Source organism: Mongoliitalea sp. (assembly GCF_054166905.1).
This window is the reverse complement of sequence record NZ_JBSZCK010000040.1, coordinates 230,687-288,357: the sequence shown is the minus strand read 5'-3', so window position 1 is coordinate 288,357 and position 57,671 is coordinate 230,687. Positions and strand designations below refer to the sequence as shown.

Here is a 57,671-nt window from a genome sequence, read left to right as displayed (position 1 = left end):
TTCAGCAGAGGAACTACCTCCAAATTTGTAGTCTTGATTTTTTTTCGTTTAGTAGAATCATTTGGATCGATAATTAAAAAGTCGTTTGAATCATCTAATGCACCCTCCAAACAAATCATATCTGCAATAGCCTTTCCATCCTTCAAAAAACGGATAACTTCTTGCCTACCGGGGATATTGATTTTAATACTTTGCTGAGAAACTTTCACTTTTGGTTCCCAAGCTCCGTAGTCATTTTTAATAGCTGCTAATTTATACACTGCCCCAAGTGCCGGTTGATCATAGGCTGTCACCAATTTGGTGCCTACCCCCCATACATTGATAGCCGCTTCTTGGATCCTGAGCGAAGTGATGATGTGCTCATCAAGGTCATTGCTAGCCACAATTTTCACATCAGGGAAGCCCGCTTCATCGAGCATTTTCCGTGCAATCGTACTGTAGTAGGCCAAATCTCCCGAATCAATCCGAATACCAAACAGTTCGTGACCTTGTTCCCGCATCCATAACCCCACTTCGATAGCATTTTTAACCCCTTTGATCGTATCATATGTATCCACCAAAAAGACACATTTTTCAGGAAATGCAGCTGCATAGGCTTTGAAAGCCTCTATTTCTGAATCAAAAGACATGATCCAGCTATGTGCATGAGTACCGGATACCGGAATCCCAAAAAGCTTACCTGCCATCACATTACTCGTCGAGGTGCAACCACCGATATAGGAAGCTCGACTCGCTGCCAATGCTCCATCAATCCCTTGCGCTCTTCTCAATCCAAACTCTAAAACCGGATCACCTTTAGCTGCTACACAAATGCGGGCTGCCTTGGTAGCAATCAAGGTTTGAAAATTGATGATATTCAACAAGGGCGTTTCCAACAATTGACACTGTACCAATGGCCCTGTCACTTTTACTATGGGCATGTGCGGAAAAATGACCGTTCCCTCCTCTACTGCTTCTACATCGCAGGAGAATTCCATTTTTTCCAAATAATGAATAAAGGCTGGTTCAAACATGAGTGTTCCATCCTTATTTTTCATTTCACCCAGGTATTTTAAATCACTTGGATCAAAATGAAAATTTCGGCAAAAGTCAATCACATAATCTAATCCAGCAGCAATCGTGAAGCCACTCTGAAAAGGATTTTTTCGGAAAAAGAGATTGAATGTGGCTACCTCATTTGCTTTTCCTGATTTCCAATAGGCATAAGCCATGGTGATTTGATAAAAATCCGTCAATAAAGCCAGTGAACCTTGATACAGGTCTTTGGTGATTTTCATGGGTAGAAAATAAAATTTGATGAATCAAAAATAACCAATCATGCCGATTGAAAGCCTAGATTTTTAATTTTTATTACGAAATCATTTCCGAATGTTAAAAATCACACCTAACAACACTAGCGCCATTCCAACATAAACCACCAAATCGTAAGTCTCCCCGAAGATTAAAAAACCAAAGCCTAAAGCATAAATGATCCCAACATAACTCAAACTCGATATTTTAGCGACTTCTGCATTTTGGTAGGCAATAGTCATAAAGTACTGCGCTGTCTGCGTGAAAATTCCTACCAACAATAAATACATCCAATCCCATCCGACTGGAGGAACCCAAACCCAATAGGTCAAAATGGAAGCTACGGGAATAGTGATCATGGGAAAATAGATCATGATAACCAATGGGTGTTCACTATTTTTTAGTTTTCGGATGATATTATAAGCCAGCCCCATAGAAATAGAAGCAATCAAGCCAATAGACAAATCCATCAAGGAAATACGAGGATCAAAGCCTTGAATAACCATGACGCCCAAAAAAGAAACACCAAAATACATGAATTGCCTAGTAGCTACTTTTTCTTTGACAATAAAAATCCCTAGGATACTCGTAAAAATTGGCGCCAGATAATTGATAGTGACAGCACTTGCTAAGGGGATCGCTTGAAGAGTGTAGAAAAAAGCCATTAAACCAATGGAACCCACCACCCCACGGGCAATCAGGAGTTTCTTGTTTGTTCCTAAGATCGGTATAGCACTCTTTTTGAGCACCGAATAGGTGAAAAAGAAACTGAAAATTGATCGAAATAGAATGATTTCTATTGCTGGGATATGAGGAATCATCTTGACAGATACATTCATCAAGGCAAAAAAGAAACCTGCCAATAGCATGTGTACGATACTCTTATTCCCCAAAACTCAAGATGATTTGATGATTGTATGCTAAAGGAAAAATTGATGGATTTGGTTCATAAAAATTAAACCAAAACCTGCATCTACAAACGATTATTGGAAGATAGAATAGCTCCATCCTTCATTGTCAAGGTTCGATCTGCCATCTTGGCTAACTCCTGATTATGCGTGACAATCACAAAGCTTTGCCCAGAGTTTTTTCTTAAAGTGAAAAAAAGTTCGTGTAATGCTTGGGCATTTTTCGTATCCAAATTCCCACTAGGTTCATCGGCAAACACCACTTTGGGATTATTTAATAAAGCCCTTGCTACTGCTACTCTTTGCTGCTCTCCTCCCGAAAGTTCCGATGGCTTGTGGGACAATCGGGATGAAAGTCCAAGCATTGCTGCCAATTCAGCTGTGCGTTTTTGAATATCGCTAAGTTTTTTTCCTGCGATTAATCCTGGAATCCATATATTTTCCTCTGCCGTAAACTCCGGTAATAAGTTATGAAACTGAAATATGAAACCTATATATCGATTACGGAAATCTGCCAGTTGATCCCCTTTGAGTCCTGAGATTTTCTTTCCATCCAAAGTAACTTCCCCAGCATCTGGTTGATCCAACGTGCCTAAAATATGTAGGAGTGTACTCTTCCCTGCTCCAGACGCACCTACAATGGAGACAACCTCACCTTCTTTAATAGTAACATCCACACCCTTAAGCACATGGAGATCTCCGTATTTTTTTTGAATGCCTTTTGCCTCTAACATGAATTACTTTCTAAGCTTTTGATTGACTAACCACTGATGTATTTCTTTTCAAAAATGGGATAATTTTCCCAAAAAGAGCACAGACTTTTTTGAAAAATCGATTGAGAGCGCTTAACTTCGGGCAAAAATTTACAAGGATGAACATACACGAATATCAAGCAAAAGAACTTTTGAAGAGCTACGGGGTTAGAATTCAGGAAGGTATTGTAGCAGATACACCGGAAGCAGCCCTAGAAGCGGCAAAAAAACTTAATGCGGAAACTGGAACCTCCTGGTACGTAATCAAGGCTCAAATCCATGCAGGTGGTAGAGGTAAAGGTAAAGTAAAGGAAACCGGATCTAATGGTGTGGTCCTTGCAAAAAAAATGGAAGATGTTCCAACAAAAGCAGCAGATATCCTTGGTGGTACCTTAGTAACCATTCAAACAGGTGAAGAAGGTAAAAAAGTAAATAAGGTGTTGGTAGCGGAGGATGTATATTATCCCGGTGCTTCTGAGCCTAAAGAATATTATCTATCTATCCTTTTAGACAGGGCAAAAGGTTGCAATGTAATCATGGCTTCTACTGAAGGAGGTATGGATATTGAAGAGGTTGCTGAAAAACATCCTGAGAAAATCATAAAGGAATGGATTGATCCTAAATTAGGTTTGCAAGGCTTCCAGACCAGAAAAGTTGCTTTTAAACTTGGCCTAGAAGGCAATGCATTTAAAGAAATGGTAAAGTTCATCACATCTCTATACAATGCATATGTTGGATCCGACTCTGCTCAATTCGAAATCAATCCGGTATTGAAAACATCCGACGATAAGATTTTGGCAGTTGATGCTAAGGTTAACTTAGATGACAACGCTTTATATAGACAAAAGAATTTAGCTGACTTGAGAGATTTAGCTGAAGAAGATCCTTTGGAAGTAGAGGCTGGCAAATCAGGATTGAATTATGTAAAACTTGACGGTAACGTGGGTTGCATGGTGAATGGTGCTGGTTTGGCCATGGCTACTATGGATATGATCAAATTATCCGGTGGAGAGCCTGCTAACTTCTTAGATGTAGGAGGCGGTGCCAATGCTACCACTGTTGAAGCTGGATTTAGAATCATTTTACAAGACCCTAACGTAAAAGCAATTTTGATCAACGTTTTTGGTGGAATTGTACGTTGTGATAGAATTGCAAATGGAGTAGTGGAAGCTTATAAGTCTATCGGAGATATTCAAGTACCTATCATCGTTCGTCTTCAAGGTACCAATGCTGAAGAAGGTGCTCGAATCATTGATGAGTCTGGCTTGAAAGTTGCTTCTGCCATTACCCTGAAAGAAGCTGCAGAAAAAGTTAGAGCTGCTATTTCTGCCTAAGAATTTGTTGCACCCGTAGTTCAACTGGATAGAATATCGGATTTCGGCTCCGAGGGTTGAGGGTTCGAATCCTTCCGGGTGTACAATTCATTGATTAGCCCTGCATGTGTCCTACATGCAGGGCTTTTTTGTTATGATTTTTATCATCTATGTAATTGATTTTGAACATCTTTTTTCGATAAAATTTACGGTAGCTTTGGGAACAATTAAAACAAAACCCACGAAAGCCATGAAAAAGATACTCATCCCTACTGACTTCTCCTCTTGTGCAAATGCCGCAGTGGATTATGGATTTGCCATCTCAAAAAAGCTTCAAAGCGAGTTATTGTTCCTCCATATCGTCATTACTCCGGTAGATTGGAGTAAATTGAGAAAAGATCAGGAGGAGTTATTTCCTGAAACAAAGGAGAGAATTGCATTAGCTAAAAAACAGTTAACTGACTTAGTTAACAAAGCAGAAAGTGAAGGGCTAAGTGCTAAAAAATTGCTAGTCTTCTATGATGGAAATGAAAAAATACATCACTATGTAAAGTCTGAAAACATTGATTTAGTAATCATGGGATCTCATGGACAATACGGTTTCAAAGAACATGTATTGGGAACAAACACTTATTCAATGATCAGACGTTCTGAAGTCCCTGTTATTATTGTCAAAGAAAACAATACAAAAAGAGATCTACAGACCATCATATTTGCCACCAATTTCAAAGAGGAAACGGGTAAGAGTTTCCAACAAGTGGAACGCTTAGCGGAGTCTTTAAAGGCCAAATTGAAAGTATTGTTTGTAAACACACCTACCTACTTCCTTGAAACTGACGACATCTACCATGTAGGCAAAGAATATTTAAAAGAATTTGCCTCTTATAATCATGATATTGAAATCTATGATGCCTTCAAAGAAGAGCGTGGCATTATTCAATATGCTGCCAAAATCAGTGGTGATGGAATTGCAGCCATTACTTATGGAAAATCTGATTTAATGCAGTACTTCTCCCCAAGTATTACTGAAAATCTGATTGCAATGACAGAATTACCTGTCATCAGCATACGGATCAAAAAATAAAGGAAAAAAGATTAATTGCATTATTCCGGCAGCTTCTTTGGAGCTGCCTTTTTTGATTTATAGACAATAAAAAAGCAGGAGAAATTCCCCTGCCCTTTATATGAAAACTAAACCAACTATTATTTAACTACCACAATTGAAACAAAAATAATACATATTTATAAAAAACAAAATATTTTGGAAAAATCTAATTCACAAACCTATTTTTTATTACTGACTTTGTACAGTATACCCATAGCCAATGCTTGTGAAAACTGAATACCAGGATCCATATCGATGTCATATACATTGATACTTGTAAATGTAACATCCACATATTTAGTGATTTTCGCTATCACGGTAAAATCCAATCGATGGTCTATTGTATTAAATGCCAAGGTTTCATAATTGGCAAATAGTTGATATCGAGAATTGATGGTTAGATTTTCAGAAATCTTTTTATTGTATGTTGCAAACAACTGAAAAGCAAGCCACTCTGTTCTCACATTTTGTCCAATAGGAACTCCATAATTTTCCGGTACATTGATGCTAATTGCAGGATCTGTAACGAAAGTAAATCTAGGAGAAAAAGGAGCAAGACGAAGGGCAAAGTCCTTATTGGGTTTATATTCCAAACCAAAACCCGTAGTCAAAAATGCTGGCGCGAAAAACCCGGAAATAAGTCGGTTTTCAGGGCCAGAAAAATCAAACCCATCAGTAAACTGGGTTATAAAATTCAAAGATGAAAAGTACCCCCACTTATCGTTTATTTTATATCCCACTTTAGAATCAAAAAAAATCCGGTCATTAGATTTCCTAAATTCCTGACCTTCATTTTTTACTACCCCATAAATTAGTTCCAACTGATTATCCCAGGAAAATCTATCTTTAGCGTAGTTGGCTTTACCCGTAGCAATAGAACCAAAAGCTATGGAATTTACTCCACCCGCTTTCCAGTTGCCACTGAATGAGGCTTGATTGAAGTTAAACCCTACACTAAACTCAGAATCCCAATAGGTAGTATCCTTCTCTGCAACAGCAATAGTATCTTCTTGGGCCTGTATATTCCCAAGGATAAACGCAAAGAAAATAAATGTCAAAATCCTTTTCATAATCACAAAATTTTAATTGTTAAAACAGATGTAGGTTTAAATGTATAGGATGAATTTTAAAAATCCACAAAACTTTAAATAAATGTTTTTGCATGGGATTGATTTTTGTAAATAAAACTTTGACAATCAAAAAATCTATATTTACGTTAATTAGGTAAAAAACAGAAAAATGAGAAATCTTATCGTATTCGCTTTTTTTCTTAGTGCCTGCAGCTCCATTGATATATTCAAAGAAAAGATGGAAGTGAGACCTATTCCCTCGTATCAAACCTTTGTAATTGTCAATCAGGAAGCTCGAATCGCTGGGTTTCAGGACAACTTTTTAGATGCGATAGCTGCCAGTGGTCTTCAGAATTTCTTGGAAAACCAAGGAATGGTTTATGACCAAGCTAATCCTGATGTAGTCATTCGCTATACCTCCAATCAGGATCCGAGACAAAAGGAAACCTATAATTATCCCATGATGCCTATGTGGGGCATGCGTGTTTGGGATCCGTGGATGTTTGACCCTATGTGGAACAACCGCATGAACCCTGTTACCACTAGAAATTACGAACTGTTTCAGTTTATCGTAGATTTCATTGATCCAAAACAGGAAAAATTGGTCATACGCATCACAGCCGTAACAGAAACAGCCAATCAAAAGGAAAAACAGAAAAAATTAGAAAAAGCTGTAAATTTAGTAGGCAAAGCTTATATTGAACACACAAACAATCAACCCAAACGATAATGGCAACCGAACGAATTAAATCCCTGAAAGAATTCTATCCTTATTATTTGTCTGAGCATCAAAACCCAACTTGCAGAAGGCTGCATTTTGTGGGAACAGCACTCGTATTTTTTGTACTATTTTTAGCTATTTACATGGCAAATGCATGGATTTTATTGCTGATTCCTGTCATTGGATATGGATTTGCATGGGTTGGACATTTTTTTTATGAAAAGAATAAACCAGCCACTTTTCAGTATCCTTTCTATAGTTTAGCCTCAGATTTCATACTTTTTTACCACCTCTTAATTGGCAAACAGAAGTTTAACCCTGATAATTAAACGTTTATTTCTAAATTATTAGAAAAATCCTATTGTTTTTACAAAACTATATTCTATCTTTGTACATAGATTTTTGCATTTCAAACAAATCAAACTGCATTACGATGTTAAAGATAGTTCTAATTGATGATGACCCAATCAGTACCTTTGTTACTGAGAAGCTGATATCTAAAAATATCACTCATCCACACAAGATTTATAAGTATCAGAGCGCAACAGAAGCTTTGAAAGAAGTTTCCAACATTACCCCTAATGTGTTGTTTTTGGACTTGAATATGCCAGAAATGACTGGATGGGATTTTTTGGAAGAGTTTGAGCCTTCTGACTATAGGCCTGATGTGTATATTTTGAGCAGTTCTGTTGATGAAAGAGATATCAATAAGGCTTCCAATTATTCCTTAGTGAAGCAGTATCTTTCCAAACCATTGATTAAAAAGTACATCAAGAATATTTTTAATTAAGGTTTTTAAAGAACTATCAAACATCATTATTTTTTAATTGTTATATTCATAGCATTAAAATTCTATGAGTATGGCAAGTATTTCGTTAAAATTAATTGAAGCATTCAGGAGAACCATCTCCAAACTAAAAAATAACGCTCCTTATCAATGGGGCCACATGGGCGCCTGCAATTGCGGTAATCTGGCGCAGGAGTTGACACGCTTATCAAAAGCAGAAATACATCAATTTGCCATGCAGAAAAGTGGTGACTGGAACGATCAACTGATTGACTATTGCCCTACTAGCGGTTATCCAATGGATTTGATGATTTCAAAAATGGTGCAAGCAGGGCTAACTATTGATGAACTTAAACATCTGGAACGTTTATCTGATCCGAAAATTCTTCAAAACATCCCTTTCGAACGTCGAGAAAAAATGGAAAAAAACAGGAAAGAAGATGTAATTTTATATATGGAAACTTGGGCTGATATGCTAGAAAATGAGTGGCTTAACCAAAATCCTATTACGCTTGAAGAAATAAATAAAAAAAATATCCCCTCAAAAGTATTGGCTTAAATACATATTTTGACGTATTTAGCGGCATACAAACCAAATTGTAACGAATACTAAAATCATTATCACACTATGGAGGAATTAGATGACGATTTCGACGAGTTCGATGACTTTGAAGAGGATGAGTTCGCAGAGGATTTCCAAGACGAAGTCTATGATGCAGATGAAGAAAACGAAATGATTGATGATAATTTCGTAGACTTCGATGATGACGACGACTTTGATGATGATTTCGACGACGATGACTTTGATGACTTCGATGACGAAATCGATTAATCAAAAGAGCAGCGGATACTTATTTCGCTGCTTTTTATTTTAAAGGCTTTGAAGGAAAGTGCAACCGCCTTATCTTTGAGACGTTTAAAAAAAGAGAAAACTATTAAACAGTCATAACATGTTACTACAAATTTTCAGTTCTCCAATTGCGTCAGGAGCTCAGCTATTCTTGTTGATCGTTTGTATCCTTGTAGGATTAGGTGCAGGACTTTCAGCCATAGATTTCAGAAACACCGTCTCCAAAAAAGACGAAGAATAAAAAAAGGAGGTTTTTCCTCCTTTTTTTATTCTTTCCATCAATGCACATTTCCCATCATTTTTCGAATAGGTTTGCTGAGTAAGAGTAAGAGCAAACCTGTCCCAACAGTTGTAGCTACAATCATTAAATATTGACTAGGCATCTGCGCCAAAGCTTCATCTGTACCCCCACTTGCTTCACCTGCAATCAATCCGGCAATTAGATTGCCCAAAGAAACTGACAAGAACCAAATACCCATCATCTGACCACCGTATTGTGCAGGAGCCAGTTTAGTCACCAAACTCAAGCCTACAGGACTTAAACTCAGTTCTCCAAAAGTATGTAGCATGTAGGTAAAAATCAGCCAAGTGGGAGCTGCTAAATCTCCGGATGCAGCAATTTTCGCAGCAAAATACATAACTAAGAAACCCATCCCTAATAACAATAATCCAAATGCAAACTTTAATGGAGAGCTAGGCTCCAAATTCCTTCTGCCTAACCACACCCACATAGCACCAAAAAAGGGAGCAAAAAGGATGATAAACATGGAGTTTACAGATTGAAAGTATCCGGCAGGAATTTCCCATCCAAACAAATCCCGATCTGTAAAGCGCTCTGCAAATAAGTTCAATGTGGAACCCGCCTGTTCGAAACCCGACCAAAACAAGGCGGAGAATAAAAACAGAATCGCAATTACTCCTACTTTCTTTTGATCTGCCAAATCCAGCCCTCCGAAGAAAATCACATATCCTAAATAAAGGACTGCCACTGCAGCAATAATATTACCTGATGCTTTAGCAATCACTGTAACATCAATCGGGATAACTCCTAAAAAGAATAGTAATAAAACAAAAACAAAGACCGCTCCAACCATTAAAATGGTTCGTTGAAGTCTTTCTTTATTCCGAAGTTCCTCTGAGGTCACAAAAGAAACTTCTTCTCCATAGCCATGAAGGCTTCCCCCTGTCAGCTTATATTGTATCAAGCCTATAACCATTCCCAATCCTGCTAAGCCAAAACCTAAATGCCAATCATAAATTGCCATAGTACTACAAGCAATTGGCGCAATAAAGGCCCCAATATTGATACCCATATAAAAAATTGAAAATCCTGCATCTCTTTTGGAGCTACCCGAAGGGTACAATTGCCCAACGATGGAGCTGATATTTGGCTTAAGCAAGCCAGTTCCCAAGACAATTAATATCAATCCTAAGAAAAAAGAGTTGGTATCTAAAGCTGTCAAGGATTCTTTTACTCCAGGTTCTGGAGATATCCAAGCCATCAAACCTGGCAAAGCCATCGTAAAGTGTCCCAAAGCAATAATTATCCCTCCGTACCAAACTGACTTTTTCAACCCTAGCAAACGGTCTGCAAACCAACCACCTGGCAGAGCAAATAGATATACTCCCATGGTATACAGTCCATAGATAGCACCGGAGGTCTTGTCATCAAAACCCAAGCCTCCATCAGCGATAGCAGCAGTCATAAAAAGGATCAAGAGTGCCCGCATTCCATAGTAGCTAAAGCGCTCCCACATTTCTGTGAAAAACAAAGTCATCAATCCTTTGGGATGGCCAAACAGCGTTGGGCCCGGAAACAAATCAAGTTGTTGATTTTTCATTCAGTGTAGTAAGTAATTTTGTGCCTATACTTTCAATTCGTTATACTTACAATGATAAGATTTTTTTCTCGCTTCCACACACAGCTCAACATAAATCCATTTTCATTAGTAAGCCTCATGATTTTTTAAAAAAACTCAATCAAAACAAGGAGATTTTTGAAATTATAATAGCTATATTATCTTAGCAATATTTATTTTCGAAATCGATTGAAAAGCAAAAAAAAGGACTTTTTGCACAGTGTAGAAATAATTTTATCTCTATCTTTGGAGCTTCATTTGCACAGCTATCCTTTTTATGGAAACACAAGATTTAATCCTACAAAATCCAACCCAAGCACTATCTTCTTTAGGAATCCAAACTAGCAAACAGGTATTTTGGAACCTTACACCTGCCGAATTGGTAGAACATGCACTTCAAAATGGAGAAGGCACACTGACCGATGTAGGTGCATTAATGGCCGATACAGGTGAATTTACCGGAAGATCTCCAAAAGACAGATTCGTTGTCCTTGATGATCATACCAAGGACTCTGTATGGTGGGGAGACATCAATATCCCTTTTGAAGAAGAAAAATTTGATCTTCTTTTGGGTAAAATGCTTAACTTCTTGAAAGATAAAAACCTATACACGAGGCAAGCATTTGCAGGGGTTGATTCACGTTACCGATTAAATTTGACGGTTGTCAATACGCTAGCATGGCACAATTTATTTTGCAATAATATGTTTCTCCGCCCTTCTGCGGAAGAACTTCAACACTTCAACAGTGACTTTACGATCATCTGTGCACCGGAATTTGAAGCCGACCCAACAGTAGATGGTACCAGACAAAAAAACTTTGCCATCATCAACTTTAGCAAACGCATGCTTTTGATCGGAGGCACTGCTTATGCAGGTGAAATGAAAAAGGGGATTTTCTCTATTTTGAATTATATCCTACCTCATGAACATAAGGTATTGTCTATGCACTGCTCTGCCAATCTTGGCAAAGATGGAGACACAGCTGTATTTTTTGGCTTGTCTGGTACAGGAAAAACTACCCTTTCGGCAGATCCAAAAAGAGCGCTTATCGGCGATGATGAGCATGCATGGACTGAAGACTCAATTTTCAATTTCGAAGGCGGATGCTATGCTAAAGTAATCGACTTAAGTCGTGAGAAGGAACCACAGATCTGGGACGCTATTAAATTTGGCGCAATTGTAGAAAACACACGATTCTATCCAGGCACAAGAACAGTGGACTACAGCAACAAAGAAGTAACGGAAAACACCCGTACTTCCTACCCTATTGATCATATTTCGAATGCTTTGATTCCCTCGGAAGCAGGCATTCCCAAAAATATCTTCTTTTTAACAGCAGATGCTTTTGGAGTGATTCCTCCTATTTCCAAGCTAAACAAGAGTCAGGCTATGTATCACTTTATTTCAGGATATACTGCCAAGGTAGCAGGTACGGAAGTAGGGATTACAGAGCCTAAAACAACCTTTTCCGCATGTTTTGGAGCTGCTTTCTTACCATTGCACCCAACACAGTACGCCGCTTTATTTGGCGAGAAGATGGAAAAACACCAAGTGAATGTTTGGTTGGTAAATACTGGTTGGACAGGAGGGCCATATGGCATTGGTAATCGCATGAAATTGGCATATACCCGCGCCATGATTACCGCTGCCCTAGAAGGCGCCTTAGACAATGTAGGCTACCGTACACATAGTGTCTTTGGAGTGGGCATTCCTGAGACCTGTCCAAATGTTCCGGATGAAGTTTTAAGTCCACGAGCAACTTGGGATGATAAAGAAGCGTATGATAAAAAGGCACGTGAATTAGGTGCAGCTTTTATTCAAAATTTTGAAAAGTATAAAGACTTTGCCAGCGAGGATATCCTGGCAGGAGCTCCAAACCTATAAAATCTAACTCTTTTCCGAGTTATAAACCCAAACTGAAAGGCACTAGTAATAGTGCCTTTTTTGATTTCACCCCAACTGGGGTATTTTTTTTAGTCTTAATTTATGCTTTGGATTACTTTTCGACGATTTAGTTTATGATAGGCTAAAGTATCGTATTTGGAAAGATCATGAATTACGGGACCTAATTGAACACTTTAAAATCCATCAATTTTATCACTCAATCAGCTATTGAATTGGCAATTACATCCATCATTATTTCAGTATTCGTTCTCATCCGTCACATGACACAACGAAAGAAAAGTATGGATTCAGCATATCAGGGTATGATTATGTCTGATGAAAATTTCAAAAAATTTATGATCGGGGAGAAAAACAAAGAACAGAGTGCCATAAGTCTTTCCAAAACCCAAGAAATCTGACTATTTTTGTACAAAATTTTATCGCATGAAAACAGCAGAAATACATACAGCAAAAGGAGTTATGAAAGTAGAGTTTTATGAGAAAGATGCTCCTAAGACGGTTGAAAACTTTGTAACACTAGCTCAAAAAGGCTTTTATGATGGACTTACCTTCCATAGAGTCATCCCTAATTTCGTAATCCAGGGTGGCTGTCCTATCGGTAATGGAGCTGGAGGACCTGGTTATAAAATCGACTGTGAACTAAAAGGTGATAATCAATACCATGACCGAGGTGTATTGTCGATGGCGCATGCAGGTAGAAACACCGGTGGTTCCCAGTTTTTTATCTGTCACAGCCGTACCAATACCAGTCATTTGGATAGAAACCATACTTGCTTTGGAAAAGTAGTAGAAGGTTTGGAAGTAATTGATGCGATCAGGGCAGGAGATGTGATTGAAAAAATCGTAGTAAATGAAGCATAATTGAGATTGCTCAACCATATATGTCAATAAAATAAAAACCTAGGTTTCACCGCCTAGGTTTTTTTAATTTTGTATTTTTTCCTGTTTATCCAAATAATGAGCCGGCTATAGTTGCCGTCATCAAACAAGCCAAAGTGGCTGCCAACAAGGCTCGCATACCCAATTTGGAGAGATTGCCTTGCTGATTAGGAGCAATACTCCCAATTCCTCCTACCTGTATTGCGATTGAACTGAAGTTTGAAAAACCACAAAGGGCGTAGGTAGCAATGACCACGGATTTGGGTGATAAGGTATCAGCCATTTTCATCTCTGCCAAACTCAAATAGGCGACAAACTCATTGATAACAGTTTTTTGTCCAAGTAAAGAACCTACCTGTAAAGTTTCACTCCATTCCACACCAATCACCCAAGCGAAAGCTCTAAAGATATTCCCTAAGATATATTCCAATGAAAATCCTGAAAACTGTCCGTTGGTACTACTAATGACCCAAGCGTTTAACCCTGTATACTCTCCAATGACTCCTGATAAAATATAATTGAGCGCAGCAATCACAGCTATAAAGGCAAGCAGCATCCCTCCTACATTTAATGCCAACTTCAATCCCTCAGAAGCTCCTATGGACATGGCATCGATCAGGTTTACCCCCATATTTTCCTGACTAACCTCTAATTTGTCATTCACAACTTCCTTATCGGTCTCAGGTATCATAATCTTAGACATAACAATAGCAGCTGGAGCATTCATGATACTTGCTCCCAGTAGATACGCAGCAAACTTAGTCTGCTCTTCCAAGCTATCTCCACCCAAAAACGCAACATATCCGGCTAGTACCCCACCTGCAATGGTAGCCATCCCTCCTGTCATCAAACACATGAGTTCGGAGCGAGTCATCGTTGGAATAAATGGACGGACCAACAAGGGTGCTTCTGTTTGTCCCAAGAATATATTTCCCGCTGCAGATAAACTTTCAGGGCCTGAGAGTCTCATGGTACGTGACATGATCCATGCAATCCCATAAACCACTTTTTGCAAAACACCTAAATAGTATAGTCCTGATGAAACGGTAGAAAAAAATATAATGGTCGGCAATACCTTGAATGCGAAAATAAATCCAAAGGTATTGGTCGCTAAATCACCAAATATAAAAATTGCTCCATCCTCTGAGAAACTCAGAAACTTTACAAAAGCCTCACTGACAGCTGAAAATATGCGTGCTACAAATTCAACTTTTGTGATTAAAAAACCAAATATAGCTTGTAAGATGACTCCTATGCCAACAAGTCTCCAATCCACAGCCCGTTTGTTGGCCGAAAAAAGGAAGGCTACTGCAAGTAGTACTACAATACCAATCAGACCTCTGAAATAATCCATGGGCGATATACCTAAGTGTTGGGTTTAAATGCTAGGTTGTAAATAAAACAAGTAAGCCTGGCAATTTACCAGGCCTACATATTAGTTTCTTCTATTGATTTCATCCCTGATTCTTGCGGCCCGCTCATAATCCTCATCATGAATGGCCTTTTCAAGCAACTGATTGAGTTTATCCAAACTGAAGTCCTTTAAAGCGTCCGAACTTTTGGACGAACTCGTTTTTCTGGACGGCACAGGTTTGGATTCTTCTTGTCTTCTTTCCTCCTCATCATTGGACTCCAACCCTGCTTCTTCCATCACTTTTGGTGCACAAAAAACTGGTGAGTCAAATCGAACTGCGATAGCAATCGCATCAGAAGGACGTGAGTCTATTTCAACCAATTTAGAACTTGTACGACAGACAATTTTCGCGTAGAAAACTCCCTCTCGCATATCAGAGATCAATATATGGTCAATACTGAAATTGAAATTACTGGAAAAAGACTTAAATAAATCGTGCGTCATTGGACGATTAGGGATGATTTTCTCTATCTCAATCGCTATCGCTTGTGCTTCAAACATCCCAATGACTATCGGTAAACGTCTCGTACCTCCTACTTCTCCCATCACGAGTGTAAATGACCCTGACTGTGAATGATTGGAAGTCAACCCAAGAATTTCAAGTTCAATCGCTTGATCCACGCTAATTATTTTAATGCTTTAACTGCTTCTGTCAATCTAGGTAAAACTTCAAAAGCATCCCCAACAATACCGTAGTCAGCTGCCTTGAAAAATGGCGCCTCAGGGTCTTTGTTGATTACAACAATACACTTTGAAGAATTTACGCCTGCAAGATGTTGAATAGCTCCCGAAATTCCAACAGCAACATACAAAGTTGGAGCAACTTTCACACCTGTTTGTCCAACATGCTCGTGGTGAGGCCTCCAACCGATGTCAGAAACTGGCTTGGAACAACCCGTTGCAGCACCCAACTCTTTGGCCAATGATTCGATCATGCCCCAGTTTTCAGGTCCTTTTAAACCTCTACCACCTGAAACCACAAAATCTGCTTCTGGAAGCAAAATGTCCCCTTCAGCTTTATCTGTTGCAGTGATTTTTCCAGCAAAATCAGCATCTGAAAGATTTACACTGACAGCCTCTACAACAGCTGTTGTACCATCTGTTTTTAGGTCTACCGCATTTTTCTTAACAGCGAGAATTTTATGTTCTTTTGTTACTTCTGTAACTGCGAATGCCTTTCCAGTGTAAATACTTCTTTTTACCTGATAACCAGAAGAAGTTTCTGGCAATTCTACCACATTGGAGACCAAAGCTGCATTTAGTTTAACAGCCAAACGGGCTGCAACAGCATCTCCTAAAGACGATTTTGCTAATACTAAAGTGCTTGCGCCTACATTATTATAGACCACTGCAACTGCAGATGCGTGTGCCTGAATAATTCCTGCGGTCAATCGCTCATCTGCCACATGCAATACTTTGGACGCACCAGCAGTACCAGCTTTGGCCAACTCATCATTGGCAATGCTTCCCAATCCGACTGCTACCACATCACCTGCTCCTAATTTATCTGATAAGGCTTTTGCGTAAGAAACTGCCTCTAAACTTGATTTTTTTACAGCACCATCTGCGTGCTCAAGATATACTAATACACTCATGTTCTTATTTTTTCGGGTTAAAGGATTAAAGCACTTTGGCTTCATTTTTCAACAACTTCACTAACTCTTCTACATTATCTTTATCAATCAGCTTCACAGCACCTTTGGCAGGAGGCAATTGGAAAGTACTCACGGAAGTAGCTACCTCATCACTCACAGGATCTACTACCTGCAAAGGCTTGGTTCTCGCCGACATGATGCCTCTCATGTTAGGAATTTTCCACTCAGCAATCGGCTCTTGACAACCTGCAATCAATGGTAATTTCGCTTCAACTTGCTCTTTTCCACCTTCGATTTCTCTGGCCATCTTTACCGTATCACCATCGATTTCTAACTTCATCACAGGGGAGAAAGAAGGCATGCCTAAAATCTCTCCTACCATCCCATGTACCATTCCACCATTAAAATCGATGGATTCACGACCCATCAAAATCAAATCGTACCCATTGGATTTAGCGATATGGGCAATCTGATTAGCCACAAAAAGAGAATCTGTTGGATGGGCATTGACACGGATAGCATCGTCAGCACCAATAGCCAATGCTTTTCTTAATGTTGGTTCAGTATCTGCTTCACCTACATTTAAAACAGTTAAACTTCCACCAGTTTGTTCTTTCAACTCCACTGCTCTAGCCAAAGCATAATCATCGTACGGGCCAATAATGAATTGAACACCGTTTTTATCAAACTTGGTATTATTGTCAGTAAACTGGATTTTGGATGTGGTATCCGGTACGTGTGTTATACAAACTAGTATCTTCATTATGTATATTTGGATTGATTATTTATAAATTGCGTGAATTTAGTAATTAAGGCCTTAAGAAAAAAAAGAAATCATGAGCAAATTGTCCCGCTTTGCAATCCTACAATCGTTTGCAGAACAAGAGCCTGAAAATCCTTTTAATTGGTATGCATTGGCTATAGAATTTATAGAGTCCGAACCAGAAAAAGCCCTAACCTATTTTGATAAACTACTAACTGAGCATAAAAGTTACTTACCAACTTATTACCATGCAGCTGCGCTCCTTGCAGAGTTTGGCCAATTAGAAAAAGCCAAAATAACCTACGAAGAAGGGATTGCCTTAGCAAAGAATCTTTCAGAAAACAATGCCTTAAGAGAATTGCAAAATGCCTATCAGAATTTTCTATTCGAATACGAGTAATCTCTCGCTGATCAAACGGATTTAACAGATTTAATACAGATTAGAAAGTTTAGACCTGGCAGGATTTGAAATCCTGCCAGGTCTTTACATGTAACAAGTTGTCACACTTGTCTTGTCACTAAAATCTAAATTTCCTCCCCTTGGGAACCTTATCTAGCATAGCGCTTTTTTGAATTGTAAAATAGAAGAATTTTGATTGAATAAACGGGTCACCTTTCAATTAGCTAGTTGAAAGAAAAACCCCGTGGAATCAAACATAACTCCGTTTGACACATTTGATGGTACTGGAACAGTGGGAATAAACCCGCCTCTTGAGTCAAAAGCAATTAAAGTTGCAGCTGCTCCGCTTCCAAATCGTAAAAAAACAGACCTTCTATTGATTGTACTAAATATATGTTCCCCAATTGGCAAACGATTCAAAATTATTGCTTCTGTTAAAACCTGTGATCTCATAATATCCTCCAGCCCCTCTTTCCCTAGTAAATTCAACAACCCTTCAAATCCATCCACATCCATCCTTTGGTAAAGATCTTGAAATGCATAAGACATGGGAGTAAAAAAAGTGATACTATTTAATTGTTCAACGTAATCCATAAACTCAGGCAAAACCTCAACGACAGCAATCATATCTAAATTTCCAGAGTTATTGATAAACTCCCTAACAGTGGGATGATTATCTTCTGCTAGAAGGGTAGGCAATGAATCCTCACTAGTATCACAGCTGGTAAGAATAATCAAAATAAAAATGTGAAATACGAAGCTTGATCTTTGAATAGCCATAACTATCTGATTTTATAAGATATGTATACCGTATTATCAACCAAATAGTTACATAGTATGTGCAGTTTTTAAAGGAATTAATTTTCAATTTTTTTTAAAATCAAACATTGACTCTTTCATAAATCTTGTTTCTTTATTTTGATTCTAGTTGTTGCTTTCTAAAATCTAACTTAATATCTCTAGTTTTCTGAACGATCTCCTTTGGGTAGCTTGTTAAAGAAAATGTATGAAACCTCATGGGCCTTGAATCCATGAATTATCTCAATAATGGAAAAGAGAAAAAGAGTAGTTGTAGGCTTATCGGGAGGGATGCATCACTTTAGAGTATCTTTGAATACAATACATATGACATCTATTTTCTTACCACAATCTTCCCCATCTGATTCCCTGCTTTCATTCGATCAAAAGCCTGCATTGCTTCGTCTAATGTAAAAACTTGGTCGATAACTGGCTTAATTTCGTATTGATTGACAAAGTTTAACATGCTTTCAAAATCTTGATCTGAACCCATGGTCGAACCGATGATCTGCAATTGATTCCAGAATACTTTGCGTGCGTCAAAACCTGTAGGATTTCCCTTGGTGGCCCCGTAAAAAACAATTTTTGCTCCCGGATTTGCTACTTTAATCAAATTATTAAAGGTATCACCCACTGCAGAATCAATGATTAAATCGAAACCACCACTTACCTTTAGAGCTTCCTTCACCCAAGCATCATCGGTGTAGTCGAAAGCTGCTTTTACACCGAGTTCCAAAGCTTTTTGACGTTTTTCTTCACTGCTACTGCTGACATATACTTCTGCACCAGCTGCCAAAGCAAATTGTACGGCAAATTGGGCTACTCCCCCGCCGAAACCGGTCACTAATACCTTCTCCCCTTTTTGAAGTCTGCCTTGAACAAGTAATGCGCGATAGGCAGTCAATCCTCCCAAGGGTAAGGCTGCAGCCTCTTCCCAGTTCATATGAGTTGGTTTCGGATGCAGACGATCAGCTTTCACTTTGATAAATTCAGCTAAAGTACCATTATCCGGCATTCCCAATATTTTATAATCTTTGACCTGAACCCGCTCGTCGGAACCCCAATTCAAGGAAGGATTGATGATTACTTCTTTTTCTAACCAGGAATTATCTACTCCATCACCAAGTTCTGTTACAACACCAGCTCCATCCGAACCTAAAATCACTCCATCCTTTAAATTTGGATACAAACCTTGTCTGCACCACTCATCCCGATGGTTCAATGCTCCGGCTTTAATTGCAATTAACACCTCGCCTGAACCGATAATTGGTTTTGGTACATCTTTTATTTCTAACTGATTGGCTACACTTCTGTTTAGGGTTACTGCTTTCATGGATTTTTTTTAGTTTTGTAAAGAAAAGCAAGATAGCAAACGGTTTAGTTTAAAAGATATAAATTCTCTAAAAAGTATATCACTCATGTAGCGTACAGAGCGAATTAGATGCAGAATTTCTTCGCTGATAAATTAGATATCTTTAATATCTTAAACTTTAGAAAAATGCTATTGATACTTACCTTAAATCCTGTAAAGTGAAAATCCTTCTGTTACTTATAAATCTCAGAAATAAAAAAGAGACTACGATTGAAGTATACAGCAAAGTTTTTCAGGAATCAAAAAAAATCTACTTGTTGCTTACTAGAATCACTCCATGCTTTTAAAAAAACTTCCTTATTTTCTTCTTCCCATTTGGTTTTGCATTGTAGTTTCATCGTGTAATAAAGAAGATAAAGACCCTTCCGGTAGGTCGGAAATACCTCCTATTCCAGACTTGAGTCAGCTTGAGTTTAGAATAGATGGCCACCAAATCTTCAGAAACTCATTTCCAGTGGTTTACCAAGGAGTTAATGCAATGCAAACATTTGGGCTTACAGATCCTTCTCCTATGAACGAATGGGGAATTAAGATTGTAAGGGAATTTATCGGGAATTTAAGAGAGCAACCCATAGACGGCTTTCCCATCCAAGGCAGTGATGGAGTCTGGTATCATCCACTACAAACGATAGTAAACCAAAATAGAGCCAACCAAAAAATCACTATCCTCTGTCCTTTTGGTTGGGTTAATGATCAAGGTAATCAAACTTTGTTAACGGGGTTAAACCCTTCTTCTCAAGACTTTTTCCATGACTATCAAACAAAGATGAAATTAATTGCAGAACATTTTAAAAATCAGCCTGATGTTTGGATTGAAGTATGGAATGAGCCTTATCATTGGAATAATGAAAACAGGTATTCTCATGAACTATGGCTGAAAGACATGTCTGATATGGTAGATAATTTGAGGAGAGTAAATGGCTTTTACAACATTATACTCGTACCGGGAAATGAACAGGGACAATCTGAGAGTGCTATTTTAGAAAAAGGAAAGCAGCTTCTGAAAAATAGATACAATATTTTATTTGATATTCACGCTTATGAAAAATGGTTAGAAAACTCAGATTCCAATAAGATTCAAGAACGCCTAGCAGAGTTACAAAATATGGGTTTCGCATTTATAATCGGTGAGGTCGGTGTATTGAATATAGGTTCAATAATGCCCGTAGATCATTTTTTGGAAGCGGCTGCTGCTTCACAAGTTGGGGTACTTGCATGGCTTTGGAATAGAAATAGCCAATATCCAAATGCCTTATTAACGGATGAAGGCGAGCCCAATGCTGATCAAAACAATAATTACTGGGGAACCAAATTCAAAAATTTTTTACAACAAAATTAATCTTCATTTCTAGAGCTATATCAGCCAATCAATCAATTCGCTATATACAGCCAAGACACTTCGTCAAAATTGCCTAATTACTAATCATGCGATAGATAAGTTAATAGCATCTCAACATCTTTAAGAGATCAATCGGGATTTGCTTATTTCACGCAACTTTACACTAGGATAAAAATATCCCGTGAATTCATTCACCTGCAAACCACAGTCAAATGAAAAGCATTCACAAAGGAGCCATGCGACCAAATTTTCCCATTAAATTTCAGTATCTTCTGCTAGAACCCCAACTTCGTGTAATTCGTGACATTGGTGCCCTCCCTTGACTTGTGCTGCCCATTCAGGGCAGAGAGGTGGGTGGTTAAACCATTTTGATCTCCATGGGTTGGGAAACCCATGGTTACTATTCTTTTGCCCCTTCAGGGCAATTATACCCCTTATCAATGATTTTATCAAACCGCTTCTTTAAAGCCATTTCATTCGTGAAATTCCTGCCATTAGTGGACAGCCCCAAGGGAGCTACGCGACCATTTTCCGCGGATTTCTGCGTCTTCCGCGCTTTCCGCGAGACACAATTTGCGCCAGCAAACCCATCTGTGCCAATCTGTGAAATCTGTGGACAGCCTTTAGGGAGCCATGCGACCATTTTTTCCAATTTCCTTCCGCGGCTTCTGCGCCTTCTGCGAGCACCTTTTAGAAAGGCGCTGGTTCTCCGCCCCAACCTCCTGCAAGCGGATCATCTCCATTGGCTTTGCTTTGCAGTCGGATGGTATTACCCGATTCAAAGTCTCCTGAGGCTGCACTTGGAAATTTAGCTCCATAAGCAACATCCTGTGGCTTGTATGGCACATTCATTTCTAGGTCGGTAAACTTCGTGTATTTACCGATGAAGCGGAGTTTCACATTTTCTAAAGAGCCATTTCTGTGCTTGGCGATGATAACTTCACCCACTCCCATTGTGGAATGCCCATCCTCATCCTCCGTAATACCATAATATTCAGGTCTGTACAAGAACATAACCATATCGGCATCTTGTTCGATGGCTCCCGATTCCCTCAAATCAGACAACTGTGGGCGCTTATCTCCTCCTCTTGTTTCCACAGCTCGAGACAACTGTGAAAGTGCAATCACCGGCACACTCAATTCTTTTGCTAGTTTTTTCAAACCTCGGGAAATACTGGCAATCTCTTGTTCACGGTTACCTCCTCCGCCACCAGACTTTGAGTCACCTGACATCAGCTGCAAGTAGTCAATTACAATCAGCTGAATGTCATGCTGAGCTTTTAGCTTTCTACATTTTGCACGTAACTCCAAGATAGATAAAGCAGGTGTATCATCTACAAAAAGTGGTGCTTTAGACAACTTCCCTGTTTTATGCACCAACTGTTGCCACTCATACTCAGCCAAGGTGCCTTTTTTAATTTTTTCTGAATCCAGTTCAGCCTCCGAAGAAATCAAACGGTTGACCAACTGAATGGATGACATTTCCAGCGAGAAAATAGCTACTGGTCGCTCATGATCCACAGCAGCATTTCTCAATACAGAAAGAACGAATGCCGTCTTTCCCATCGCAGGTCGGGCCGCAATAATGACCAAGTCGGATTTTTGCCAGCCGGAGGTCACTCTATCCAAGGCTGTAAAACCACTTGGAACACCTGTCAACCCATCTTTCTGACCTTTTTTGGCTTCCAATTCCAAAATAGCTTCCTTCATAATGGAACGCATATCAGAATAGTTTTTCCGGATATTTTTCTCCGAAATTTCAAAAAGTGATTGCTCCATTTTATCCAGCAACTCAAACACGTCTGTCGTATCTTCATACGCATCCCGCTGAATTTCAGAAGCAATACTGATCATTTCCCGCTTCATGGACTGCTCCATGATGATTCGGGCGTGATATTCAATGTTGGCAGCAGAGGAAACCCTCGATGTCAGTTCGGTGATAAAAAAAGCTCCACCAGCTAGTTCCAATTTACCCGTCTTGCGCAACTGATTGGTGACCGTCAGCATGTCAATCGGTTGGGATTCTGAAAACAAATCTAAAATTGCTTGATAAATTACTTTATGCGCTTCTTTGTAGAAACTTTCTGTTTTCAATAAGTCCACTACATTGGTCAATGCCTCTTTCTCCAACATCAACGCACCCAACACAGCCTCTTCCAAATCAAGGGCCTGTGGGGGTAATTTTCCTAAATTCGTGTTTAAATCGGGTTTTTTCCTACCGATGACTCTATCTCTAGAACCGGGATTATTCTCTGCCATATAAACAAAAGTACTTCCTTTAACTCAATGTTTTTGAACAATTTACCCACGAGATATCCACATTTCTTTCAAATCCTTGAAAATCATAGGCTTCTCTCAGGGGAAAAGTTTCCTAATTTTTCAACGCTTTCTATCACTGCTTTAGTACCTTTGAATATTCTTTCGCATTATGAGTAAACAGTATCATTTTATAGCCATCGGTGGTGCGGTGATGCACAATTTGGCGCTTTCCATGGTTCAAAAGGGCTATGAAGTCAGTGGTTCGGATGACGAAATCTATGAACCTTCCCGTACACGCTTGGAAAAAGCAGGCATTTTACCTGCTGCAAAAGGCTGGTTTCCGGAAAAAATCCATCAAAAGTTAGATGGAATCATCCTCGGAATGCATGCCCGAATTGACAACCCAGAACTTCAACAAGCAAAAGCTCTGGGGATTCCCGTATACTCGTTTCCTGAATTTATCTATCAACAAAGTCAGGATAAAAAGCGCGTGGTCATTTCTGGAAGTCATGGCAAAACAAGCATCACCTCGATGATTTTGCATGTACTTCAGTTTCAACAAATGGAATTTGATTACTTGGTGGGTGCGCAATTGGAAGGATTTGATTTGATGGTGAAGCTATCCAATGCCCCGATCATCATTATAGAGGGCGATGAATATTTGACATCGCCGGAAGACCGAAGACCCAAATTTTTCCACTATCATCATGATATTTTGCTGATGAGTGGCATTGCTTGGGATCACTTTAACGTATTCCCAACCTTTGAAGGATATAAAGATCAATTTAGGCAACTGATTGCCATGACACCTAATGAAGGTGTTTGGATTTATTGTGAAGAGGATAAAGAAGTCAAAAGTTTGGCGGATGAACTCCCTCAAACCCTTTTCACTAAAATCCCTTACGGTGTTCATTCCAACCGCATCATTGAAGGAAAAACCTTCATTCAGACCTCCGAGGAAGAAATTCCCCTGCAAATATTTGGTGACCACAACCTTCAAAACCTATCAGGAGCCCTTCAGGTTTGTCTGCAATTAGGTTTGACCGAAAGTCAATTTTATCAGGCAATTTCTAGCTTCAAAGGCGCAGCCAAAAGACAGGAGATTTTAGCCAAATCGGATCAGGCTATTTTATTTAGAGATTTTGCTCACGCTCCATCCAAGCTACAGGCAACCGTTCAAGCTGTAAAAAATCAATATCCTGAAAGACGATTGATTGCCGTACAGGAATTGCATACCTACAGTTCGCTCAACAAAGATTTCATCCATAACTATGCGCACACCTTTGATGCGGCTGATGAGGCTATTATTTATTTAAACCCAAAAGCTGTATCTTTGAAAAAACTGGAATTGATGGATTTAGCAACTCTTCAAGAAGGGTTCCAACGAACAGACTTGAAGCTTTTTACAGATATCCAGGAATTAAAATCCTTTTTGGAAAGCCAAGACTATCATCAAACCAACTTATTACTCATGAGTTCGGGTAATTACGATGATATGGATCTCCAAACCATCAAAAAGAAAATCGAACAAACGAATTAAGACATGAATTTGAATATCAAAACCCCCATTGCTTTTTTTGACATCGAATCTACGGGAACGAATGTTTCTACTGACAGAATCGTCGAAATCTCCATTTTAAAAGTTCATCCGGGAGGAAAAGAGGAACTGAAAACAGAATTAGTCAATCCAACCATACCCATTCCCGCCGAGACATCTGCTATTCACGGGATTTACGATAAGGATGTAAAAGACAAGCCTACATTCAAAGACCTTTCCAAGGAATTACATCAATTTTTGGCTGGGGCTGATTTGGCAGGATTTAATGTGTTGAAATTTGATATTCCTTTGCTAGTTGAGGAGTTTTTGAGAGCAGGAATTGACTTCGACATTGAAAAACGAAATATCCTCGATGCTCAGAAAATTTTCCACATGATGGAAAAACGAAACCTATCCGCCGCCTATAAATTCTATTGCGGTAAATCTTTGGAAAATGCGCACAGTGCTGAAGCAGATACCGTGGCAACCTATGAGGTTTTCAAAGCACAGATTGAAAAATATGTGGGAGAAACAGCGGAAGACCTCCTCGGAAACAAGATTGGTGTTTTTGAAAACGACATGAAGAAAATCCATAACATCCTCAATGAGAAAATGGTGGATTTGGCAGGTCGATTTATCTTCAATGAAAAAGGTGAAGAATGCTTCAATTTCGGCAAACACAAAGGCAAGACAATTGAACAAGTGTTGAAGGAAGAGCCTTCTTACTATGATTGGATGATGAAGGGGGATTTCCCTCTCGATACCAAACGTAAGTTCACACAAGTGAAGCTTCGGGCCTTTAACAATAGGTAATCTGATTTTACTAAAATAAAATGTCTTCCTATCTGAATGGCTCATAACCACGATTACTGGAAGACATTTTTTTATCTAGCTTATTGTATTTAACGCTTTACATACTTTTCAATCAATCGTTCCGCACATCGTTCTCCATCCATGGCTGCGGAGACTATTCCACCAGCATAACCTGCCCCTTCGCCGCAAGGGTATAATCCTTTAATGATGGGATGTTCGAATGTTTCCCTATCCCTAGGGATTCTGACAGGAGAAGATGTTCTGCTTTCTACACCTATCAATTGAGCTTCATTGGTCAGGTAACCTTTCATCTTGCGACCAAAAGCCACCAATCCTTGCCTTAAGCGCTCCGCAATCATCTTTGGTAATACTGCATGCATATCTACCGAAGAAAGTCCCGGCTGATAAGATGTATCCAGTAAAGAATCGCTGACCTTTTTGTTGGTAAAATCAACCATGCGTTGGGCAGGCGCTACTTGCGTCTCTCCTCCCATTTTCCAAGCTTTTTGCTCCACTTCTGCTTGAAACATCATTGCTGCCAAGGGCCCATAGTGTGCATACTGAGGCAAGTCTTCCAATTCCACAGCCACGACCATACCCGAATTGGCATACTTGCTATCCCTTCTACTTGGGGACATGCCATTCACAACCAACTCTCCTGGAGCAGTGGCTGCAGGCACTATAAATCCACCGGGGCACATGCAAAATGAAAATACACCTCGTTGCTTGCCCTGATATTCCGTTTGTTGTACTAATGAGTAGTAGGAAGCTGGTAAATATGGCCCTCTATCCACTTCGCAGTGGTATTGAATCTGATCTATTAGATTTTGTCTATGCTCGATGCGTACTCCCAATGCAAATGGCTTGGCTTCTATCAAAATCTGCTTTTGATGGAGCAAATGAAAAATATCTCGAGCAGAATGGCCAGTCGCAAGGATTACACCTTTACCAAGAATTTTTTCTCCATTTTGAAGAACAACCCCCTTCATTTCATTTCCTTTCAAGATGAAATCCACCACCTTGGTATCAAATAAAACCTCTCCTCCTGCTTGGAGAATTGAATCTCTCAGTTCAGCTACCAATTTGGGCAATTTATTGGTCCCGATATGGGGATGGGAGTCTACCAAAATCTCCTCGGTTGCCCCATGTGCCACAAAAATCTCCATGATGCGGCGGATATCCCCTCTCTTTTTCGAGCGCGTATATAGCTTTCCATCAGAATATGTCCCAGCTCCTCCTTCTCCAAAACAATAATTGGACTCAGGATTGACAATATGATCTTTGTTGATCGCTGCCAAATCCCTTCTGCGAGCACGAACGTCTTTACCTCTCTCAAGCAATATAGGTTTGACACCCAGTTCTATCGCACGCAGAGCAGCAAACATCCCAGCCGGCCCTGCTCCTACAATAATGATCGGTTCTGCATTGCTGACATTAGGGTAATCGTTATGAAAAGTTAGCATGGGCTCAGGAGCTTCCTTCACAAAAACTTCTGCACTTACATTTATTTTCACCTGCCTTCCACGAGCATCAATTGATCGTTTTACCTGACGGGCATAAACATCTGATTCTAACAAAGATATGCCAGCAGCTTTCAAAGCAGCTGCTTTAAAAAGCTCCTCCGTATACGCCACCTCTGGCGTCAGTTGTAATTGAATTTCTTTTTTCATAAGTAAGGTGTCTATCCTTAAAGTAGTGTACTAGTAATTGAGTGATTAGTGAACAGTTAATAGTGCATAGTGAACAGTTTGGTCCACAGTGCTTTGTCGTCAGTTAACGGTTTAGAATGAAGAATTATTAATTCCAATCTGATGAATCAGAAAACGACAATTGTCAAAATCTTAATTCCCTTAATTCCTTAATGGTTTTTATTACCCTTTGTCACGTCCTGAAATTTCTTGACACATTTTTCATTGTTTTTCTTTTGTTTTCAATCTTCTTAAATGCCTCATAGCCCAAGTAAGGAGACCTGTCAAGGCCGGAGCGCAGCGACGTTTATATAGCCTTGACAGGTTTCTGTCTTGGGCTACTTTTGCGTTTGAGAGATGAAAACACTGACAATCTCTTGTGCACATTGCCCGGTGTTTCCATGCCAAGAGACATATGAGGACGTTTCTCATTATATGCCCACACTGCATGTTTTACCGCTGCATAAGCTTCATTTAAATTTTTAAAGGTAGAATCTAGCAGATATTCATTCTTTAGTATCCCATTCACCCTTTCAGCCATTGCATTATCATAGCAGTTCCCTGCCTCTCCCATACTTGACTTTATTCCTGACTTTTTCAGCAGATCCGTGTAAGCCTTGCTGCAGTACTGGAAGCCTCTATCAGAATGATGGATAAGTCCTTCACTTACCCCACATTGACCGATAGCCATATTCAGCGCCTCAACAGCCCACTTTGACTCAAGAGTATTACCCAAATACCAACCTACTATCTTTCTGCTATAAGCATCCGTAATCAGGAAGAGATATCTAAACGAGTCTCTAACACGGATATAGGTAATGTCAGATACCCAGGCTTGATCAACTGTACTCCATTCTTTTCCATTGAACAGATCATTGTATTGACTGTATCTTGCAAATGATTGAGTAGTAACAACATACTTCCGCTTTGGCTTAATCAGCAGTCCTTCAGAGCGTAACAAATCAAAGAGCTTATCTCTACCCAGCTTAATACCAAACTTATCAAGATCGGGGCTTATTAGCTTATATAGTTTCCTGATACCCATCCTTGGATGAATAATCCGATGGTCCCGAACTAAGTCTAACACTAAACCATACATAGCTTCTTCTCTATGCTTTCTTTTTGTCCAGTCATAATAAGCAGCTCGGCTGTATCCAAAGTATGAGCAGCATGAGAACAAACTCATCCCTTGCTCCCTTTGAAAGACTGACCGCTGCCAAAGTTTTTTTTTAAATCTGTCTTGTACTCCTCATTAGCAACTTTTATCAAAGTCTCCAGCATATGATTAGCAACTACAGTATCAGCTAAAGCTGCTTTTAGCTTCCTGTTTTCTTCTTCAAGTTCCTTAAGTCTTCTCTTTTCGTCCACAGTTTCTATCCTGATAGTTTTGTTCAACAAATGATTCCTGCCAAATGAGCGAGCCCATTTCTGGATCGTCTCGGCTCCTCTAATATCGTACTTCTTTTGAAGTTCAGAAAAGGAGCTACCTTTTTCCAACTCCTCTACCACATGCTTCTTAAAGCTAATACTGTACCGTTTGAACTCTCGAACACTTTTTGTCATCTTTTTCCCGTTTATAGTTTGACTTCTTTTGTCAAGCTATTTCAGGACATGTCACATGTCACTTGAGTCTAATCTCTCGCTTCTAATCTCTCGCTTCTAATTCTCCATCATTCCCGAAAACCTCCTTCACAACCCATCCCTTGCCCCATTCATCCATATCTTGTTGGGTCCAAAGTTCGGGATAAAAGATCACTTTTTGGAAACGGGGAGGCAAGTATTTCTGCCAGTTGGTACCGCCTGTTGCTGCTATATCTTGAGGATCCCGCTGCAGGTAACGAACAGCCGATTTGTAATGCGCCAAGGGCCAGAATACATTGGCTTTCAGATCCAAACTCTTCATCAACTCTTTCAGCTCCTCATCTTTATCAGCACATTCCAAATATTTTCTCCAAATATTTTTATCGCTATACAGCGTAATCAATTCTTTCAGTTCCTTTCCATACTTTTTTTCAAAGGTTTTCAAGGTCAAGGTCTTTTGACCTGTGGCCAATTCTTTGGCTCCATGCTGCCAATAGAGATTATCAAACAAAATGGCCACATCCGACTCCTTCGATAGCGCATCTCTCCTATCGATGTGAATCAACTGATGCACATCAGCAGACTGAATTTCCAAGACACGGTATTGCGCACTTTGGAAACCACTGGATGGCAGCAAAGACATTCGGAATTTCAGAAACTGCTCTTTTTCCATCCCCTTCCACATCACCGCAAAAGAAGAAATCAGCTGATCAAAATACATCAGGACACGCTCCAAGCGTGACTTAAAGAAATCGGCATCAATCTTTTCTTTATCAGCGATTTGCTCCAATTCCCAAATAATGAGCTTGAAGTACAATTCCGTAATCTGATGGTAGATAATGAAGATCTTTTCATCCTTGAAGGAAGTTCGCGGCTGCTGCAAAGAAAGGAGAATATCCAAATTGATATAATCCCAATAGGTCATATAATCCGCATACAAGAGCCCTTCCAAGTAAGAAGAGAGGTCTTGGCCTGAGGCTTTAAATTTCTCCTGAAGTTGCTCTATCTTCTCTAAAATGTGTTTTGGGGTTTGTGCTGGGTTCATGTGCTAAATTTAATGAGCGCTACGGTAGTATTTATCAGCTCTTTGTATTTATTTCAAGTCTTGAAAGCGACTTTGTGCGCAAAAATCCGTTATAATTAGCAATAAACCAAAAACTGTTATGGAACAGCTGACAGCAGTACACAAATCATCCAAGCAAGATACGTTTGAGGGGGTAGACTTTTATCAAGTGGATGATTTATTGACCGAAGAGCATTTGCTGATTCGTTCGTCTATCCGTGATTTTGTCAAAAAAGAAATCAGTCCATACATTGAGGATTGGGCACAGCGTGCGCATTTTCCCTATGAAATTGTCAAAAAATTTGGAGATGTAGGTGCTTTTGGACCACAAATCCCTGCTGAATATGGTGGAGGAGGTCTGGATTACATTGCGTATGGTTTGATCATGCAAGAAATTGAGAGAGGAGATTCTGGTATGCGCTCCACAGCCTCCGTTCAGGGTTCCTTGGTAATGTATCCAATTTATAAATTTGGCTCAGAAGAACAAAAACACAAATACCTACCCAAATTGGCATCCGGAGAAATGCTGGGATGCTTTGGCTTAACTGAACCTGACTTTGGTTCAAATCCATCCGGCATGGTCACCAACTTCAAAGATATGGGCGATCATTACTTGTTAAATGGAGCCAAAATGTGGATTTCCAACTCTCCTAAAGCGGATATTGCAGTCGTTTGGGCGAAGAACGAAGCGGGTAGAATCCATGGATTAATTGTAGAAAGAGGCATGGAAGGCTTCTCAACACCTGAAACTCACGGCAAATGGTCGTTAAGAGCTTCTGCAACAGGGGAATTGGTTTTTGATAATGTGAAAGTTCCTAAAGAAAACTTACTTCCCAACAAAAGTGGACTCGGTGCGCCTATGATGTGCTTGGATTCGGCACGTTATGGTATCGCCTGGGGTGCAGTAGGTGCAGCAATGGATTGTTATGAATCTGCTAGAAAATATGCAGCAGAAAGAATTCAATTTGACAAACCTATTGGATCCTTCCAGTTGATTCAAAAGAAATTGGCAGAGATGCTCTCCGAAATCACCAAGGCTCAATTATTGAATTGGAAATTGGGAAAAATGATGAATGAAGGAAAAGCAACCACCGCTCAAATTTCCCTTGCCAAAAGAAACAATGTAGCTATGGCCTTGGATATTGCCCGGGAAGCCCGTCAAATCCACGGAGGTATGGGAATCACAGGGGAATACTCCATGATGCGTCACATGATGAATTTGGAATCCGTGATCACCTACGAAGGCACTCATGACATCCATTTGTTAATCTTGGGACATGAGATTACAGGTATTCCAGCATTTAAATAGAGACAAGAACCTCGATATGGATTGATGACTCACCAACGGTGCCGAGGCACCAAAATTAGATGCGAGAATTACCAGCTATAAGGTAGGAGTTAAACACAAGAGGTAAGAACCTAGACCGCTTAGGAGTAGCTATCCTTGGCGGTTTTTTTGTTTAACACAAGTCAAAAAAATTCTAGCGGAGTTAACGTTAAAATATTTATTGAAAAATATAAAATTCTTTGTCTGCTGTACTACCCATTCATCTTCGCCATCATACTCCTCAAAACACTGGGAATCAGACGTGAAATAGCATATATTACTTTCCCATGGCCTGTGATGACCACCATCTTTTTACGCTTGTAAATTGCTTGAAGCATCGCTTTTGCTGCCTTATCCGTAGGCCACATCAGGTTGGCTGGTCTCGGGTCCTTGGCTTCTGGGTGGAAGTTCCCCTCATTGTCTATTCTTGTAATATTGCTGTCCACAAAACCTGGGTGAATGGTGGTACAGGACACACCCGAACCAAGTAATTCTGATTGCAAGGTTTCTCCGATATTATGTACGGCTGCTTTACTGGCGCCATAGGCACCTAGATTAGGATTAGGGACAAAAGCCGCCACACTGCCTATCAAAGCAAGCCTCCCCTTGGATTTTCGGAGTTCGGGGAGCGCATACTTAGCTGTAAGCGCAAGTCCTGTTACATTGAGCCGCAATTGCCGATCCCATTCTTCTGCAGAAAGCTTTTCAATCTTCCCCATCACCCCTCCACCGGCATTGGCAATACATACATCCAATTTACCGAAAGTGTCAATGATTTCATCAAAGCACTTTTCAATGGATTGTTCTTCCATCACATCGCAGAAAAAAGCTTGGGCTTTGCCTCCTTCCTGTTGGATTTCTTGTACTAGTTTTTCCAGTAATTCCTTTCTTCGTGCAGAAGCTGCAACGATTGCACCTTCTTTTGCAAATGCTTTTGCCAGATGAAAGCCAATTCCTGAAGAGGCTCCAGTGATCCAGATGGTGTGGTTTTCGAATTTCATGGCTGTGATTTTAAAGCTTGAATTATAGAAAAATCATACTCAGATCGCTCTGGTTTCCATTCATATAATAAATCCTACTCAAAGCGTAAGTAACAATTAAAATTCCTTATTTTTAATCAATAACCAAAATTAAAAGTATGAAAAAAATAATAACCCTCACTTTATTTGGATGTTGGATAATCATGCTGTTCAGCATGTCTGTCACATTCGCTCAAGAAAAAAGCAAGCTGAAATTGGAGCAGTTTTTCGATGTTATTAGTGTAGCAGATCCTCAAGTTTCCCCAGATGGTAAGGAAATTATTTATACCAGAGGCTGGGTAGATAAGGTAAACGATACCAGAAAAAATGAATTGTTCATCATGGATGCTGATGGGAGCAAAAATAGGTTTTTCACTAAAGGCAGTTCTCCTGCCTGGTCTCCAGACGGCACAAGGATCGCATACATGTCTTCAGGCGAGCCGAGTGGAAGCCAAATTTTTGTAAAGTATAAGAATACCGAGGGAGCCACGCAGATCACCCGTGTTGAAAAAACACCTTCCAATATGAAGTGGTCACCTGATGGGAAATTCATCGCATTCAACATGCTCGTTCCCTACACTGAGCCTTGGAGCATCAAAATGCCTGAGCGACCAAAAGGCGCTAAATGGACCGAAGGACCTAAAGTGATTACCCAGTTGAATTACCGACGTGACAGAGTTGGCTTTCTTGAAGAGGGTTTTACTCATATTTTTATTGTACCGGCTGAAGGTGGAACTCCCCGGCAGCTGACGCAAGGAAACTATAACCACAGCGGTGTAGAATGGAGCCCCGATGGCAAAGAAATACTATTTACAAGTCTTAGGGTTGAGGATGCGGAATACGAATACAGACAATCCGAAATTTATGCTGTCAATGTAGAAACAGCTGATATCCGACAGCTGACCAAACGAAACGGTATTGATAGATCTCCTGTAGTTTCCCCTGATGGTAAAAGAGTGGCTTATGTTGGCTACGACTGGACAGATGATACTTTTATTGAAAACAAGTTGTACGTAATGGACATTGATGGAAAGAATCCAAGAGAATTGGCGGTTGATTTTGACCGTTCTCCATCAGGTATGTTTTGGGCATCAGATAATTCAGGAGTTTATTTCAATGCCGATTATAACGGAACCAGAAACCTATATTTTGCGCCCTTGCGGGGGGGACATAGGCAAATCAGCCAAGGCAATCACATGCTGACTGTTTCAGAAATCAACAGGAATGGACTGGCCGTGGGAGTATTGACCGATTACCACAATCCTGCAGAGATTATATCATTCCAGGTTACTAATCCGAATATCAGAAAATTAACCCGATTGAATGATAGCATGTTGAAAAATGTACAATTGGGGGAAGTCGAAGAACTTTGGTATAAATCAACCGATGATTTTGACGTTCATGGATGGATTGTCAGGCCGCCTGACTTCGATCCTTCCAAAAAATATCCATTGATTTTAGTAATTCACGGTGGTCCTCATGCCATGTATAATGTAGGCTTTAATTTTACCTGGCAGCACCATGCAGCCGAAGGCTATGTGGTATTGTACACTAATCCCAGAGGCTCTTCAGGTTATGGATCTGTCTTTGGCAATGCCATTAAAAACGACTACCCTGGAAAGGACTATGATGATCTGATGAATGGCGTGGATGAAGTAATCAAAAAAGGATATGTCGATGAAAAGAACCTATTCGTCTATGGCGGTAGCGGTGGCGGAGTATTGACTTCGTGGATTGTAGGCCATACTGACCGATTTGCTGCAGCATCAGTCAATTTCCCTGTGATCAACTGGCTTTCCTTTGTTGGGAATACAGATGGGGTAAGTTGGTACAAAAATTTCAAGGAATACCCATGGGATGATCCAAGTGAGCACATCAGAAGATCTCCATTGATGTATGTAGGCAATGTCAAAACACCAACCATGTTGATGTGTGGAGAGGATGATTTGAGAACACCCATTTCTCAGACCGAAGAATTTTATCAGGCCTTGAAAGTATTGAAAGTTCCTACTGCCATGATCCGTTTCCAAAACGAATACCATGGTACAGGCACCAATCCTTCAAACTATCTGCGTACACAATTGTACTTGTATTCTTGGTTTGACAAGTATAAAAATAAGTGATCAATGTTGATTGAAAGTTAGCAAATCAGAAAATCATAATTCCAAATAAACGGGGCTGGCATTACTGCTAATCCCGTTTATTTTTTTCGTAAAAGAATTTTACAGATTTCTTTTTGTGAAAGCGTTGATGCAAACTATTATAGTATATGATTCTCTACCATCCATTGAATGCAAAAATTTAGAATTCATAAGTTATTTATTTTCTATGCGAATGTATTTCCCCATAGGTCAATAACCTCCACAACCACTCCAGCTGCCCAAATCTATATTTGCTCAACCACCACTGACTAAAAAGAATTTGCGAACCAAAAATGACAAAAACCAATAGGATGCCCTGCCATACTTCCAACTGCCCATACAAACCAAATCCGACGGATCTAAAAAGAAATAAGGCAATCACAGAATGGGAGATATAATTCGTCAGCGCCATACGACCTACAGCTGAAAATCCTGAAAAGAGTTTCTGGAAATTACCTCGATTATACATCAAAATAAAGCCTGATACATACGTGCACATCATGATGATGCCTCCTAAAATCCCAGCGGTCCTTCCAACAAATGCCCAATAATCCAATGCCCCAGGGGTAGCATTGGCAAGTGATAGCAAGAGCACCAAGTTAAGTAAGACCCCAAAGGGTAGTGAAAGCCAGAAGGCTTTTTTGATTTGAGCCATATATGCTCCAGTATTGGCAAAAAAACCAGATCTACCAATTAACAATCCCAGTAAAAACATCACCATGCAGGTGGGATAGAAAACCACAATTCCAGACAATAGGAAAAGCCATTGTTCAATATTCATCTGAATAACTTCACCGTAAGAGCCAGAATAGTATACTTGATAAGCTCTTTGGACTAAATCTTGGGTTGCTAGCAATTGCTCCTGACTTCCTTTCTCCATTGCTTGCAAGGCTTCTGGGTTGGATGTTAAAAGTTGAGGCAACATGCTTATCAGGCCTACAAAAACTATGGGAATCAATAAGAAAACAATCATCCATACAATAATTTTCCTAGTTGAAGACTTTCTAAACAAGAGTAATAAGAACCCAAAGAGTGCATAGTAAAAAAGAATATCCCCTTCCCAAATCAATGTAATATGTAAAATGGCAACGATCAACAGCCAGAAAAGTCTTTTTCGAAATAAGTGGATATTCTGCTTGCTTACCTCACCGTCTTTATGAAGGAAAATATAGAATCCAAAACCAAACAGGAGGGAAAACAATACAAAGAATTTCCCTGTGAAAAAGAAGTAAATAAAACCATTGGAAAGTATCTCCATCGTACTATCTCCAAAAGAAGGCAACATGATCAATTCCACTGCTGGTTTGAAAAAAGCAGGCATATTGACCATCAATATTCCAAAGATGGCGAAACCGCGAAGGGAATCTACCAGTTCAATTCGATTTGAACTTGAAATGGGTTGTAGTGGATTCATTTTTGAGTATTTTGACAGATAAGAACTATTGGATTTGAGCAATGACTTCTAAAGTGCGAAAGATTTCTTCCTCGTTGTTGATCAGACTAGGTGCAAGGCGAGCATATGATGGCCTATATGGTGTAGTACTGGCATTAATTCCTGCTTTGTAAAGTGCCTTTTCTACCTCCCACGGCTTCAATTCTTTGTAATCAAAACATATCATACCAGATGAAAGCTCCGGAGACAAGGGCGTATACAAACTTACTCCCCTAATATCTTTTAATCCCTCCTTTGCAAGTGTGTTCAATTCATGAATTCTTTTTTGCACGTTGCTCTTTCCCAATTGAAGATGAAGTTTGAATGCCTCAGGTAACGCCCAACGGTGATCAAAGGCATAAAAACCACCAGGAGTCATGTGATCACCCATTGGCACCCTTTCCTGAGCCATGTAGCCCAGCCATACCCCATAAGACTGCCCGAAACTAGGCACCACTGGATTGCAGCGGGCCCAGCCACGGTCACTTCCCCAGATCAGTCCGGTACCACGGGGGCCAAATATCCATTTGTGGGTACCGGCAATAAAAAAATCACAGCCTAAGCTTGATATAGCTATATCCTCAATACCAAAGCCATGTACACCGTCGACCAAAAAGAGGATCTGATCAGCGTCAGAACGAGATCCGTTCAGTTCAGCGAGCATTTCCCCTATTGCTGGAATAGGTAATTTGACCCCGTTCTTGGAATGTACCCATGTCATAGCAACAACCCGAGTGGAAGGACTTATCGCCGCTTTTAGTCTTGATAAGATCTCATCCACAGAAGCATTGGCAGAATTATCATATAGGGCTACTTTGCGCAGCTTTGCACCTGAACGCTCAGCACTATAGTGCAATGACATTTCCATAGCGTAGTGGTCGTGTTCACTATGCAAAATCTCGTCATCCGAATTAAGAATGAGACCATTGGCCACCATTGCCAATCCCATGGTTGTACTATAGGTCATTGCTATTTGAGTGGTCTTGACACCCATGTACTCCGAAGCCATTTTCACAACTTCATCCTCCATTTTTTGCGAATGCACATAGTAGTAATCTACCGGGTCAAGGTCAAATGCCTCTCGATGACGCTCGATTGCGTCTGCAACCGGCTTGGGATGGGAGGACAGCAGGAAGGTGGCCAAGTGTATAAAGTCCGGTCGAAGTTTGAACATTTTTCGCAAGCCAACCCAATCCCCACTGTTAAGCGGGCCATTTTCACTTTTAGTTGTATCTGTAATTAAAGCAGAGACAGAAGTCCCCATTAAAGGAGTAGTGACGAAAGGTAGAAAGCCGCCACTTGCAAGCATGGCAGCTTTTGTTAGATATTCGCGTCTATTCATTGTTTAACTATTTTGGCGGTTTTTTTGATGTCTTTCTTTACTTCCTTTGTGTATAAGCGCTGCGTCCGTTGAGTTACATTTGTTGCTCTCGCCGCGTGAAACTCTTTTCCTAAATTTCCCTGAAATCCAGTAAGCCCACAATACCCTAATGATGTGATCAAAGCTTATTCATTTAAGGATTCAACGCAATTAATCGCTTCTCAATCTCCCGATTACATGGATAGATATCCAAAGCTTTTTGGTAGTAAGTAATTGCATTTATTGTATCCCCTTGCATCAAAAATACTTCCGCATAGCTATCCCAAACATTTTGGCTGTGAGGAAAAAGTCGGTTATTGAGCTCCAGAACCTGCATGGAATTTTCAATATCATTTTCACCCAAATAACTGTATCCAATATCATTCACCAAAAACTCCAGACCTGTTAGGTTGTATTTTCCTGAAAGGCTGTCCAGTTTGCTTTCCAAGGCCAACAAGTCACCTGGCATATTTCCCTCCGATTGCAAGGCTATAATCAATTGGTAAATAGTTGGCAAAGCTGCTTTTTCTTTGGTATGATCGAGCATTTCATCCAATGCTTTTCGGTCAAATACTTCCCCACGGAGTATCACAGTTTCTATTTCCCGAATGGCATTGATATCATCCAAAGGGTTACTATTCAAAAGGACCAAACTTGCCAATTTTCCTTTTTCAACACTTCCAATTCGATCATTATTCATGACTTTAGCCGGATTGAGTGTGGCTGTTTGTAGCGCCTGTAATGGCGTCATGCCTGCCTGCACGTAGAGTTCCAATTCATCATGCATACTAAAGCCAGGAAAGGCCCAAGGATTGGGATAGTCGGTACCTGCGATGATTTGGGCTTTATTTTCAATCAGGATGGTTAAAATCTGAAAGTCATTTTGATACAATTGCTGCATTATCTCTAAGCTCGGCATCATCCGTTGGCTTCCCATAGTCCTTCTAGGTTTCCAATCCTCAGTCATATAATCAGGCAAATACGAAACCCTAGGGTCTGATGTGAAAACACTATCCTGCATAGATCTAACTCCTCTGTTTGTAACCATGGTTGGTGAAAACCAATGTTTTGATAAGTCCAATTTTTGAAGCTTTTCTTCCATAACTGAAGAATCAAAAAATTTCAGTCCTTTCTGTAATGCTTCAATTCGATTACCAATCTCAAATAAACTATCTACTTCCTTCAATTCACGTTCGGAATAACCCAACTCCTGCAACCCATAAAGATGTTCAGAGGTAAGCATCCCTGCATCAAGCGCATCTGCGATTCGAACCATATTGGGAACATGACCTGAAAATGGCAGGCCCAATTCAGTTGCTGTTTTTCCAATGGCAAAAAAGCAGGCACTATCTAACCTAGAATAAACCTTGATAAAATCTGCACCCTGAGCGACCTGACAGCGGACAAGTGCTTCCGCTTCTTCGGGAGTTGTCACCTCGGCCGAACCTGGCCAAATCCTAGGTGCTCCATCTGTCAACACTCCGGAAGAATAGATATCGATAATAGGCTTACCGGAGGCTCGTTCTTCATTCATTTTCTTTCGGATGGCCATATCACCCCACATTTCCCTAGCTCCCACTACGCCATTGGCTACTAAGAGGTCGTTGGTATCTTCATAATTCCAATTGTTATGCACATGCATATCCCAAAGTCCAGGGATCAGGTATTTGCCTGTACCATTTATCACTTCAGTTCCTTCTTGGGGTTTGATAGTTTTGGTATAAATGGCAGTGATTTCATCACCATCAATGGCGACTGTTCGGTTAGGGAGAATTTCTCCGGTAACTACATCAATGACATTGACATTGGTGATCAATAGGTCATGGGAAGGACTGGAACAAGCAAAAATGATCCAGCCTAAGAGAGTGAAAAGTGTGAGGTTCTTCATGGTTTTTTTTTAGTTTCACGCAACGAACGCAAAGGAAAGCGCGGCGAACGCAACGAAAATTCTTAAAATCTTGCTACTTCAATGGCTAAATATACGCTGCGCCCATTGCGTGAAAATCGCTGCGTGCTTGGCGTGAAACCATTCCCCTAAATTTCCCTGAAATTCATCATGCCCACAATACCCTAATGATGTGATAGATTTCACAAAAAGCAATTCATCATAAATGCCTTAGAAATAATTCTTTCCAAAACTCAGTAGATGGTAATGCAAAAGTCAAAATCATGGAAAGTGTCAAGGCTAAAAATCCCCATAGAGTATAAACTGGAATTTTTCTGGCTTTAAACCAATCATGAATCAGAACGGCAACAGGAAACATGAAATAAACGGTCACGGTACCTTCTATAAACAAAGAAGGGGATGACCATTCCATCAATCTGCCAGTGGCAGGACCTGTAAAAGCCATAGAAGCAAATAACATCATGGTTCGGTGCAAACCTTTGTTGGTTCGATTGAGGAAACCAATTGTTACCATGATTGAAAAAGTGATCAACGCAAAAATATCATTGGTCCATTGTATGTTCTGAAACCAAACCCGATCAGGATTATCGACATTCAGAAAACCTAGCTCCACCATGCGTGGAGCAAAGCCCATCATCACAGGAATCGCGGAAATGACTGCCAGTATAGCTATCACTCCCAATCCCCAACCCAGCCGCTTATGTAATTGGATGTTTTTGGTATTTACCAAAGCCGATTGCACCACCAATAATACATACCACAGCGTCATCAAAATGCCATGCAGCATAAACTTGATGGGCAACGTATCCATTTTTAAATGGCGAGGCTGTTCAAAAAATGGCCTCAAATAAAACCTAGGACCAAAACCCAACAAAACAACCAGCAAAAGCAGGATGATGATGATCAGGTAGAAGCGTGTGTGGTGTGGTTTCATTTTAATTTTGTTTAGTAGATAACATTTCAAAAACCTGCACCCATTGATCGCCTATGTTCATTTCTCCTTTTTCAAAGATTTGTCCCTGCCCATTCACCTGCATGGAGAAACGTAAATTTTTATTCATGAAATATATGAATTCACCATCCTCAAAAGCGCCTGAATATTCACCCTCAGGAGTCATGGTAGAGTAAACTCGAAGCAGAAAGTTATTGACTTTTGCATCATAAGTTCCCAAGATCATACTTTGATGGTGAGTTTCTCCTTTCACTGTTGTTGTATTTTCCAACTGAAGCAGTCTTCCATCCAGTTTGAATTGGATGTTGTAGGCATGATGCCATTCGGTTTTTTGCCCATCCTCTGTCAATCGCCAGCCGATTCCTTTCCATTGGCCGATAAAGGGTTCCCAATGGGACATTCCTGATGGATTTTTAGATTGTGAAGCATCAGACTGTGCAAAGCCATAGCTGAAAAACAAGAAGAGCAGTAGGGTTGAAAATAATGATTTCATAGTTTATAGATATTTTATTTCACGCATACCTTGTCCGGAACTTTTGGAGAACGCGGAGATTTTAAAACCCGACCGTTGCGATGGTTGCGTATTTCTCGTTGCGCTCGTCGCGTGAACCAACTACCCTAAATTTCTATGAAATCCCGTGAGCCCACAATACCCTAATGATGTGATCAAAGGTTCTATGAATTTATTTGACGGATTGCAAATCCTATTGATCTGTGGTTCGACATTGCAAATGTCGAACAGCTGGAATCCAATTTTAAAACTATAACTAGTGATTATGATACATACAGGGTATTCTTGCAGCTAGGGTTACAGGTTCCTTGGTCTTGTATTTCTGTCCAAATGCTACTGGTTCATCCAGTTCTTTGATCCATCTTTCTACAATATTGTAACAAGGGTAAATCTCCAAAGACTTTTGAAAGGCAGTTCTAGCCAATTCATTTTCCTTGCAGTATTTATAAATCTCCCCGGCGAATGCTACTGCATAAACAAAATCAGGATATAAATCTATCGTAAGTTTAGCCATGGCTTTTGCTTCTTCCTTTTTGTCTTCCATGTAAAATTTCCATCCTGAAGAAAGCAACATATTCCACCTCACAGGAAAGGCTTCATCAATGATATCTTTACCTTCAATAAATGTGACTGCACGGTAGATTCTATTCCATCCCTTTCAAAACGGGGAGCAAACCAATCGTAAATATGCTTTGTCTTAGCTTTCTGTTTAACTTTATCAAGCATACCATCCAAATGTGAACGATTCAAGTGCTTACCTCTTAAGACTACAGCGAAAATATCCTGAGTATTGTGAATATCATCCAGAGGGTTAGAATTTAACAGTACTAAATTTGCATATTTCCCTACTTTCACCTCCCCAATTTTGTCATTCAGCATAAATTGAGCAGGGTTGATCGTGGCAGTTTGTAAAGCTTGGAGAGGGGTCATTCCCAACCGGACAAATATTTGTAATTCTTCCTGCAAACTGAATCCCGGATAAATGTATGGAATAATGTAATCCGTTCCAGCTAAGATTTTAGCTTCTGAACTGATCAACATTTTGATGTAATTTTCTTTCTCTTGTACATACTGTTTATCCTCTTGGAATTTGATGCTGTCTGGCTTGGAAGTTTTATACATAGGATTTTCCAGCCAAAAATCATTTGGAGATCCTGAGTGATGTCTTTCAATGACCGATATATATTCATTTCTTGGATCAGCCTCCATATTCGATTTGAAAACTTTTTGAACACCAAAAAGTGACACATAAGTTGGACAGAACCAAATGTCTTTCCCACTTAGTTGGGCTAGTCTACTTTGGGCCAAAGTTGAGTCTTTATTGTTTCGGATATATACATATGATTCAGTCCATTTCTTTTCTTTCCGGAGATGGACAACTATATCCACTTGTTCAGCACTTAGGAAAAGGCTTTCCATTCCATACAAATGATCATCCATTCGTTGGCCAGCTTCAACGGCCTCTTCTAATGTAACCGCAGTAGGAACATGCCCTGCTGCAATTACTCCTAGCTTTTGAGCTTCATCCATTAAAGCCAAGTAAACTTCTTTTTTTAAACCACTGTAAGGTTTTATAAAATCAACCCCATGCTGCATTTGACAATTGACCATAGCCCTGGCCTCCTCTGGGGTATCCACCTCAGCCGAACCATACATGCTGGGAGATCCATCTATCAAACTTCCTGAAGTGAAGATTTCTACACCATAGTGAATTCCCTTTTTATTTTCTTCCCGTAATCGCTTGGCTTGTTGCGGGTCTCCCCAAGGATCTCTTACACCAAGTACGCCGTTAGGTATCAAAAGCAGGTCATTATCCCTTGGATACCAATGGTGATGCGCATGCATATCCCAAAGTCCCGGAATCAAGTATTTACCTGTTCCGTCCACTACCTCTGTTTCCTTTCTTGGCTTTATAGCTTTAGCATAGATGGCAGTAATTTCATCCCCATTTATGGCCACAGTACGATTAGAAAAAACTTCTCCCGTGACCACGTCTATGACATTGACATTGGTAATCAGTAGATCATGGGAAGAACTGGAACAGGCAAAAATAATGCATCCTAGGGTAGCGAAAAGTAGAAGCTTTTTCATTTGGCTTTTGGTTTTGGGGTTCACGCGGACCTTGTCCCGAGCATCGGGAGGGCTCAAAGGAAAGCGCGGACCTTATCCCGAACTTCGGGAGAACGCTGCTGGTTATAGACATAATCCCGTTGCCATCGTTGCGTTAAATCGTTGCGCTCGTCGCGTGAACCAACTACCCTAAATTTCTATGAAATCCCGTAAGCCCACAATACCCTAATGATGTGACAAAGAACTAATCTTAGCAACCTTCGCTGATACTTAGTTTTGTCAATCTAACCCACTGATGTAGGCTAAGAAAAATTGATAGCCCCAATCGCATGAATAAATCACAAAGGTCAAGACTACCATAAGTACCAAGGATATCAATCCGACAAAAGCATATACCGGAAACCGCTTAAAAAGTATCCAATCATGAACCATTAAGAGGATAGGCAGTAAGAAAAACAAGATGGCAGAAAGTAAAATGTCGGAATCCGGAAAGACTAAGAATGTCGCTCTTACCAGAGCAACAACCATAAAAGCCATAGAACCAATCAATACAGCTGTTCTGTGTAGTAATGGATTTTTCCTGAAAACCAAGGCAATGGAAATTGCAATCGTAAATACCACCAATGACAAAAGATCAAGAAACAAGGGAAAGGACTGATCTTTCATTTCATCCATATTTTCGGGATTCAGAAGCCCCATTCGGATAGATCTTGGTGTGGAGTCCAGTACTGCCTGAATACTGGTAATCACAACCAATACCGCCAAAACCGACATGGCATACCCTAACTTCTTATGAATCGCAACTTTGCGAGTATTCACTAGTGCCGACTGTATCACCAAGAGCAAAAACCAAGCAGTCAGTATTATTCCGTGGATGACGTAAACCGTAGGAAGTCGGTCGAGTTGCCAACGTTCGGGTTGTTCTAAGAAGGGTCTCAGATAAAAAGTCCGGGTGAAGCCGATCAGAACAAAAAGTAATAGTATTATCGTCAGAATCAGGTAAAAGCGGGAGTATTGTGTTTTCATAATTAATCCTTTTTTAAAAGTTTATCACTCACCCCCAAAATCCTCCCCGCTTCACTCATATACACCATCATATATTCCTCCAAGTCTTCCGGACTTTCAGGAGAGAAGTCTCTGATGAGCCCTATTTTATAGACTTTTTGCCCGTGTTTAATGACCTTTTTTTGACTTACATCCCATTCACCCAAGAAATGCCTTTCGGCAGCTACTATATTTTCTCCCCATTTTTTACTGAAATCAGCATATTCATCTGCGATGATATCGACATACACCTGCTCGACAATTGGTGACAAGTCTCCATTCTCAGAAAGGAGGGTGCCGAAGGTTTTCATTATTTCTTTCCATTGATCCGCCAATTCCCCTTCTATGGCTTGGCGACCTGTAAATTTCAATTCATCAGGAAGGAAACGTGATGCCAACGCTTCGTAAAAACTGAAAATATTATCGTCACGAGATGTCCAACGATTGCTCATGATGGCTATGGATAAATCGTATTCGGGATAATAGCGGTAATAGCCGGTATAGCCTTTTTTTAAGATCCATTGTGACCAAATTCAAGACTTCCCAATAGATCACCTATCTCCCATCCCAAACCATACGATCGATAATCTTCTTGAGAAAGTTTCCCATTATTCAGTTGATGCTTGGTCCACATTTTATCTAATTGCCCTTTGGAGACTACTTTTCCGCTTACCAATGACGGTCCCCATTTAGCCAAATCTTTCCCCGTCGTAAGAATGCAACAATCTCCTATGGTGGAATAGAAATTGGAAATCAAAGCACCATTGATAGGCCCGCTTTCTCCTTTATGGTAGCCTTTGGCACGGTTAGGGCGCAATTCAAATGCATCTTCGTAGCGGGTGTCCATCATGCCTACAGATTCAAAAATTCGCTTTCGCATAAATTCATCCATAGAACTATCAATGTGGTTACGAATGATAAAACCCAGCAAAGCATAATTGGAATTGGAATAAGCGAATCGCTCCCCAGTCGGGAAATTGAGTGGATTGGTGGTACACATCTCAATGTATTGCTCAGGGGTGAGTTCTACCGCCCGGTCAATATTGGGTAAAAGGGTGTAGCCTGGAAAGTCTTGCGTATAGTCTTTTATACCCGAAGTGTGGTTGAGCAAATGTTCTATCGTGATATTATCCCAACTATCGGGAATACCTTCTAAATGTTGCCCAATGGGATCTTTGATGGAAAGTTTACTATCTTCTTCCAGTACCATGATGGCTGTGGCGGTAAAGGTTTTACCTACCGAGCCTACATTGAACAAGGTGTGTTCATTGGCGGGAAAATTCAGTTCTACTTCTGCCAATCCATATACCCCACTAGAGATATATTCTCCGTTTTGCATTACCGCATAAGAAAGTGCGGGAATATGGAGCTCCTTCATGTTTTTTTCAATGAAGGCATCTATTTCCTGCTGGAAAGTGGAAGTTGCAGGTTTATCGCTGCATGAAAACAATATGCTTGTAAACCCAAAAATGACAGTCAGTCTGCTGAATAACAAGAAAGTCATGTATGGGGAAAATTTGAATCTGTGATTTTTCATAAATTGAAGGCTTTTATTCTCGCATACCTTGTCCCGAGAATCGGGGGGGCGCAAAGGAAAGCACAGCGAACGCAGCGGTATTGATGTCATCTCTTTGCGTCCTTTGCGTTTTTTTCGTTGCGGTCGTTGCGTGAAACTCTTTTCCTAAATTTCTATGAAATCCACAAAGCCCACAATACCCTAATGATGTGATGATTGAAATTTTGAGAATTTAAAAAATCAACCAAACCTATCCCCTACACCAACTTAACCAAAGTAGCAGCAATAGCCTCTGCAAGCTTTGTATTCACCTTGTAATTTCCAGCATAATCCATCCAATTGGAAACAATCCCCTGCACTTCCTGAATAATTCCCAGTGGATTTCGGATAGAGTTCTGCTTGGCTATCACCAAAAAATCATCCACCACAAAATCTTTCCTTTTGTCATTGATGCTCAAGCAATGTTGACTCACCCAAACACTGTCAGGCCTGTAAGCATGGCAAATATCATAAGCAGGCGAAAGGCTCCATTTTCCCTCCTGATCCATCAGGAAAGCAAAGTTTTTGGTATGGTCGTCACAGTTGCGGGCCAGCACATTGAACACCATCCTGCGGTACAATTGCTCCGCTTCTGCATAGGACAGCCGCAATTGGCGCATGGTCTGAAACAATTGCTCGTAGCTGTAGCTGCTCACATTGTTAAAATCAAAATGCTGCAAGGCACAAAAGGTCTGCATGTGGAGCTTGTCCGTTCCATTGACCCTATCAAAACGCTTGGTCATAAAGTGGGCCCTTCCCTCCTCTTCAATCAGCCTACTTTCAGCCATTTCAATCCCTGCATCTACCGCCATCTGATAGTAAGCCATCTCTACCCGTCCATAACCAAAGGTTTCACCAAACTGTGTATCATTGACCCCGTCAAACTTGATCAGCCAATGCTCAAATCCAGCATCTTGCAAGGTCTGTCCCGAGCGGATCATTCCGGTGGCTTCATTGTATGCGATGATGGCTTTGGGCCGTGCCCCTCCAGCTGAAGTCCCCATTTTTAAGACATCCAACATCACATCCTGCATAGCGGAAGTGGTTTGGGCTTCAAAGCGCTCTCGGCTTTCCAACAATTTCTTGGTCGTCTCTATCAAACTTGAAAGTTCCAATGCCTGTCCTTGCTCTTGAGCAGGTAAGATTGAAGGTTCAAACTCCAATGCACCCATCCCCCTGTTGCCTATAAAGCAAAGTAGCTCCACAGGATTCAGTGAGTTTTCCGCCCGTCCATTGCGGGCCAACCATCCATTGATCAGTTCATTCCCATAGCGATCAGGCAAGGAATCCGCCAACAAACCCGGAAGTCCTTTGAATGTGGTATTTCTCCTCAATTCCGGAAAGCTATAAACACGGGTACCAAGTGGCATCCGAACAGGCGAGATATCCAATTTGCCAGAAGCAAATTTTCTCTCGTATTCGAAAAAAGCCAGTTCCTGCCCTTCATCCCATACAACTGCCCCAATTCGCTGCCCCCAAAGCTTGACAAATGCGGTCCTTACCATCCCAGATCATCTTTAGGAGGAGACTTTTTACTTTTAGAAGCTCGCTTCCATTTGGCTTCATCTTCCCTTGCCAACTGCATTGGACTGATGGTCGTGACCTCCTGAAAATCATTCAAGACATACAAAGCATCCAGCACTCTTAAAACTTTCAAGAGATTAAGCAGCGCTATATTCTCACCCCTCTCCAACAAACTCAGTGTAGACCGGCTGATGGCTGCACGCTCAGACACTTCTTCCTGCGTGAGGTTTTGATCTATCCTTCGGGCTTTGACATAAGCTCCTATTTTTTTCAGAATAGCCGCATCACTTATGTATGAAATTTCAGTCATTAGTATGGTATTTTGGACACTATGAATCACATTTCATACAAATATACTGATTTATTTTGGTGATAAAAATTTTTGAATGAAATTTCAGTCATTAATATATATTAATGAATTTAATGCATATTATTTCATACAAACAAAATAGTTTTTGAAGAAAGCAATTTAGAAGTCAGAAACCTACCTCAAATACCTCTTCTTTTGGGCTCCTGCTGCGTACTGCAATGAATACCCCCTCCATACCAGTTGAGCGGCATGGCATCTACAAAAACAATCTCTCTGTCGGGAAAAGCTTGCTTTAAAAGCTTTTCGACTTCTTTTTCCCGTTGGATAGAAGCTTCATCTTTGGCATAGGAAGATGTCACGACCACCCCATTGGTAACCAAAAAATTCATATAACTCGCTGCCGCAACATACGTCAGTGTATCCCCCACCTGAAGTTTCTTTTGGTCTTCATAGCTAAATGAACTTAAAGGGTAATACGGTTCATCATACAAGGTATCAGAAACTACAAGAGGTCGCTCCTGATGATAAGGCAATGGGATTTTGATGATCTTGAAAGGCTTGCCATCCTGATCTTTCTCCTTTTTCAGGATTTCATAATTTTTCGACATACGCTCGTAATTGACCTTATTCAGCGGATGCTTATCCACTTCATTTTCATCCACCCAAGCCAAAAGGATTGTCCTTGCATCGGCAAAGCGCACAAATTCGTCCGTATGCCCACCGGTACCATATCCCACATATTTACCCAATTGAAAATGAAAGATATGTTCATCTTCAGCTAAGCCCTGCGGCAACCAGATTACTTTTTTCACTCCCAAAGTTCTTTTGAATTCTTCCTCGAGTTCCTCTTTGGTCCAACCTGGATTGCGTTGTAAGGTAACAGACTCACATTGGATCAGCACCCCTTTGCCATTTACTTCAATGGAACCTCCTTCAATGCTGAGCTTTCCTTTAATCCATTTGGCCCCAGTGGCCACTGCCATCAGGCTATCTACTTTTGCTCTCTTGCCTGATCTTAATTTTTCTTTCTTAAATTCAAGACTATCCAGTAAAGTAGAATCCCGCAAAACCCTCCAATCCAAAGAACCATAAGCATCCCACTCAAAATCCACCGCACCCAATTCTCCTTGGTGATTGGCCACAAAGGCAGCACCATAATCCCTGATCCAAAAGTCATCCCCAGGAATGATAAAAAACTGAATCTTAGCGGTATCGACTCCCAGGTTGTCAAGGTCGTGTTTCACAATAGGTAGCAAGCTATCAGCGGGTACAGCCATCTTAATCTGAACATGGCCATCGATGGCCATCATAACTTCGCTTATCACCAGCTTATAATCACTCGCCCATTCTTCCATGTTCCAGGTGCCAAACCACACCGCTTCATGGGGCTCAAATTCCCCGGGCATAAACAACACTGAGGGATCTTGAGATTTTTGACTGCAAGAGAAAATGATTAGAGTCAATAAGGAAAAGAATGTAAGCTTTTTCATAGTTGGGTAATTTTGGGTTCACGCATTGGGCGCAATGGAAATCGCAACGACCGCAACGAAACAAATTCTTAATTTTTTTTTAGGATTTAATTATGCTTGAATTAGGGTTTATGACAGAAACGTTGCGCTCTTTGCGTGAAACTCGTTGCGATCGCCGCGTGAAATTAATCATCTATTTAACATCTTAATCAGATGATACTTTAGCAATCCTTGGCCCCTCAATCTTCTGCAATTCAGCCGCCGCCTTCTCTACTGCTTCAAATACCCTTAGAAAGTTTTCCTGAGTGACCTTTTTCAGCTCACTTTCCGTCCAACCACGATTGGCCAGCTCCAAAAGAAGATTGGGAAAGGTACTTCCATCTTCCATCCCCTCGATCAAATAATACATCCCATCAAAATCACTCCCAATCCCGATATGATCCACTCCGATCAGATTTTTTACATAATCAAAATGATCTGCAAAATCTTTGACAGTCACTTTGGGTTCCGGATTGGCCGCTTCCCAGGCATCCCATTCGGCATAGGCCAACTCAATTTCTTCGTCGGACATCTGTTCAGGATAAGGATATTTTTCTTGAAATACCTTATCCATACTATCGAGCTTCACCAAATAATAATCATGGGCAGCCTGAGTGGTGAAATAGTTAACCGGAGTCAGCATGATCAATCCTCCATTTTCTTTTAATTTCAGAAGAACGGCATCAGAAGCATTTCTTTCGGTATCTGTAAGTGCCCTTGCATTGGCATGGCTAAATATGACCGGAACCCTTGTGATTTCAAGCACATCCAGCATCCCTTTCTCCGTAATATGGGATAGGTCAATCATAATGCCCAGCCTATTCATTTCTAATACCAGCTCTTTACCATAATCCGATAATCCACCATGAACAGGTTCATCAAAAGCCCCGTCGGCAATGTTATTGTTATTATAGGCCAAAATCACTGAGCGTAAACCCAATCGGTATAGTGTCCTCAATCTTCCCAAATCGTCCACCAATTCATAGGTATGCTCCATAGAAGGGATGATGGCAATCTTGCCTTTTTTCATTGTCTCTTTGACCTCGGAAGATGTAACTGCAATTTGAAAATCATCTGGATACTTTTCCTCTATCCTATAGATCAAATCCCAGCCTTGCAGGTATTCATTCATCTCTTTGCCCCTGCCAAAAATATTGGTCAGCAGGGCACCAACACCCCCTTTCCTCAATCGGGGAATATCAATATGGCCATCCGTAATTGTATCCAATGGATAGGCATCCAATTCTCTCGGGCATTCTTTGCACCAGATATAATGGATCAAAAGGTCGTTGTGTCCATCAATCAGGGGGGCATCTTTCAGGACTTTGGAAACGATTTCTTCCGCGCTCCGCTCAACTTGAGGTGAACACGAAATCAAGAGAATCAAAAACAATCCATAAAACTTCATAGGCAAAAATTCATCATGATTGAAGTGATCAATTTCCCCAAAACACAAACCTTTTACAATCCCCTAATCATGTGATAGCAAGTTCTAAATAACCCATTCCCTCTTCACAGTTTGGGTATTGAATGGTCAGCCAATTGAAGCTACAGATAAAAAACCTTTCAGATAATCTGAAAGCATCATAAAGAGAAATAGAACAGTACTTATCAAGGCGGCACAGCCACCGATGACACAGGTATGGGTGAGTATGTTTTCTGTTTGGATTTTCATAGTGTTGTTATTTAGGTAAAGCATTGAAAATGAATACACTATGAATATACGAAAATAAACATTACGGATAATACGCTAATTATGTGATAACCAAATATGAAAAACCCTTATTTTAATCATTTGATTTAACTGAAAACCAACTCAGGAAAGACTAAATCCACCTCGTTGTTTTTCTTTTTTTGAGAAATAGTTGGCTAATGCGATTATTGTAGTAATTGAAGCAACAGTCACAAAGTAAGAACCCTCCAATCCAAAAGAACCTCCATTGAATCGATTGAATTCATCCATTGATATAACTAAAAGTGAGTATTTATCAATTCCGCTGACATTAAACCCTACCAGAGATTGAAAAAAATTCCAACTCAGGTGCATACCTATCGGCAACCATAGGTTTTTGGAATAGATGTAAGAAATTCCAAAAACAAGCCCCACTAAAAATAGATTGATAAAAGCTATTTGATCAAAATGAGGGTTGAATCCATGCATGATGGAAAACAGTATAGACGAAAGAATTAGCGCCAAATACTTATTGAATGAAAGTATGAAGTTTTTTAAAACATAACCCCTGATCAACACTTCTTCACCAACAGATACTAGGATAAAAAGGGTGAATAAAATGATCATCTCCCCTATATCAAAATGAATCCTCTCCACAGCAATCTCTTTGAAGATGATCAAAAACAAAAATCCCACTATCATAATAACCATGCCAACCAAAAAGCCTAAGACAAAATCATTCCATCGTTCCTTCACCTGAAACCCAAGTTTTACAAATGGCTCTTTATCAACATATTTCATAAACAACCATAGAATCAAAAAAGTACCAGCGTTACTGAAAACCAAAATAACAAAGTCTTGATAAGAATTCTCTTTATGAACTTCTTGAGTGTAATCAAGCCCAACTAAAAGGGCTCCGAAAAATTGAAAAAAACCAACAACAATAAAATATGGAATGATTAACATAAGAATCCTTACCCATCCGCTTACTGTTTCCTCTTTCTCTAATTCATGGTTTTCTGAGAATGAATTCATTTGATAGAGTTTTGATAAGTTGTAAGTATAAATTCTGACTAAAATATACGTAATTATCAAAAGAGAAAAGAAAGTAAACAAAAACTTTACATTGATTCTGTGGGAAAAATTAATCTATAACTCAATAATAATTCTAACTTCATCCGAAAGAACCAAACTCTTCTCCCCTAGCCCAAAATCCAAGCGGTCAATTACAAACTCTCCTTTAAACTTCCTTTGTTTTCCTGTATTGGTCACAGAAAATGGAATTTCCACCTCCTTTTTTACATCCCTAATCTGAAGTTCAAAAATCCCTATAAACCCATTTTTACCATTGGTTTTGAATGACTTGGATTGCAAACGTAACTCAGGGTATTTCTTTACATCAAAATACTCTCTGCCTTGCAAATGCTTATCTCGTAATTTGATACCTGTATGAATACTTTCAGGATTAGCTGTCCCTCTGATACTGGATGCTCCCAATTTCTTTGGATCAAAATCCACCTCCACCATCCAGTCCGAAATTGCCCCATCTACTGTGATACCTGCATTTTTGATTTTGAATTGAATAGGGTTTTCAGGTTTGATTGTTTGGGCCAAAAGTGAAAATGAAACAAACAAAATCACTAACAACAAACTTAGCGTTAGTTGGATTTTCTTCTTTTCCAAGATTGGGTTCACGCAGCGAGCACAGCGTAAAATACGCAACGAGCGCAGCGGGTCAAGAATAATATCCAAATATCCAACCCGCCTGCCGTAGGGCAGGTATCCATAAATATCATAGTTCTTATAAATCACCATAAGTGTTAATTACAATGTCAGCAAATAAGCAATCAAAGCCTTCTTATCCACATCATTCAACTCCATCCCAAATTCATGTCCTCCAACAGCTTTGGTCTTTACATCATGCGCTTTGAAGGCGGTTGGTACATAATCATCCCTTAATCTGGCGGGATCAAACAAATCCTCTAATTTGGCCAATGAAGCATCATGAAGAAAGGGTCCCCTGTACCATAATCCCAACAAAGAAGGGACTTTATAATAGCCCGTTCCTCTTCTGGTCTTCATCGTGTAACCAGGATCTGTACCTACAGAAATATCGAAGATATCATATTTGTCATAATGTTCATCAGGGACTTCAAATCCATCGGCAGGGGTCAACTTGTTGTTAGTAAAAAGCGGCGGGGTATGACAGGTTACGCAACCTTGTTCCGCAAAAATGATCTTTCCCCGCTCGCTGACAGCTGATGGTTTATTAGGGTTTTCCGGTGGTGTCAATGAATAAACATATTTTGCAATGGCATATAATTGTGCTTCTGAATGTCGATCATGTGTTCCAGGAAAAAAAATGGGCTGACCGCTGTACAATTGTTCTTTGGTCAGGCCCAGTGAATTATAGTCCCCATAAAAATTTAAAAAATCCAAAGCTTGGTTCATGGCGATATAACGCATCATGTCTTCGATATTTCGATGCTGACCCAGTCCTCCATGATCCAGGTATTTTCTATCCTTTACTCCAATCAGGTTAGGGGCCTGAGGAGGATACAAAATACTGGTTCCCTGCCTTCCAAAAGCTCCTTCAGGAACTGCCTTATAAGCCTCCAGAATACTTTTTCTTCCACTTTCCAGTAATTTACCATGGGGGTTTCCTTCTGCAAAAGGACTTCCAAACAAAATATTGGTGATTCCTTGAACACCCCTTTCAGAAACGCCATCCGATTCTAAAGCAAAAACAAAAGCCTTATCCCCCGGCCAATTTCCTTGGGCACCTTTTAGCAATGACCCGTCCTCCATTACCCGAGTATGACACATGGCACAGGAAAGATTGCCTAAATAAACCTTCCCCTTGCCTGCCACTACCCACTGCGCAAAAGGCATCACTCCTTCCGGTGTCAAGGGCATTCCTGTTGCGGTGTAAAAATCTGGATTCCGAACATGTTGGGTACTAATTACAGCACCTAAAGTGTCTATAGGATAGTCAAAGAGCAATTCACCTGCCCTGATCCAATCCTCTTCTGTTAAAAGCTTGCTTTCCTCCAATACAATCTCCGCTTCTTGTTCGTGCAGCCACTCCCAATACCCTTCGGGTTCATGGTCGGGATGATACACAGGATAGGTTTTATAAATTACTCGCTCGGGAAGGTTATAGTAAAACTCTTCGGAAACAGGCTGTGCGGAAAACTCCGGATTGGAATTGGGCAGTTCCCAATCTTTCATGGCTTCATCTGTCCAGATACGGGGAAAATCTAATACAGAAAAATAAGCAATACCCTGCTTGCTCAATCCAAAAGCCAATAGCGGGAGCAGCATACAAGCGTATAGCCACAGCGGAAGTCTTGAAAGAAAGTCTTTTATTTTCATTTTGAAGCTTTGTTATCAATTACTTACACAAATTAGTGCTTTCAAAAACCGATCACAATACCCTAATCAGGGGATAAGACCTGGCAGGTTTCAAAAACCTGCCAGGTCTATGTTGCCTGTTTGTCTACTGGTCAGATGCTAACTTTCCGAGTTTTAAAACTTTTCCAAAGTTCGAAACTTTGGAAAAGTTTCGTTCTGTCTTAGTTCAAGTCTTCAGCCTTGGATTTATTTTATAACTTACCAAAACCTCAACTCCACGTCTTGTCTCGCCTTGGTTCTGGAAATCACCTTGTACTCAAAGCGCTGATTGGTACCTGGAATGGTTCCCTCGGACTCAATGACCAACAAATAATCTTCCTCAGTCCTTGGCTTATTATATTCTTCATAACGAGAAGCAACTCCTTTTCTAGGGCTGAGGGCTTCCAGTTCCGGAAGAGTAAGAACCCCGTCTGAAATGGCATTTAACAAAGGAGCACTATCCACAAACCAAACTGGCATATTCGTTCCTCCACCATACGCAATCACAGGAAAAGTTCCCATGGGTGTATTCGGCTCAATCAGTCCTTTTCCTGAAAGTGTCAAAGGACAAAAAAATCCATTTGGAACATGGTACAGGTCTAGCAAATTGAATTCAGGATCGATGCATTGAACGTCCCGCATCATGGGAATCACAATGGTGCCATTGGATTCCATAATCAGTTTATCTGGGCCTAAAACCGCAATTCTGGCATAAAATGGTGGTCCTGGATCATCCGCAGGGAACGCCAACTCGATAAAGTAAGGATTGGCTTTCAGTTTCTCGTATTCTAGTCGGGCTTTCTCAAGCTCTGAAATAGTGGGCTCTCCATCCTCATTAGAACATGCAATCACCAAAAAGGCAAGGCCGATAAATAGTTTCATTAACAAATAGTTTCCAATTCCTTTCATTGCTTTAAGAATTAAGATTTAACAATAATTACCCTACAAACCTAGTCTGAAAGCAAAAAAATGGATAGTAAAAAAACGACATGTTTGTTTAGAGACAAGATGCAAGAAACAAGAATCAAGACATCTTGAATCTTAATTCTTTCCTCTTTTCCCTCGCTCTTAGAACCTAATTTCCTTCTGAAATCTCAATGGCTTCCTTTTCAACTCCTCTTCCATCATCGTTGGCGTGATTCCCGCAAACTCTTTGAAGTCTTTGATAAAATGCATCTGATCGTAATAACCGGACAGATAAGCTATTTCAGACCAATTAGGGGTTTCGGACCTCTCAAAAAGTCTGTAGGCATTGGAAAATCTAATTAATCTGGAATAGACTTTTGGGGAAAATCCCAATCTTTCTTTGCATTTTCTTTCAAATTGCCTCACGCTCAGACATGCCAAATCAGCCACCTGAGTGATTGGCATATGGCCTTGATATTTGAGCATATATAAGAATGCTTTGTCGATGGGAAGCAATTCTTTAACCTTGGTTAATTTACTAAGCAAATAATTCTCTATGCATTCATGAATTTTGTCCAATGATTTCATTTCAGCACACCTGTCCACCAGTTCATTGATATCAGACCCCATCAATTCCAATCCGTCAAAGCCATCATCAAAAATCTCTTCCATGGGAATTCCCAGCAACCTAAAAAGACCACCTGGGCGGAAACCAATAACCGCAACTGTGTAATCTTGATTAACAGTCAATTCCATTCTTGTCGCCTGTGGCCCCACCACCACAGCCTTTGGTCTTACCTTAAACGCAAGCTCATTGACCTTCTTGGCTTTAAACTTTGCTTTGATATATAAAAAAATACAATGCTGGGGTGTTGGAGGATATTGACCGATAACACCTCCTTCATTTGGATCAAGGACATGATCCACTATAAAAACACTTTGGACAAAGTTTGACAACAAAGGATGTGGATTAAATGAATGAGCTCTTAACATTTGTTTGAATTCTTATTTCCACGACAAATTAGAACTCTTTGACGGCTTAAGCAATACCCTAATCAGGGTATAAGCATGCTTACTTTCAGGTGATTATCCCCTATAATAACTTTAAATGGATGTAAACAAATACGTTTAATCGGCCTTGCTTTCTACTTTCCCAGAAAAACATTTTTATAATTTAAGTAATGCCATAGCTACTCCAAAATAAACCGCCAATCCCAATAGATCATTTGCCGTAGTAATAAAGGGGCCCGAGGCAATTGCGGGATTAATACCGAATTTATCTAAAACCAATGGTGTAACTGTACCCATAAAGGAGGCTAACAACACCACGCAAAACATGGCTAAACCTACAGTGATTCCAAAAATAGATTCAAAACCATAGACAAAGTGAACCACTAAAAATACAAATATGCCCAATACAACTCCATTCACCAATGCAATGGAAACACCTTTGATAAAGCGTTGCCATGGGGTATCATCAAAGACTGATTTGGATGCCAAGGTTTGCACCACTAAGGAAGAAGATTGAATTCCTACATTTCCACCTGTAGCAGCTACCAAAGGAATAAAAGAAGCCAAGGCGATATACTTGCTCAAACCTTCTTCAAAAAAACCAATGATTTGAGCGCCCATCAAACCTCCTATTACTCCGATTAGCAACCAAGGAAGACGCGCTTTAGATATTTTAAAAATGGAATCAGACTCCTCCACATCTGCGGAAATACCAGTCATTGCCTGTATATCCTCTTCAGATTGCTCCCGGATTAAATCCAAGACATCATCCACGGTAATTCTACCGACCAGTCGGTTTTTCGCATTGACTACAGGGATAGACTCCAAATCATATTTTCGCATAATTTCAGCAACTTCCTCCCCATCCGCATGCGTAGGAACAGACACTATATCAGGCTCATAAATATCCATAATCTTGGTATCGGAAGCAGCTAGGATGATTTTCTTCAATGACACACGTCCCAACAAATGCTGCTTATTATCCACCACATAAATAGAATAAATTTTTTCTACCCGTTCAGCTTGTCTTCGAATTTCTTCTATGGTCTGTACTACATTCCAGTTTTGATTGGCTTTGATAAATTCCTTGGCCATCAAACCACCTGCCGAATCCTCATCATAGCGTAAGAGGTCTAAGATATTGGCTGATTTTTCCTTTTCAGTCAGATTAGAAATTACCTCCTCCCGCTCTTTAAACGGCATCAATATCAGAATATCCACCGCATCATCGGAATCCATATGCTCGATGAATCCAGCCAATTCGGAAGACTCCATCTCTCGAATCACTTTGAGCAAGGAGTCCTCTTCCAACTCAATCAAGATGTCAGCCGCAATGTCAGCCTCCAGAAGACGCAACACATACAGAGCCTCCTCCATGTTCAATTCATCCAAAATAGCTGCAATATCCGCTACATTGGCTCCTTCCAAAGATTCTTTAATGAAGTCTATTTGTTGCTCTTCAATGCCTTCCCGTAGACTTTCTAAGTATTCTTTGGATAATGAAAATGATTTTATTGGTTCCAAGACTCTTGTATTTTTTGGGTTAAACTCACAAACTCCTGCACATCCAACTGTTCTGCCCGCTTGTCCATTACAGGACTACTGTTTAATTCTGAGGATACATTGAACACCTTCATGCAGTTTCTCAATGTCTTTCTTCTAGTGGCAAAACCTTGTTTCACAACTTTGAAAAACAATTTCTCGTCGCATGCCAAGTGGGTCACTCCATTCCTCCGAAGACGGATAACTCCGGAATTAACTTTGGGGGGTGGATTGAACACTCCAGGCGGAACAGTAAATAGATACTCAATATCATAGAAAGCCTGCAATAAAACAGATAAAATCCCATAATCCTTATTGCCTTTTGGGGATGCGATCCGCTCTGCTACTTCTTTTTGCAACATACACACCACCTCCGTGACATGCGAGCGCTCTTCCAAAATCTTGAAAAAAATTTGGGAAGAAATA

General features: G+C 40.2%; 56 protein-coding genes and 1 tRNA gene (2 of these 57 running past the window's edge). 18 read left to right on the top strand and 39 right to left on the bottom strand.

The window, feature by feature from the left end; all coding sequences use genetic code 11:
* From ACXIUD_RS15425 to ACXIUD_RS15415, 3 genes are all read right to left on the bottom strand, one after another.
* Window positions 1–1,277: the 5' portion of a nicotinate phosphoribosyltransferase gene (locus ACXIUD_RS15425; RefSeq protein WP_458053539.1), read on the bottom strand. The gene continues 205 nt to the left of window position 1, outside the view; 1,277 of the gene's 1,482 nt are visible here — the first part of the coding sequence; its start codon is at window positions 1,275–1,277; its stop codon lies off the left edge, out of view.
* Between the two features lie 81 nt (window positions 1,278–1,358).
* Window positions 1,359–2,159 carry a DMT family transporter gene (locus ACXIUD_RS15420; RefSeq protein ID WP_458053780.1) on the bottom strand — a complete coding sequence of 267 codons (801 nt, stop codon included), beginning with the start codon at window positions 2,157–2,159 and terminating at the stop codon, window positions 1,359–1,361.
* A gap of 104 nt (window positions 2,160–2,263) precedes the next feature.
* Window positions 2,264–2,932, bottom strand: coding sequence for an ABC transporter ATP-binding protein (locus ACXIUD_RS15415; protein ID WP_458053538.1), 669 nt, complete (start codon window positions 2,930–2,932; stop codon window positions 2,264–2,266).
* A gap of 137 nt (window positions 2,933–3,069) precedes the next feature.
* Between ACXIUD_RS15415 and sucC the strand changes: the two genes are divergently transcribed.
* The 3 genes from sucC (at window position 3,070) to ACXIUD_RS15400 (ending at window position 5,347) form a co-directional block, all read left to right on the top strand.
* On the top strand, window positions 3,070–4,284 hold the full coding sequence (gene sucC, locus ACXIUD_RS15410) for an ADP-forming succinate--CoA ligase subunit beta (protein ID WP_458053537.1): 1,215 nt from the start codon (window positions 3,070–3,072) through the stop codon (window positions 4,282–4,284).
* A 9-nt stretch (window positions 4,285–4,293) separates the two neighbouring features.
* Window positions 4,294–4,367 (top strand) — tRNA-Arg (locus ACXIUD_RS15405).
* A gap of 146 nt (window positions 4,368–4,513) precedes the next feature.
* A complete protein-coding gene (locus ACXIUD_RS15400) occupies window positions 4,514–5,347 on the top strand; it encodes a universal stress protein (RefSeq protein WP_458053536.1) in 834 nt (277 codons plus the stop codon).
* A gap of 200 nt (window positions 5,348–5,547) precedes the next feature.
* Here ACXIUD_RS15400 and ACXIUD_RS15395 read toward each other — a convergent pair whose 3' ends face one another.
* Window positions 5,548–6,438: a DUF3078 domain-containing protein gene (locus tag ACXIUD_RS15395; protein ID WP_458053535.1), complete on the bottom strand. Its 891-nt coding sequence runs from the start codon at window positions 6,436–6,438 to the stop codon at window positions 5,548–5,550.
* Between the two features lie 169 nt (window positions 6,439–6,607).
* On the opposite strand from ACXIUD_RS15395, the gene ACXIUD_RS15390 reads away from it, so the two are divergent.
* The 6 genes from ACXIUD_RS15390 to ACXIUD_RS15365 all read left to right on the top strand — a co-directional run bounded on the left by ACXIUD_RS15390 (window position 6,608) and on the right by ACXIUD_RS15365 (window position 9,037).
* A complete protein-coding gene (locus tag ACXIUD_RS15390; protein WP_458053534.1) occupies window positions 6,608–7,168 on the top strand; it encodes a DUF4136 domain-containing protein in 561 nt (186 codons plus the stop codon).
* Window positions 7,168–7,488: an Mpo1-like protein gene (locus ACXIUD_RS15385; RefSeq protein WP_458053533.1), complete on the top strand. Its 321-nt coding sequence runs from the start codon at window positions 7,168–7,170 to the stop codon at window positions 7,486–7,488. Before ACXIUD_RS15390 ends, ACXIUD_RS15385 begins: the two co-directional genes overlap by 1 nt.
* Window positions 7,489–7,592: 104 nt before the next feature.
* Window positions 7,593–7,949 (top strand): response regulator, encoded by a 357-nt coding sequence (locus tag ACXIUD_RS15380; RefSeq protein WP_458053532.1) that lies wholly within the window; start codon window positions 7,593–7,595, stop codon window positions 7,947–7,949.
* A 70-nt stretch (window positions 7,950–8,019) separates the two neighbouring features.
* The gene (locus ACXIUD_RS15375) at window positions 8,020–8,505 is read left to right on the top strand and encodes a hypothetical protein (protein WP_458053531.1); all 486 of its coding nucleotides are present in this window, start codon (window positions 8,020–8,022) and stop codon (window positions 8,503–8,505) included.
* A gap of 69 nt (window positions 8,506–8,574) precedes the next feature.
* A complete protein-coding gene (locus tag ACXIUD_RS15370) occupies window positions 8,575–8,778 on the top strand; it encodes a hypothetical protein (protein ID WP_458053530.1) in 204 nt (67 codons plus the stop codon).
* 118 nt (window positions 8,779–8,896) lie between these two features.
* On the top strand, window positions 8,897–9,037 hold the full coding sequence (locus ACXIUD_RS15365; protein ID WP_458053529.1) for a hypothetical protein: 141 nt from the start codon (window positions 8,897–8,899) through the stop codon (window positions 9,035–9,037).
* Window positions 9,038–9,074: 37 nt separating this feature from the next.
* Here ACXIUD_RS15365 and ACXIUD_RS15360 read toward each other — a convergent pair whose 3' ends face one another.
* Entirely contained in the window at window positions 9,075–10,637 is a 1,563-nt protein-coding gene (locus ACXIUD_RS15360; protein ID WP_458053528.1) for a peptide MFS transporter, read from the bottom strand.
* Window positions 10,638–10,932: 295 nt separating this feature from the next.
* Here ACXIUD_RS15360 and pckA point away from each other — a divergent pair, with 295 nt between their 5' ends.
* The 3 genes from pckA (at window position 10,933) to ACXIUD_RS15345 (ending at window position 13,422) form a co-directional block, all read left to right on the top strand.
* The gene (pckA, locus tag ACXIUD_RS15355; RefSeq protein WP_458053527.1) at window positions 10,933–12,540 is read left to right on the top strand and encodes a phosphoenolpyruvate carboxykinase (ATP); all 1,608 of its coding nucleotides are present in this window, start codon (window positions 10,933–10,935) and stop codon (window positions 12,538–12,540) included.
* A gap of 185 nt (window positions 12,541–12,725) precedes the next feature.
* Window positions 12,726–12,959 carry a hypothetical protein gene (locus tag ACXIUD_RS15350; RefSeq protein WP_458053526.1) on the top strand — a complete coding sequence of 78 codons (234 nt, stop codon included), beginning with the start codon at window positions 12,726–12,728 and terminating at the stop codon, window positions 12,957–12,959.
* A gap of 25 nt (window positions 12,960–12,984) precedes the next feature.
* Window positions 12,985–13,422, top strand: coding sequence for a peptidylprolyl isomerase (locus ACXIUD_RS15345; RefSeq protein WP_458053525.1), 438 nt, complete (start codon window positions 12,985–12,987; stop codon window positions 13,420–13,422).
* 85 nt (window positions 13,423–13,507) lie between these two features.
* On the opposite strand, the gene ACXIUD_RS15340 is transcribed toward ACXIUD_RS15345, so the two are convergent.
* The 4 genes from ACXIUD_RS15340 to ACXIUD_RS15325 form a co-directional block, all read right to left on the bottom strand.
* Window positions 13,508–14,794, bottom strand: a complete 1,287-nt coding sequence (locus ACXIUD_RS15340) for a NupC/NupG family nucleoside CNT transporter (protein WP_458053524.1) — start codon at window positions 14,792–14,794, stop codon at window positions 13,508–13,510.
* 81 nt (window positions 14,795–14,875) lie between these two features.
* Window positions 14,876–15,475, bottom strand: a complete 600-nt coding sequence (locus ACXIUD_RS15335) for a bifunctional nuclease domain-containing protein (RefSeq protein ID WP_458053523.1) — start codon at window positions 15,473–15,475, stop codon at window positions 14,876–14,878.
* 5 nt (window positions 15,476–15,480) lie between these two features.
* Complete coding sequence (locus tag ACXIUD_RS15330) at window positions 15,481–16,449, bottom strand: electron transfer flavoprotein subunit alpha/FixB family protein (protein WP_458053522.1); 969 nt, start codon at window positions 16,447–16,449, stop codon at window positions 15,481–15,483.
* 25 nt (window positions 16,450–16,474) lie between these two features.
* Window positions 16,475–17,212 carry an electron transfer flavoprotein subunit beta/FixA family protein gene (locus ACXIUD_RS15325; protein WP_458053521.1) on the bottom strand — a complete coding sequence of 246 codons (738 nt, stop codon included), beginning with the start codon at window positions 17,210–17,212 and terminating at the stop codon, window positions 16,475–16,477.
* 73 nt (window positions 17,213–17,285) lie between these two features.
* On the opposite strand from ACXIUD_RS15325, the gene ACXIUD_RS15320 reads away from it, so the two are divergent.
* Window positions 17,286–17,612, top strand: coding sequence for a tetratricopeptide repeat protein (locus ACXIUD_RS15320; protein ID WP_458053520.1), 327 nt, complete (start codon window positions 17,286–17,288; stop codon window positions 17,610–17,612).
* A 216-nt stretch (window positions 17,613–17,828) separates the two neighbouring features.
* On the opposite strand, the gene ACXIUD_RS15315 is transcribed toward ACXIUD_RS15320, so the two are convergent.
* Together ACXIUD_RS15315 and ACXIUD_RS15310 are read right to left on the bottom strand one after the other, a co-directional pair.
* Entirely contained in the window at window positions 17,829–18,392 is a 564-nt protein-coding gene (locus ACXIUD_RS15315) for a hypothetical protein (RefSeq protein WP_458053519.1), read from the bottom strand.
* A 352-nt stretch (window positions 18,393–18,744) separates the two neighbouring features.
* Window positions 18,745–19,743, bottom strand: a complete 999-nt coding sequence (locus ACXIUD_RS15310) for a zinc-binding dehydrogenase (protein ID WP_458053518.1) — start codon at window positions 19,741–19,743, stop codon at window positions 18,745–18,747.
* Window positions 19,744–20,059: 316 nt separating this feature from the next.
* Here ACXIUD_RS15310 and ACXIUD_RS15305 point away from each other — a divergent pair, with 316 nt between their 5' ends.
* Complete coding sequence (locus tag ACXIUD_RS15305) at window positions 20,060–21,121, top strand: cellulase family glycosylhydrolase (RefSeq protein ID WP_458053517.1); 1,062 nt, start codon at window positions 20,060–20,062, stop codon at window positions 21,119–21,121.
* Between the two features lie 690 nt (window positions 21,122–21,811).
* On the opposite strand, the gene dnaB is transcribed toward ACXIUD_RS15305, so the two are convergent.
* Complete coding sequence (dnaB, locus tag ACXIUD_RS15300) at window positions 21,812–23,380, bottom strand: replicative DNA helicase (RefSeq protein ID WP_458053516.1); 1,569 nt, start codon at window positions 23,378–23,380, stop codon at window positions 21,812–21,814.
* A 169-nt stretch (window positions 23,381–23,549) separates the two neighbouring features.
* On the opposite strand from dnaB, the gene ACXIUD_RS15295 reads away from it, so the two are divergent.
* Together ACXIUD_RS15295 and ACXIUD_RS15290 are read left to right on the top strand one after the other, a co-directional pair.
* Entirely contained in the window at window positions 23,550–24,920 is a 1,371-nt protein-coding gene (locus tag ACXIUD_RS15295; RefSeq protein ID WP_458053515.1) for a UDP-N-acetylmuramate--L-alanine ligase, read from the top strand.
* Window positions 24,921–24,923: 3 nt separating this feature from the next.
* Window positions 24,924–25,730 carry an exonuclease domain-containing protein gene (locus ACXIUD_RS15290; protein WP_458053514.1) on the top strand — a complete coding sequence of 269 codons (807 nt, stop codon included), beginning with the start codon at window positions 24,924–24,926 and terminating at the stop codon, window positions 25,728–25,730.
* 89 nt (window positions 25,731–25,819) lie between these two features.
* On the opposite strand, the gene ACXIUD_RS15285 is transcribed toward ACXIUD_RS15290, so the two are convergent.
* From ACXIUD_RS15285 to ACXIUD_RS15270, 4 genes are all read right to left on the bottom strand, one after another.
* Window positions 25,820–27,400, bottom strand: a complete 1,581-nt coding sequence (locus ACXIUD_RS15285) for an NAD(P)/FAD-dependent oxidoreductase (RefSeq protein WP_458053513.1) — start codon at window positions 27,398–27,400, stop codon at window positions 25,820–25,822.
* A 325-nt stretch (window positions 27,401–27,725) separates the two neighbouring features.
* Complete coding sequence (locus ACXIUD_RS15280; RefSeq protein WP_458053512.1) at window positions 27,726–28,604, bottom strand: IS3 family transposase; 879 nt, start codon at window positions 28,602–28,604, stop codon at window positions 27,726–27,728.
* Entirely contained in the window at window positions 28,601–28,981 is a 381-nt protein-coding gene (locus ACXIUD_RS15275; protein ID WP_458053511.1) for a transposase, read from the bottom strand. Before ACXIUD_RS15275 ends, ACXIUD_RS15280 begins: the two co-directional genes overlap by 4 nt.
* Before the next feature lie 82 nt (window positions 28,982–29,063).
* Window positions 29,064–30,044, bottom strand: coding sequence for a tryptophan 2,3-dioxygenase family protein (locus ACXIUD_RS15270; protein WP_458053510.1), 981 nt, complete (start codon window positions 30,042–30,044; stop codon window positions 29,064–29,066).
* 118 nt (window positions 30,045–30,162) lie between these two features.
* On the opposite strand from ACXIUD_RS15270, the gene ACXIUD_RS15265 reads away from it, so the two are divergent.
* Window positions 30,163–31,371: an acyl-CoA dehydrogenase family protein gene (locus ACXIUD_RS15265; RefSeq protein WP_458053509.1), complete on the top strand. Its 1,209-nt coding sequence runs from the start codon at window positions 30,163–30,165 to the stop codon at window positions 31,369–31,371.
* Window positions 31,372–31,601: 230 nt separating this feature from the next.
* Here the strand turns inward: ACXIUD_RS15265 and ACXIUD_RS15260 are convergent, their stop codons facing one another.
* On the bottom strand, window positions 31,602–32,390 hold the full coding sequence (locus ACXIUD_RS15260) for an SDR family NAD(P)-dependent oxidoreductase (protein WP_458053508.1): 789 nt from the start codon (window positions 32,388–32,390) through the stop codon (window positions 31,602–31,604).
* A 137-nt stretch (window positions 32,391–32,527) separates the two neighbouring features.
* On the opposite strand from ACXIUD_RS15260, the gene ACXIUD_RS15255 reads away from it, so the two are divergent.
* A complete protein-coding gene (locus ACXIUD_RS15255; protein WP_458053507.1) occupies window positions 32,528–34,531 on the top strand; it encodes a prolyl oligopeptidase family serine peptidase in 2,004 nt (667 codons plus the stop codon).
* 196 nt (window positions 34,532–34,727) lie between these two features.
* Here the strand turns inward: ACXIUD_RS15255 and ACXIUD_RS15250 are convergent, their stop codons facing one another.
* The 22 genes from ACXIUD_RS15250 to rsmA form a co-directional block, all read right to left on the bottom strand.
* Entirely contained in the window at window positions 34,728–35,963 is a 1,236-nt protein-coding gene (locus tag ACXIUD_RS15250) for a DUF418 domain-containing protein (RefSeq protein ID WP_458053506.1), read from the bottom strand.
* Between the two features lie 25 nt (window positions 35,964–35,988).
* The gene (locus ACXIUD_RS15245) at window positions 35,989–37,323 is read right to left on the bottom strand and encodes an aminotransferase class V-fold PLP-dependent enzyme (RefSeq protein ID WP_458053505.1); all 1,335 of its coding nucleotides are present in this window, start codon (window positions 37,321–37,323) and stop codon (window positions 35,989–35,991) included.
* A gap of 172 nt (window positions 37,324–37,495) precedes the next feature.
* Entirely contained in the window at window positions 37,496–39,229 is a 1,734-nt protein-coding gene (locus ACXIUD_RS15240; RefSeq protein ID WP_458053504.1) for an amidohydrolase family protein, read from the bottom strand.
* A gap of 217 nt (window positions 39,230–39,446) precedes the next feature.
* The gene (locus tag ACXIUD_RS15235) at window positions 39,447–40,181 is read right to left on the bottom strand and encodes a hypothetical protein (protein ID WP_458053503.1); all 735 of its coding nucleotides are present in this window, start codon (window positions 40,179–40,181) and stop codon (window positions 39,447–39,449) included.
* A 1-nt stretch (window position 40,182) separates the two neighbouring features.
* Window positions 40,183–40,692 (bottom strand): hypothetical protein, encoded by a 510-nt coding sequence (locus ACXIUD_RS15230; RefSeq protein ID WP_458053502.1) that lies wholly within the window; start codon window positions 40,690–40,692, stop codon window positions 40,183–40,185.
* Between the two features lie 274 nt (window positions 40,693–40,966).
* Window positions 40,967–41,254, bottom strand: a complete 288-nt coding sequence (locus ACXIUD_RS15225) for a hypothetical protein (RefSeq protein ID WP_458053501.1) — start codon at window positions 41,252–41,254, stop codon at window positions 40,967–40,969.
* Window positions 41,255–41,292: 38 nt separating this feature from the next.
* Entirely contained in the window at window positions 41,293–42,801 is a 1,509-nt protein-coding gene (locus ACXIUD_RS15220; protein WP_458053500.1) for an amidohydrolase family protein, read from the bottom strand.
* A 258-nt stretch (window positions 42,802–43,059) separates the two neighbouring features.
* Complete coding sequence (locus ACXIUD_RS15215) at window positions 43,060–43,806, bottom strand: hypothetical protein (RefSeq protein WP_458053499.1); 747 nt, start codon at window positions 43,804–43,806, stop codon at window positions 43,060–43,062.
* A gap of 2 nt (window positions 43,807–43,808) precedes the next feature.
* On the bottom strand, window positions 43,809–44,276 hold the full coding sequence (locus ACXIUD_RS15210; RefSeq protein ID WP_458053498.1) for a hypothetical protein: 468 nt from the start codon (window positions 44,274–44,276) through the stop codon (window positions 43,809–43,811).
* A gap of 59 nt (window positions 44,277–44,335) precedes the next feature.
* Complete coding sequence (locus ACXIUD_RS15205; RefSeq protein WP_458053497.1) at window positions 44,336–45,361, bottom strand: serine hydrolase domain-containing protein; 1,026 nt, start codon at window positions 45,359–45,361, stop codon at window positions 44,336–44,338.
* Window positions 45,362–45,597: 236 nt separating this feature from the next.
* Window positions 45,598–46,884, bottom strand: a complete 1,287-nt coding sequence (locus ACXIUD_RS15200) for a type II toxin-antitoxin system HipA family toxin (protein WP_458053496.1) — start codon at window positions 46,882–46,884, stop codon at window positions 45,598–45,600.
* A complete protein-coding gene (locus ACXIUD_RS15195; protein ID WP_458053495.1) occupies window positions 46,878–47,213 on the bottom strand; it encodes a helix-turn-helix domain-containing protein in 336 nt (111 codons plus the stop codon). The genes ACXIUD_RS15200 and ACXIUD_RS15195 overlap by 7 nt, the downstream gene beginning before the upstream one ends.
* 179 nt (window positions 47,214–47,392) lie before the next feature.
* Window positions 47,393–48,703: an agmatine deiminase family protein gene (locus ACXIUD_RS15190; RefSeq protein ID WP_458053494.1), complete on the bottom strand. Its 1,311-nt coding sequence runs from the start codon at window positions 48,701–48,703 to the stop codon at window positions 47,393–47,395.
* 184 nt (window positions 48,704–48,887) lie between these two features.
* Window positions 48,888–50,129, bottom strand: a complete 1,242-nt coding sequence (locus ACXIUD_RS15185; RefSeq protein ID WP_458053493.1) for a dipeptidase — start codon at window positions 50,127–50,129, stop codon at window positions 48,888–48,890.
* Between the two features lie 126 nt (window positions 50,130–50,255).
* Window positions 50,256–50,396, bottom strand: a complete 141-nt coding sequence (locus tag ACXIUD_RS15180) for a hypothetical protein (RefSeq protein ID WP_458053492.1) — start codon at window positions 50,394–50,396, stop codon at window positions 50,256–50,258.
* Window positions 50,397–50,537: 141 nt separating this feature from the next.
* Window positions 50,538–51,428: a CPBP family intramembrane glutamic endopeptidase gene (locus ACXIUD_RS15175; protein WP_458053491.1), complete on the bottom strand. Its 891-nt coding sequence runs from the start codon at window positions 51,426–51,428 to the stop codon at window positions 50,538–50,540.
* 114 nt (window positions 51,429–51,542) lie between these two features.
* Window positions 51,543–52,208: a YceI family protein gene (locus ACXIUD_RS15170; protein WP_458053490.1), complete on the bottom strand. Its 666-nt coding sequence runs from the start codon at window positions 52,206–52,208 to the stop codon at window positions 51,543–51,545.
* A gap of 9 nt (window positions 52,209–52,217) precedes the next feature.
* Window positions 52,218–53,768, bottom strand: a complete 1,551-nt coding sequence (locus ACXIUD_RS15165; protein WP_458053489.1) for a hypothetical protein — start codon at window positions 53,766–53,768, stop codon at window positions 52,218–52,220.
* A 237-nt stretch (window positions 53,769–54,005) separates the two neighbouring features.
* Window positions 54,006–54,668 (bottom strand): hypothetical protein, encoded by a 663-nt coding sequence (locus ACXIUD_RS15160; RefSeq protein ID WP_458053488.1) that lies wholly within the window; start codon window positions 54,666–54,668, stop codon window positions 54,006–54,008.
* Window positions 54,669–54,854: 186 nt separating this feature from the next.
* Window positions 54,855–55,685 carry a helix-turn-helix domain-containing protein gene (locus ACXIUD_RS15155; protein ID WP_458053487.1) on the bottom strand — a complete coding sequence of 277 codons (831 nt, stop codon included), beginning with the start codon at window positions 55,683–55,685 and terminating at the stop codon, window positions 54,855–54,857.
* Between the two features lie 174 nt (window positions 55,686–55,859).
* Window positions 55,860–57,227 carry a magnesium transporter gene (mgtE, locus tag ACXIUD_RS15150; RefSeq protein ID WP_458053486.1) on the bottom strand — a complete coding sequence of 456 codons (1,368 nt, stop codon included), beginning with the start codon at window positions 57,225–57,227 and terminating at the stop codon, window positions 55,860–55,862.
* Window positions 57,215–57,671: the 3' portion of a 16S rRNA (adenine(1518)-N(6)/adenine(1519)-N(6))-dimethyltransferase RsmA gene (gene rsmA, locus ACXIUD_RS15145; RefSeq protein WP_458053485.1), read on the bottom strand. 326 nt of this gene lie beyond the right edge of the window; the window shows 457 of its 783 coding nt (coding positions 327–783); its start codon lies off the right edge, out of view; the stop codon is at window positions 57,215–57,217. Before rsmA ends, mgtE begins: the two co-directional genes overlap by 13 nt.

Excerpts from the sequence above, each read along its gene's own strand:
- ACXIUD_RS15420 (WP_458053780.1), bottom strand. The coding sequence starts at position 2,159 with ATGCTATTGGCAGGTTTCTTTTTTGCCTTGATGAATGTATCTGTCAAG.
- ACXIUD_RS15415 (WP_458053538.1), bottom strand. The coding sequence starts at position 2,932 with ATGTTAGAGGCAAAAGGCATTCAAAAAAAATACGGAGATCTCCATGTG.
- sucC (WP_458053537.1), top strand. The coding sequence starts at position 3,070 with ATGAACATACACGAATATCAAGCAAAAGAACTTTTGAAGAGCTACGGG.
- ACXIUD_RS15400 (WP_458053536.1), top strand. The coding sequence starts at position 4,514 with ATGAAAAAGATACTCATCCCTACTGACTTCTCCTCTTGTGCAAATGCC.
- ACXIUD_RS15395 (WP_458053535.1), bottom strand. The coding sequence starts at position 6,438 with ATGAAAAGGATTTTGACATTTATTTTCTTTGCGTTTATCCTTGGGAAT.
- ACXIUD_RS15390 (WP_458053534.1), top strand. The coding sequence starts at position 6,608 with ATGAGAAATCTTATCGTATTCGCTTTTTTTCTTAGTGCCTGCAGCTCC.
- ACXIUD_RS15385 (WP_458053533.1), top strand. The coding sequence starts at position 7,168 with ATGGCAACCGAACGAATTAAATCCCTGAAAGAATTCTATCCTTATTAT.
- ACXIUD_RS15380 (WP_458053532.1), top strand. The coding sequence starts at position 7,593 with ATGTTAAAGATAGTTCTAATTGATGATGACCCAATCAGTACCTTTGTT.
- ACXIUD_RS15375 (WP_458053531.1), top strand. The coding sequence starts at position 8,020 with ATGGCAAGTATTTCGTTAAAATTAATTGAAGCATTCAGGAGAACCATC.
- ACXIUD_RS15370 (WP_458053530.1), top strand. The coding sequence starts at position 8,575 with ATGGAGGAATTAGATGACGATTTCGACGAGTTCGATGACTTTGAAGAG.
- ACXIUD_RS15365 (WP_458053529.1), top strand. The coding sequence starts at position 8,897 with ATGTTACTACAAATTTTCAGTTCTCCAATTGCGTCAGGAGCTCAGCTA.
- ACXIUD_RS15360 (WP_458053528.1), bottom strand. The coding sequence starts at position 10,637 with ATGAAAAATCAACAACTTGATTTGTTTCCGGGCCCAACGCTGTTTGGC.
- pckA (WP_458053527.1), top strand. The coding sequence starts at position 10,933 with ATGGAAACACAAGATTTAATCCTACAAAATCCAACCCAAGCACTATCT.
- ACXIUD_RS15345 (WP_458053525.1), top strand. The coding sequence starts at position 12,985 with ATGAAAACAGCAGAAATACATACAGCAAAAGGAGTTATGAAAGTAGAG.
- ACXIUD_RS15340 (WP_458053524.1), bottom strand. The coding sequence starts at position 14,794 with ATGGATTATTTCAGAGGTCTGATTGGTATTGTAGTACTACTTGCAGTA.
- ACXIUD_RS15330 (WP_458053522.1), bottom strand. The coding sequence starts at position 16,449 with ATGAGTGTATTAGTATATCTTGAGCACGCAGATGGTGCTGTAAAAAAA.
- ACXIUD_RS15325 (WP_458053521.1), bottom strand. The coding sequence starts at position 17,212 with ATGAAGATACTAGTTTGTATAACACACGTACCGGATACCACATCCAAA.
- ACXIUD_RS15320 (WP_458053520.1), top strand. The coding sequence starts at position 17,286 with ATGAGCAAATTGTCCCGCTTTGCAATCCTACAATCGTTTGCAGAACAA.
- ACXIUD_RS15315 (WP_458053519.1), bottom strand. The coding sequence starts at position 18,392 with ATGGCTATTCAAAGATCAAGCTTCGTATTTCACATTTTTATTTTGATT.
- ACXIUD_RS15310 (WP_458053518.1), bottom strand. The coding sequence starts at position 19,743 with ATGAAAGCAGTAACCCTAAACAGAAGTGTAGCCAATCAGTTAGAAATA.
- ACXIUD_RS15305 (WP_458053517.1), top strand. The coding sequence starts at position 20,060 with ATGCTTTTAAAAAAACTTCCTTATTTTCTTCTTCCCATTTGGTTTTGC.
- dnaB (WP_458053516.1), bottom strand. The coding sequence starts at position 23,380 with ATGGCAGAGAATAATCCCGGTTCTAGAGATAGAGTCATCGGTAGGAAA.
- ACXIUD_RS15295 (WP_458053515.1), top strand. The coding sequence starts at position 23,550 with ATGAGTAAACAGTATCATTTTATAGCCATCGGTGGTGCGGTGATGCAC.
- ACXIUD_RS15290 (WP_458053514.1), top strand. The coding sequence starts at position 24,924 with ATGAATTTGAATATCAAAACCCCCATTGCTTTTTTTGACATCGAATCT.
- ACXIUD_RS15285 (WP_458053513.1), bottom strand. The coding sequence starts at position 27,400 with ATGAAAAAAGAAATTCAATTACAACTGACGCCAGAGGTGGCGTATACG.
- ACXIUD_RS15280 (WP_458053512.1), bottom strand. The coding sequence starts at position 28,604 with ATGAGTTTGTTCTCATGCTGCTCATACTTTGGATACAGCCGAGCTGCT.
- ACXIUD_RS15275 (WP_458053511.1), bottom strand. The coding sequence starts at position 28,981 with ATGACAAAAAGTGTTCGAGAGTTCAAACGGTACAGTATTAGCTTTAAG.
- ACXIUD_RS15270 (WP_458053510.1), bottom strand. The coding sequence starts at position 30,044 with ATGAACCCAGCACAAACCCCAAAACACATTTTAGAGAAGATAGAGCAA.
- ACXIUD_RS15265 (WP_458053509.1), top strand. The coding sequence starts at position 30,163 with ATGGAACAGCTGACAGCAGTACACAAATCATCCAAGCAAGATACGTTT.
- ACXIUD_RS15260 (WP_458053508.1), bottom strand. The coding sequence starts at position 32,390 with ATGAAATTCGAAAACCACACCATCTGGATCACTGGAGCCTCTTCAGGA.
- ACXIUD_RS15255 (WP_458053507.1), top strand. The coding sequence starts at position 32,528 with ATGAAAAAAATAATAACCCTCACTTTATTTGGATGTTGGATAATCATG.
- ACXIUD_RS15250 (WP_458053506.1), bottom strand. The coding sequence starts at position 35,963 with ATGAATCCACTACAACCCATTTCAAGTTCAAATCGAATTGAACTGGTA.
- ACXIUD_RS15245 (WP_458053505.1), bottom strand. The coding sequence starts at position 37,323 with ATGAATAGACGCGAATATCTAACAAAAGCTGCCATGCTTGCAAGTGGC.
- ACXIUD_RS15240 (WP_458053504.1), bottom strand. The coding sequence starts at position 39,229 with ATGAAGAACCTCACACTTTTCACTCTCTTAGGCTGGATCATTTTTGCT.
- ACXIUD_RS15235 (WP_458053503.1), bottom strand. The coding sequence starts at position 40,181 with ATGAAACCACACCACACACGCTTCTACCTGATCATCATCATCCTGCTT.
- ACXIUD_RS15230 (WP_458053502.1), bottom strand. The coding sequence starts at position 40,692 with ATGAAATCATTATTTTCAACCCTACTGCTCTTCTTGTTTTTCAGCTAT.
- ACXIUD_RS15225 (WP_458053501.1), bottom strand. The coding sequence starts at position 41,254 with ATGGAAGACAAAAAGGAAGAAGCAAAAGCCATGGCTAAACTTACGATA.
- ACXIUD_RS15220 (WP_458053500.1), bottom strand. The coding sequence starts at position 42,801 with ATGAAAAAGCTTCTACTTTTCGCTACCCTAGGATGCATTATTTTTGCC.
- ACXIUD_RS15215 (WP_458053499.1), bottom strand. The coding sequence starts at position 43,806 with ATGAAAACACAATACTCCCGCTTTTACCTGATTCTGACGATAATACTA.
- ACXIUD_RS15210 (WP_458053498.1), bottom strand. The coding sequence starts at position 44,276 with ATGAGCAATCGTTGGACATCTCGTGACGATAATATTTTCAGTTTTTAC.
- ACXIUD_RS15205 (WP_458053497.1), bottom strand. The coding sequence starts at position 45,361 with ATGAAAAATCACAGATTCAAATTTTCCCCATACATGACTTTCTTGTTA.
- ACXIUD_RS15200 (WP_458053496.1), bottom strand. The coding sequence starts at position 46,884 with ATGGTAAGGACCGCATTTGTCAAGCTTTGGGGGCAGCGAATTGGGGCA.
- ACXIUD_RS15195 (WP_458053495.1), bottom strand. The coding sequence starts at position 47,213 with ATGACTGAAATTTCATACATAAGTGATGCGGCTATTCTGAAAAAAATA.
- ACXIUD_RS15190 (WP_458053494.1), bottom strand. The coding sequence starts at position 48,703 with ATGAAAAAGCTTACATTCTTTTCCTTATTGACTCTAATCATTTTCTCT.
- ACXIUD_RS15185 (WP_458053493.1), bottom strand. The coding sequence starts at position 50,129 with ATGAAGTTTTATGGATTGTTTTTGATTCTCTTGATTTCGTGTTCACCT.
- ACXIUD_RS15180 (WP_458053492.1), bottom strand. The coding sequence starts at position 50,396 with ATGAAAATCCAAACAGAAAACATACTCACCCATACCTGTGTCATCGGT.
- ACXIUD_RS15175 (WP_458053491.1), bottom strand. The coding sequence starts at position 51,428 with ATGAATTCATTCTCAGAAAACCATGAATTAGAGAAAGAGGAAACAGTA.
- ACXIUD_RS15170 (WP_458053490.1), bottom strand. The coding sequence starts at position 52,208 with ATGGTGATTTATAAGAACTATGATATTTATGGATACCTGCCCTACGGC.
- ACXIUD_RS15165 (WP_458053489.1), bottom strand. The coding sequence starts at position 53,768 with ATGAAAATAAAAGACTTTCTTTCAAGACTTCCGCTGTGGCTATACGCT.
- ACXIUD_RS15160 (WP_458053488.1), bottom strand. The coding sequence starts at position 54,668 with ATGAAACTATTTATCGGCCTTGCCTTTTTGGTGATTGCATGTTCTAAT.
- ACXIUD_RS15155 (WP_458053487.1), bottom strand. The coding sequence starts at position 55,685 with ATGTTAAGAGCTCATTCATTTAATCCACATCCTTTGTTGTCAAACTTT.